Source organism: uncultured Gimesia sp. (assembly GCF_937910335.1).
Lineage (GTDB): Bacteria > Planctomycetota > Planctomycetia > Planctomycetales > Planctomycetaceae > Gimesia.
This window is the reverse complement of sequence record NZ_CALEMX010000146.1, coordinates 1-51,428: the sequence shown is the minus strand read 5'-3', so window position 1 is coordinate 51,428 and position 51,428 is coordinate 1. Positions and strand designations below refer to the sequence as shown.

Here is a 51,428-nt window from a genome sequence, read left to right as displayed (position 1 = left end):
CAAAAACTAATTGATCGGTTCGAACAGCTGGGAATTTCGCCACAGGAAATCCTGCACGTCGGCACTCGGATTCACGATGATCTGGCAATCGCCAAAAATCTGGGGATGAAAACGGCATTATTTGCGGGTGACAGCCTCAGTATGCAGGCCAGTAAAGAAGAAGTCCGAAATCCTGACACAAAACCTGATAGATTGATCACCAATTTAAGCCAATTAACGCAAATCCTCGATTAACAAATAATACCAAGTTTGCTAAGATCGCGAGTTTTACCGGCGATCTGTGTAGTCTGTATTAGATTGTGAATCGTTGGTAGAAACTACTTTTGCCTTATCTAAGCCATTTCAATTGCGTAATGGTCACGATCAATAAATCAGTGCTGTATCGTTGGATACCCCATACGGAGAAAAGAGACCATGCCTCCCAAGTTGCTATATGATGGAATCGACTTTGATTTTGAGAACCCTGTATTCGGCATCGAAGAAATCAGGGAAATCAACCCTCAGCGATTTGAGATGGAACAACTGACGGGGATTGTCCATATCGATAACGAAAAGCATGGGATCGTCGGCTTTAAAGATATTACCGAAAATGAATTCTGGTGCCGTGGCCATATGCCCGATTTTCCTTTGATGCCCGGAGTGGTGCTTTGTGAATGTTCGGCTCAGCTAGCTGGATTTTATGCCCGCAAGTTCAAATTACTGGGCGGCGACTTCCTGGGCTTTGGTGGCATGAACGATGTTCGTTTTCGTCGTCCCGTCTATCCTAACCAGCGTCTGGTCATCATGGCGCAGCTACACCGCATTCGCGCCGGCAAGCGAGCCGAGTTCAATTTCCAGGGTCTCGTCGAGGGAAAGACCGTCTTCAGCGGACAGATGATCGGTGTTCCGATTGATAAAAATCAGAAAGCACCCGGAACTGAATGAGGAGCGCGAATCATTCAGCGATTCAAAACTTCCTGCATGTTCATTTTATAGGCTTCGACACCGGGCTGACCGTACGGATTGATCTTGATCAAACGTCCTTCCAGAACCGTTGCCAGCATCAGTAATTGCAAAGTCTGACCTAGCGTATATTCATCGAGGACAGGCAAAATGAAATCAGCAGTGGGTCGATCGGCATCTGCATAGGCCCGATTCGTGCCCTCGATTGCAGCAGAAAGAATATCGGGAATGGTTTTCCCATCCAGCTTATTGAGTTCGTCCTGATTTTGATTTTCCGGAACAACGGGAACGGGAACGGAATCAGAGTTGGATTTTTCGACGATCAAATTGGTAATCAGTTTATCCAGCGCCCCTTCCTGATGTTGCTGGCCTCGACTGTGCAGGTCTCTGGTATTCACGACCGTCAAAGGGGTTGCCCCTTTTTCTTCTTTCCCTAGACTTTCCGCCAGTAATTGATCATACCAGAGTCCCAACGCTTCGAGGCGTTTTCCCCAGGTGGAAAGAATCCGAATCGAAACATTTTTCTCTTTTTCAAACAGATGGCAGGTCGCGGTATAATCCAGGACCGGATTATCGCCCATCGGCTGACTGACAAATCTCTGTGTCATATCGGCGGCACCTTGCAGGAGCTGCTTAATATCCAGCCCCATGACGGCCGCGGGAAACAGCCCCACCGCGGTGAACACAGAAAAACGCCCTCCGACAATGTCGGGAATTGGAAAAACGCTGGAATAACCTTTCTGGTTGGAAAAGTTTCGCAACTTGCCTTCCAGTCCGGTCACGGGAACAACCAGAGAGCGGCTCTCGTCAGAATCGACTCCGTAATAATTTTCCAGTAATTCACGGAATAAGCGGAAGCCTACCGCGGTTTCCAAAGTTCCCCCCGATTTGCTGATGACCGTCAGACTCCAACGTTGCAACACATCATGGGGGTCCTGACATCCACTTTGTAATAAGTCACGCAAAGCGGATACAGAATCGTTGTCGACATTATTACCTTCAAAATATAGACGGGGTACACCCTGTCTTTGCGCGCGAGTCAATTCGTTATGCCAGGGATTGCAGACCGCTTCGAACAGAGCCCGCATCCCCATATAGGAGCCACCAATCCCCAATACCACAAAACGGTCGGACTGCTCGCGCAGTTCCCGGGCTTTGGATTCAATTTTTCCCAGCAGACTTTTGCCCTGCTCTGAATCATATTCATCCAATAGTTGCTGAGGCAGGTTTTGAAAACCGGCATCTAACGGCTGCTTGTGGGCAGGAATCTGATCGGTTCCCAACAGCGCGATATCGGCCAGCATTTCATCGCGGGCTGCGATGAGATCAGGCTGAAGTGTTTCGTATAATTGATTATCAATCAAACGTCGGGCCGCGGAATCATCATAACGCAGAATATTTGTCATCCGAAATATCTTTCATCAAAGCTCTGTAGACTTACAACGATCAAGCATCTTCCGCGGGTGGTTCAATTCCAAAGTCTTCGATCGTCAGCAGTGCTTCGAAGGGAATATTCCGTTTTTCGAAGTTCGCGGCGCCACCTTGTAAACGGTCGACGACTCCTAATGCCCGCACTACTTTGCAGCCAAATTCTTCTGCACGATCAACGGAGAGTAAAGCGCTACCGGCGGTTGTAATGACATCATCAACAATGACCACTTTATCGCCAGGCTGGACGGGGCCTTCGACATATTTATTAGTGCCGTGCCCTTTAGGTTCTTTGCGAACCATAAAGCCGTTTAAGGATTTTCCCTGTTCAGCAGCGATTGCCAGTACACCGGCGACGATCGGATCTGCACCAATGGACATGCCGCCGATGGCATCAAATTCGACATCGGCCAGCATTTCCAGTAACCCCTCACTCACCAGGCGGAGCCCATGCGAATGCAGCACGACCTGTTTTCCATCAAGGTAGTAACTGCTTTTCTTTCCCGAAACCAGCGTGAAATCACCAAATTTTAAAGCGCGTTCTCGAAACAACTCGATCAGCTTTTCCCGATCAAACATGAATGTTCTCTTCTCTAACCTGAATGTGTGTCATTAATGATGTAGAACCTGTGAAAAAGTACGTTTATCGCAAACGTACCGCATCAGGCTCAGCCTCACCCATTCTACAGGCTGGAATTCAACATTCAAACAGACCGCGGTGAAAGAATCGCGCGAATTCGCGTTTCATGGGCATGTTCTAATCGTATTCGCGTCAAAAGCAGAAATCAGGGCCGAATGACCACTTCTGAGTCCAGACCCAGCAGGTCGTAGACTTCGGCAACATCTTCATTGTGCATTCGCACACACCCTTTTGATTCTGCTTTACCGATCGAAGCCGGATCGATCGTGCCGTGAATGCCATAGCTGTCGCCGATATCAATCCAGCGTTCTCCCAATGGATTTTCCGGATCATCGTTGGCAATCACACCATCCTGACCGTAATAAATCGGATCAACGAGTTTATCTTTGACTTGAAATTTCCCGGTTGGCGTGGAGTGATCTTTACCAATTCCGATCGCGTAGCGTTTGACGAAATATCCGTGCGAATGGATAGTCAGCGTGAATTCGCTCAAATCCACAAAGGCAAAAAATGGTCCCTTAATGACTTTCAATTTCTGGCCGGGCCGAATTTTTTTAGGGTCAATCTGATTGAGTTTCGCCAGATACTCCCAGGTAATTTTATAATGTGTCGCTACTTTTCTCAGTTGATCGCCGGGCTCGATTTCATGTGGCGTCATAAAATGTGGTTGCGGGGTAAAATAAATGATGCGTGCTGTCTCTTCGATGCGCGATTTAATGACCGGATATAATTGAGGCTGTTTCCAATAAATTTTTGAAAGCTGCTTGTGAGCATCCAGAATTTTCCCCTGTTGAATTAACTGGTCGATGGCGATTAAATCAGGAGTGTTATTCTTCGCCTGCGTTCCAGCCACTTCCTCTTTAAAACTGGCATTCTCGGCAGACTTGATGACGCGCGGGCTCGCACGTTTTATTCCTTCTGGTGGGATCAAATTCCTCGGAACATTTTTTGCCGCGACCTGTTGAGAACCGAGTGATTTGTCTTCTTTACGCAAAGGCTCGGCAGATCCATTGAATCGTTTTGGTTCGAGGGCTTCGTTTACAGGAGAGTCGACTTTGGTAGGAGCCTCTACGACTTCCCCGGTCAATGTCCGCTTGTAAATTCGAGGTACTTCGATATCTCTGCTCTGATAGGCGCGTTGATTATCATTGCCTTCCAGTAATTCTTCAGCCGGTGGTTCCGACTGTGCGATGATTGTCTCCTCGGACAAAACGGGTTCCACATATCCAGAAGCAGACTGACCTTTGCCGGACAGAGAAGCATCATCGGATGAGGCCTCTTCCAAAGAGCCGGTGGGTGCACTGCCCATGTGAAATGGGAGCATATCAAATTTCCATGCAGCAGTCCCTATAATTCCCAGTCCCACGATCATTACGAAACGAAAGGGAGTCATTAATCGGCGCTGGTAACGACTTCGCATCTTGCTATCATCCTTGATTCACAATTCCTACACACATTGGTTAAAATCAGAGAGGCGGAACTATAGCAAATTGACGTAAATCAGCCTACTGCGATCCAGAGAGAGCCGGGTTGGACTTTCTTAGTCGTAAGTCACCTATCGATAATTATTTAAGACTTGCCGGCAAGTCTCCCTGATCGGGAATAATTGCAAAGATTTGTCAAAACACCCCTAGGCAACCACCTGCTTACTGCATTACATTTGCAATAACAATTGCCGAGGTCTGTTCTCAGAAATTTGGTTCCTTTCCTCAGATTCCCTGAACGAGGTCAGTATGTCCCTGCTGCTGGAAAACGTTAAAAAGAGTTACCGTGAGCCGAATGGCTCCGTTCTGCCCATCCTGGATATCGCGCGGTTTGAATTGAAAGAGAACGAACAGGTTGCTTTGATCGGCGAGAGCGGTTCGGGAAAATCGACTCTGCTGAATGTCATCTCTGGCATCACCGCCGCCGATAGTGGAAAGGTGACAATCGCGGGGACCGAAATTGCTTCGATGGCAGAGGTAGTCCGTGACCGGTTTCGTGCCGAGCGAATTGGCTTCGTCTTTCAAACATTCAACTTGTTACCTGCTTTTTCGGCGTTGGAAAACGTATTGCTGGGAATGAGTTTTTCTCGCAAAAAGCCGAACCGTGACCGCGCGAAAGAACTTCTGGCGCTGGTGGGTCTGGAACGCCGGTTGCATCACCATCCCAAACAGATGTCCGTTGGTGAGCAACAGCGCGTGGCGGTTGCCCGGGCTCTAGCGAATCAACCTAAATTATTACTGGCGGATGAACCGACGGCGAATGTCGATCTTGCGAATCAGGATACGATCCTGAAGCTGTTGCGCGAAGCCTGTGCCCAGAATCAAATTGCGATGCTGCTGGTGACGCACTCTCAGGAAGTGGCCAACCAGTTTGACCGTGTGGAAACTCTGACGGAATTCAACAAAGTTCACGCTCCAGTATAGTTCTCATGATTATTGATTGATGTCCTCATCTTTTTATTCAGCGAACAAAAGTAACAGCCCATTATGAATACTCTGACTATCGCCTGGAAAAGTATCCGACAACGTCGTGTCGCCTCTCTGTTGACGGCATTGAGTGTTGCCCTGGGTGTCACTCTGATGATCTCAGTGCTTGTGATCAATGGCGTAATTGACCGCATGTTTAATCAGACGGCCAGCGGTTATGACTTGATTGTTGGTCCGAAAGGCAGTCCCCTACAACTGGTATTGAATACGGTTTTTCGTGTCGGAGCGCCGATTGAAAACCTGCCTTATCGTTACTACACCGAATTGAAGAATGACCCCCGTATTGAAGAAGCGATTCCCTTTGCCATAGGTGATGTCACTCAAAAAGGAGGCTTTCCGATTGTCGGTACCATTCCACGCTATTTTGCGCTGGAATACATTCCCGGTCGCCATTTTCGGATCAACAGCGAGGGTAAATTTTTGCCATCTACCTGGGATTCGGTGATTGGCTCTGCGGTCGCAAAACAGAACAACTGGAAGATGGGTGATGAATTCCAACTGATTCATGGATCTGCAGAAAGCGGGCACGTGCATGATGAAAAATTTAAAATCGTGGGGATCTTGGCGCCCACGGGAACTCCCAATGATCGAACGGTATTCGTCAATCTGCGTGGGTTTTACCAGGTTTCCGGCCATGAAAAACCACTGGAAGAAGCAATCCGCCGGGAAGCGGCATTCTTTGGTGAGAAAGTGGATGAGGAAAAGCTGAAAGCGCTCCTGAAAGAAAACGCGAGCCACGATCATCATGATCACAGCGGCCACGGTCATGCTCATGCAGTACCAGATGCTCAGAAAGAAGTCACCGCGATTCTGGTTCAGATGAAAGGTGATCGCTTACGAGGCTTTGCCACGATCAAGTTCCAATCGCAATTGAAAGAGGGCAATCAGGCTCAAGCCGTCAATCCCATTCAACAGATCACCTGGCTGATGACAAACATTGTGGGTAATGTGCGCACGATGCTGATTGTGTTGACGTCTCTGATTATTATTGTTTCCGGCGTGAGTATTTTTGTCAGCATTTATAATTCGATGTCCGACCGCAAAAAAGAAATCGCCATCATGCGCGCTCTGGGAGCTGGCCGCACTGCAGTCTTCACCATTATTCTCTCCGAATCGGTACTGCTCTGTCTGGGTGGTGGTTTACTGGGAATTGTTCTGGGGCATGGTCTGGTCTTTGTTGCTTCCCCCATTATTGAGGCCCGCAGCGGACTGTTGATTAACCCCTTTGCGTTCAGTTCCGTCGAACTGGTTCTGCTGCCGGTTCTGGTTGTGCTGGCTTCGCTGGTCGGATTCATCCCGGCCATGACCGCCTACCGCACCGATGTCGCCAGCACATTGAGTGATTGATTATTCATCAAACGCACGATCAGACGTCTTTCGCCAGACGTCGTTGGCATATTCGAATCAGTAACAAGGCTTTAGTGAACTATTTAACAGAACTCACGATTTTTGTTTGATAGACTTGCAAACAACCTATAAGTGCTTAGTTATTCACATCTTATCTATCGACGTTGTATCGAATATGTTTTATTGAAGCTGACATTCGTATGAAACGGGCAATGCCTATTTTTAAGTTTCATAATAATTCAACGAAAAACGACGCTGCAGCGTATATATTGTATTGCCTGGGGTATGTAAGTCGTTTCCTGTAAAGGAGCATTGGTTGACTTTTCGGGATAGGTCGGTAAACCCTGATTTCTGCCCGGTCTTAGATGATTTCTCCGGTTTTCTGTGCAAATTCAGGGGTGCTTCGAGCCCTTGGGCATGTTATGATACCAGTATTCAAAGTGGTTCACTGCGAAGGTCGGGGAATGTACCTCGTAAGTGTGCGACGATCATTTATAGTATTTCTCTTTATTCCTGATTCTTGCTGAATAATTGAAAGGCCTTGCAACATGTCGCAAGTTCTTGATGGATCCAATCAATCGTATCAAAACGCCGTCGATCTCCAGGACGAGTTTTCTTACAAACCCGTGCCCCCTACCGCCGTCGTTGGTCTGGCTCTGGGGTTGCTTTCGTTTATTGCGTTATTCGGAATTATCGGGTTGGGAATTGCCGTTTTCGGTATCATTGTCTCGCTCTTCAGTATCTTCAGCATCAAACGATCTGCTGGAGAACTGGGAGGAAAAACAGTGGCGCTCGCGGCGATCGTACTTTCTACGTTTTTCCTGATCACCGGTATTTCCTATCAGTCTTTTGTCTATGCACATGAAGTTCCCGAAGGTTACCATCGGCTCAACTTTAGCAGTGATATTTCGGCCAAGGATTTTGTCGAAAAAGATGGTGTCAGCAGAGTGAATCCTGACGTGATGAGTTGGGATAAGCAAAACATTTTCATCAAAGGTTACATGTATCCCACCCGACAAACAAAAAATTTGAAAAGTTTTATTCTGGTCAAAGACAATGGCCAATGCTGCTTTGGTGGACAACCTGACGCTAAGGATATGATCCTGGTCGAGATGCAAGGTGATAAGATTGCTAATTTTTACGCAGGCCTGGTATCAGTGTCTGGGGAATTTCAAGCGGAAGCTCCTACCACCGCAGGCGAACTAAAACCCGTTTATCAATTAAAGGGAACAAACTTTGAGCAGGCACGGACCGCCTATTGATTGATGTGCCCATCGACAGAGAGAGCAAGACGATTTAGAAATTTATTTACCGATTGGCTCAGATTGAATGACAGTCTGGGCCATTATCAACTTTGTAAAGAAGTTGGTGCAACCACCCGATCATCAGGAGTTTGATCACGTGCAGGCCCACCTTTATCCCACCCGCCAGACAATTCTTTTTTTGCTGTTGCTGACGTTAGTCAGTCTTCCTGTCTTCGGAGTCGGCTGTTCTTCATCGGAACCGACAGAGTACCGCCAGTTCAGCGAGAAGATCGATAAAAACGACCAGAACGATCCGAAAACGGTTGCAGTATCTGTTGACACTGATTCGAAATCATCTGTTGCGAAACAAGATCAGCAACCGGAAAAAACAAAAGCAGTAGCGAAAACGCTGACAGATTCAACACTCCGGCCTGACACAGAGAAATTACCTTTAACGGCAACAGACTTGACTCCAGCCAAAACAATATCCGCATCAAAGACACAGCAACCTGAAAAAGAGTCCGGCGATGTTGTCGTGGCTCTGGTCGCGCGCAAACCCGATCCTAAGCTACGCGCGTTGACTGCAGAGGAAGAAAAAGAACTGAAGAACAGCAAACCGCGCGAAGTCAAAATACTCATCAAGGATCACGCCTTCAGCAAAACGTCTCCGGGAAATGTGCTCCGGGTTTCCTACGATGATATTGACTTGCTGAAAGTCATGAATATGGAACCGGTCACACCCAATGCACCGGAATTAATGCCCCAATGGCTCAAAGATCTGGATGGTAAGCGGATTCGGATCAGAGGATTCATGTATCCCCCTTTTCAGCAGACGGGAATTGAAGCTTTTTATCTGGCCCGAGATAATCAGATCTGCTGCTTTGGGAAAAACCCGAAAATTTATGACCTGTTTCCCGTTGTCATGCGGGATGGAGTTACGTCAGACTATATTCTCAATCGTCCCTTTGATGTGGTCGGCGTCTTTCACATCAAAGTCGAAACGATCGGAGACGAATTAGAATCCATTTACATCATCGAAGACGCCATCGTGATCGACAAATAATGCCATAAGGTTTTAAACTGATAATTACCTATTTCGTATTTTCAAAACAGATATGAATCGCCATGAGGTTCGACAAATGAACGGTCTAAAAAGATACATTAACAATCGCCTTTTTCTGGGACTGATCTGCGGTCTGCTTGTGATGGCGCAACTGCCTTTTGTCACAGCTTGTCCATTCTGTTCTGCCCCTTCGTTGACCTTAACCGAACAGCTCTCGCAGTCTGATGTTGCTGTACTTGTGCAATGGTCGGAAGCTGAAAAGGGGACGCTCGAAAAAGCGGGGAAGACGGTCTTTGAAGTCAAAGAGATTGTCCGCCAATCAGACAAAGACAAATTGAAAGTCGGCGATCAGATTACCATCAACCGCCATCGTCCCGGGAAAAAGGGAAATCTGTTTTTGCTGCTCGGCACCAAAGGGACCAGCATCGACTGGGGAGATCCCATTGAAGTTACCGAAACGAGCTTCCATTACATTTCTCAGGCGCCCGCTCCGGAAGAGAAAACAACAAAACGCTTGCGTTACTTTTTGAAGTTCCTGGAGTACCCGGACCAGATGGTCTCGAACGATGCCTATGCCGAATTCGCAAATGCTCCCTATGAAGACATTACTCCCTTAGCCAAGGATCTGCCGCGCGAAAAACTTCGAAAATGGATTGTCGACCCAGACACGCCGGTGACTCGCCTGGGTTTATATGGTCTTTTGCTGGGCCTGTGTGGTCAGGAATCTGATGTCGCGTTTATGGAAAAAAAGATCAATGAACCGACAAAAGAGTTCCGACTGGGCATTGATGGCGTGATCTCAGGATACCTGTTACTGACCGGCGCAGAAGGGTTGGATAAAATTGACAAGACAAAATTCATTCCAAAAAATGTCGCCTTCAGCGAAACGTATGCTGCCATGCAAGCGTTGCGTTTCATGTGGACTTATGGCGATGAGCGCATCAGCAAAGAACGTTTGAGAAAATCGATGCAGTTATTACTGGACCGCCCCGAACTGACCGACCTGGTTGTGGCTGACCTCGCCCGCTGGAATGACTGGAGTGTTCAGGATCGTCTGATGAAAATGTATGGCACGGGAGATTACGACATCCCGTCTATCAAACGGGCCATTGTCCGTTATCTGCTGGTCGCTTCCAAAGGCAAGAACAAAAAAGGAATCGGCCCCGATGCAGCCACGACTGAAAAAGCAAAAGCATTACTCGATAAGTTGCGCAAAGAAGATCCGAAAACCGTCAAAAGTGCAGAACGTTTCTTTTTCTTTAAATAATGAGCCGACAATTACCCCATCGGATGGGAACGAAGTACAGAATTTATTTTCATAAATCCACACTCAATTGACCGAAGGATCGGCAATGATTGTTCGAAACACGCTTGTTGCAAACCGTTATCTCACAGGACTGATTTGCGGTCTGTTGTTCATCGCACAAATCTCTGAGGCAGAAGCGTGCCCTTTCTGCCCGGGTCCTTCGACGCCTTTGACTGAAAAGCTTTCACAGGCCGAAGTCGCTGTGCTGGCGACATGGGTTTCCGCGGAAGAAGGTACCTTCAAAAAGTCGGGCAAAACGATCTTTGAAGTCAAAGAGATTGTCCATCAAACAGACAAAAGCAAATTGAAAGTCGGCGATTCCGTTTTCTTCAATCGACATCGCGTTGGGAAAAAAGGAGCCCTGTTTCTGTTACTGGGCACCAGAGAGACCAGCATGATCTGGGACCCACCGATTGAAATCAGCGAAACGTGCTTCCACTACATGACACACGCGCCTGCACTTGAGGAAAAAACGACTGACCGTTTACGCTATTTCCTGAAGTTTCTGGAACACCCGGACCAGAAGATAGCCACGGATGCCTTTGCTGAATTCGCGAATGCTCCTTTCGACGAGATCGCGTTGCTTGCCGATGAGCTGCCTCGGGAAAAATTTCGAAAATGGCTCATCAGTTCAAAGACACCCGTGCCTCGACTGGGACTGTACGGTTTGCTATTGGGTCTTTGTGGTCAGGAATCTGACATTGCGTTTATGGAAAAGAAGATCAAGGAGCCTGGGAAACAAATCAGGATGGGCATTGGTGGTTTGATTTCGGGATACCTGATGCTGACGGGAGCCGCTGGACTGGATCAAATTGATCAGAGCAAATTCGTCTCCAAAGATGTTGAGTTTAGTGAAACGTATGCCGCCATGGAGGCACTGAGTTTCATCTGGACTTATAAAGAGAGCCAGATCAGCAAAGAACGAATGCGTCAATCGATGCGACTTTTATTAAATCGCCCGGTATTGGCCGACAGAGTGATCACGAACCTCGCGCGCTGGGAAGACTGGAGTGTGGTGGACCGCCTGATGAATCTTTACGGCGAAGAGGCTTACGACAACCGAGCTACCAAGCGGGCCATCGTGCGTTATCTGATGGTCGCTTCCAAAGGCAAGAACAAAAAAGGAATTGGCTCTGATGCGGTTACTGCAGAAAAGGCAAAACGCCATCTTTCCCAATTGCGTAAAGCAGACCCAAAAACGGTTGAAAGTGCACAACGGTTCTTTTTCTTAAGATAAGGATTCGCTGGCATTTCGTTTTTTCGCCTTGGGAACGTTGTCAGTCGCTACAACGTTTCGCTAGAGTAGCAGTACGGTTTTTCTCTTATTTAAGTACTGCCTATATAGAAGAATTCTTATCATGCCTCGTGCGTTTTGTACTGCTAAAATGTGTGACTTTGGTCCCCATTTCGAAATTCTGCAAGCCGGCGGATTTGAAGTAGCCACTGTTCCTGCCGACGTTGACTTACGTAAAGAACCACACCGCGTCGTAGAACAGGTCCAAGGTTATGAAGCAGTGATTGCTGGTGCCGAGCCCTTTACCAGAGAAGTTCTCGAACAGCTTCCGGACTTAAAAGTGATTTCGCGCTATGGTGTCGGCTATGATGCCGTCGATTTGGAAGCCTGCGATGATTTGGGAAAAGTGGTGACGATTACGCCGGGAGTGAATCATCACTCTGTGGCAGAACAGGCTTTTACATTGATCATGGGCATCGCTCGGCTGTCGCGTTCACAGGACCAGGCAGTCCGTGCTGGTCAATGGGAGTGGCATTTAACACCGCGCGTCTGGGGCAGCACCATCGGAATTATGGGTCTCGGACGGATTGGCCAGGCAATGGCTACACGCGCCATCGGAATGGGCATGACGGTTCTGGCTTACGACCCTTTTCCCAATCAGGCATTTGCCGATGAACATCAAATCAAACTCGTTGATCTGAATGAACTGTTAGAGCAATCGGATTATGTCACGTTACATCTGCCCGTCACCCCTGAGACGCGGGACATTATTAACAGAGACACGCTGGCAAAAATGAAATCAAGCTCTGTTTTGATTAATACTGCACGTGGGGGGCTCGTTGACGAAGAGGCGTTGATTGAAGCCCTGGAATCAGGGCATTTACGGGCCGCGGGCCTGGATGTTTATAAAAAAGAGCCATTACCTGTTGATAGTCCTTTGATCAAACTCGAAAATGTATTATTGAGTTGTCATACGGGCGGCCTGGATCGGGAATCGCACCGTGATGCTTATGCGATGGCGGCTCAAAATATCGTAAGATTATATCAGGGAGACTGGCCTGAAGAGTGTGTGGTGAATTTAAAAAACACAACAGACTGGAAATGGTCAAAGTAGCTCTCTTGACAAACTGGTTCTGTTGACATTTCTGGCAGTTGGAAACTGGATTCATTATGACAGCCTCTCATTCCAGTTTTTTGAAAATCAGTCCTCGGATTTCCGTGTTGCCTTTGATTCACGGAAGCGGCGATTTCGCGATCGAAGTACGTCGCGTGATGCTGACAAATCAGTTTGATTGCCTGGCTGTTCCCCTGCCTCAATCGTTTCAGGAAGACGTTGAACGGGCCATAACTTTTCTTCCCAGTATCATGACGGTGCTGCAGGAAGAGCCCCCGATCACAGGCGGTGCACCCTGGGAAGAAGCGGAAGATGACGAAGAAAGCCAGCGCGTTTTCAGCTATGTTCCCATTGATCCCTGTCAGGGTGTGATAGCGGCTCTGAGAATTGCGATGATGGAACGCATGGATCGGCATTTCATTGATCTGGAAACACAACGCTTTGAAAGCATTTCTGCTTCATTACCAGATCCGTATGCCTTGAAGAAAGTCCCTCTGGAAACGTTTTCCGCCGCTGTATTGCCATCACTGAAAAAAGTGCCGGAAGGACAACCTCTGGACCGCTGCACGATGATGGCGCACCGTTTGCGCGAACTGGAAACAAAGTATCAGTCGATCTTGCTGGTTTGCTCGCTCTCAGACTGGCCCTGGATTCATGACGCCTATATCGATCAGATACCGCTGAAAGTTGAAGATGAAGAAGTGAACGACACCAAAGTATATGCTGCTGCTCCTGAAACGCTGCTATTCATGCTGGGCGAACTTCCTTACATTACCGGCTTGTACGAGGCCGCCCGTTCCGAACTGGGTGATGATGAAAATTTATCAGTCGATGGGATCAAGGAGATGGCGTTGACGGCCCGCGATCGCTATCGACTGGAATTGAAATCACGAGGCCGAAAAATTACGCCGAAAATTCTTTCGGTCTATTTTCGTTATGTACGCAACCTGTCGCTCATCGAGCGCCGCATGACCCCGGATCTCTATACTCTGGTCAAAGCGGCCCAACAGGTTGCCGGTGATCAGTTTGCCATTCAAGTTGCCGAGACAGCGCGAGAATACCCGTATGTGCATTTACTGCCTTTCGAGTCGCTCAGATTCGGAATTGAACAGGCAGAGCTTCCCGACGGCAGCATGGTCGAATTAAGCAATCGCTTACCCGGTAATCCCATCTCCTGGAGAAGTTGTGAATTGATTCCCAAACCTCCCCAGCCGAAACAGGATGAATGGGATATGAACTGGGATCCCTACAAACAATGTAGCTGGCCTCCCGAAGATGTTGCCATCGAAAAATTTCGTACGAGTGTGAAAGACCATGCCCTGTCTCTGTTGGGTGTTGATCTGGCGCGCACCGAAAAATTTACGACGAGTTTGAAGGACGGACTTGATCTGCGCGAAACATTACGGAACTGGCATACGGGCGAACTTCACGTTAAAGTGCTCCCCCCCAGTCGAGGCAAGCTGGATTGTGTGATTATGCTGTTTGATAGTCCTGCAGACCCCCGGGATTATCCCTATCGGCTGACCTGGCACGCCGAACATCAGGACGAATCGACGCTGGCATTTTTTGCCACTGATCACCGAAAAGAAATGGTGGGGCCTGGCATCGGTCTGGCAAGTTATGGAGGCGCGTTGTTCCTGTTTCCGCCCCGTCCGATTTATGATATCTGGAACGACGTCCAATTTGATTTTGTTGATACACTTGAGGAACGCCTGCTGGTAGCCGCCTGCCATTACAGTGAAGAGAAGCACATCGCATTGCTTAGTAATGCCCCCCCCGGTGCGGGCTGGCGGCGTCTGGCGAAACGGTATCAGAAGAAATTGATACACGTTCCCATCGGCCGCTTCAGTCAAGAAACTCTGCAACAACTGCGGATGTTCCATGTCCTCAACGGTCAGGAAATTCGCAGCTTTGCCGCTCATTATATTCGTAAAGCATAGCGACTTACGTCGATAGCTCGCGATTTTGATTTGATCCCGGTATATAATTAGTTATTTTAAGAAATTGAATTCGTGTTTGTTTTTACCGTGTTCATTGCTTTATGAACTGATTAGAATATGGGTTGTTAAAAATTCACCCCGCCTTGCCCTAACTCCTCTACCAATGGAGAACCAGTCATGTCCGATTCTGTCAATCGTCGCACTTTTCTCGGTCAAACCGCGGCTGCGACCGCCGCCGGTATCGCTGCCCCCGCGATCCTTTCCGCCGCCAACAAAGCTCCCAGTAAAAAAGTCACCATCGGAATTATGGGGATGCAACGTGGTCTTTTTTTGGCGAAAACGTTTGGTGCATTGGATGGCGTAGAAATCAAATATGTTTGCGATACTGATGCTGACCGCATGGCGAACGCCGTCAAAACAGTCGAAAAGGCTACCAAGAAGGCCCCTCAACCCATTGGTGATTTTCGAAAAATTCTGGACGACAAAGAAGTCGATGCGTTGATTGCCGCCCCGCCGAACCATTGGCATTCACCGGCTACGATCCTGGGTTGCTCTGCAGGGAAACATGTTTACGTGGAAAAACCTTGTAGCCACAATCCCAAAGAGGGTGAAATGATGGTGGCAGCGGCTCGCAAAAACAAACGAGCCGTCCAGATGGGAAGCCAACGACGTAGTAGTGAATCAATCATTGAAGGGATTCAAAAAGTTAAAGAAGGGGTGATTGGCGATGTCTACCTGGCGCGGGCTTTTTATCAAAGTGCCCGCGGTTCGATCGGCACCGGCAAACCCGCGCCTGTTCCCGGCAATCTGAACTATGATCTCTGGCAGGGACCCGCTCCCCGTGAGAAATATGTGGATAACAGAATCCCTTATAATTGGCACTGGTTCTGGCAGTATGGGAATGGTGAACTCGGAAACAACGGCGTACATTCACTGGATATCTGCCGTTGGGGTCTGGGTGTCGAGTACCCAACTCGTGTTGTTTCCAGTGGCGGCCGTTATGCTTACGAAGACGATCAGCAAACACCTGATACTCACGTTGTTGCTTACGAATTTGACGGAGGCAAACAGATTACGTGGCAGGGAACCAGTTGTAACCGTCACAAGAATGAGTTTGTCACGTTCTTTGGCAGCAAAGGGACCATGATATTCGGTACCTCTGGTGGATACCGAATATTGGACGCCAAAGACAAAGAAATTGAAAAAGTGGGTGGTGGCCAGGGAATGAGCGAACACGCTCAAAACTTCATTGATGCGATTCGCAATGATGAGCCACTGAGTTTGAATGCCGAAATTGAAATTGGGCACAAAAGTACGCTCTTGTGTCATATCGGTAATATCGCGCATCGCACCGGTCGCACGATGACCTGTGACCCTGCCAATGGTCACATTCTAAATGACAAAGCAGCCATGGCACTATGGACGCGAGATTACGAACCAGGCTGGGAACCCAAAGTCTGAGACTTTCAGATCTTTGTGCATTAAAGCATTAAAACAAGGGAGCCGGCAATTGTGCTGGCCCCCTTTTTTTATTGTCTGATTCAATGCCATAGCTCAATAAAAAACGCCTTCGATAAATGAATCTCAAAGGCGTTGAGTCTAATCGTGTAACACAGTCACACATTAAATTTAGTATGCTCAGAGCTGATCGGCGATTTTTTTGGCAGCTGCCTTAATTTGTTTTGCGCTTTTCATAGACTCCAGTTTTTTCGCTTCCGCAGCCAGTTCAGTTTTACCAGCCTGCTCCAGACTTTCCGGAATTCCAAAGAAACTACTGTCAATCACTCCTGATTCAGCGATTGTATTTAAAGATGCTTTGACGGTTGATAAATCCTGCGTAGCAGGTGTTTCCTGATTGGCAGGTGCCACTTCACCTGCCCCCCCCCCTCCACAGCCTGCCAACATTAAGCTCATTGACAGACAGAATAAAGCCAATTTATTCATCGTTAGCCCTTTCTCTTGTTAGTTACTATTAATGACTTTTTCAGATTCTCATTATATAAAAGAAAATCAGCTCGGTAACGATGATTGCCGAGCTGATTAATTAAAACCGTTGAGCAATGGATGAATTAATCGCTGATGCTGACAGGCTCACCATCGGCAATCGCTCCCAGTCGATGCCAATTCAGTAAATCGATGTTTTCTGAAACGAAGTGCACAGATCCATCGGCCATCAATACATGAGCACCACCGGTATGACGGCTACGCGCTGCCTGGGCTGAAGACGCATCGCCCCCTGCATGACCACCATTTCCGGTACTGCAGTCATCATTGGGTGAGTTTGGAGTATTCCAGGTATTAAACCAGGTCTCGTCACCTCGCATCCAACGTGATCCACGGTGGTTGTAGAAAGCACCTGCGGCTGCACAAGCGGTAGCATGCGTATCTAGATCTGACTTTGTTGGAAAGATCGTGTTATTACCAGGACCAAATGCCACTGCCCGTCGTACGTCACCTTTCCGATCGAAGACAGTGCCATTGGCAGACCCCACAATTCGTTCGCCCATGGCAATGACATTCGATGTTCCATCGAGAACATCAGACACTCGGGTAATCTGCTGGTATCGAAAAAGCCCAACTTGCGATGTGCGGGTCACGCCAAATCCCAAACAAGGACCAACAGACACATAGTAGTTCAAAGATCCTTCCGAATAAACCGGATAGCGCAGGTCAGTAGGACATTTAAAGACACCAATGGCAGCAGCCCGAATTCCTACATCGGTGTTAGGAGATTCTTCACAGTTCAAATTAAAATCCATACGATTATAAATGTTGGCCTGATCCATAAATGGCAGCAACATCGTCTGTGGGCTAAATCCCACCCATGGTGTAATCGCTCCAGTTCGACTACCAGAGAGTAGCATCTGGCCAAAGCAACGATGTGTTTCATGATAGTTATGTAATGCCAACCCGAACTGTTTCAGGTTATTTTTACATGTCGAGCGGCGGGCCGCTTCTCTGGCCTGTTGGACAGCCGGCAATAAGAGGGCAATTAAAATCGCAATAATGGCGATGACAACGAGCAATTCAATCAGCGTGAATGCTCGTCTCCTTCGTAAGACGCTCATAGACACTCTCCTAAAAAAGAAAAAGAAAAATTACGCACCCAGCCTGCTAGACAGATTTGCTATGTATCACAAATATATAACACAGAGACTTTCGAGCGACAAAATGGATGTTTTCTGTAGAAAGATAGAAAACGGAGACCATCTAGAATTCTATTTTTTTTGGGGAAAGAGACAAGTTCTTATCATACAAAAACAGCAAGAAAACCCAACTTCTTAACGTGATTTTGTTTACTTAAGTTATTTAATAACAAAGCGTTACAAACTAATCCAATGCCATCACACACATTGAAGCATGCACAAATCGTACAATTTAATTTCTTTGGTAATATTAGAAAGTAACCGATTTCTCAAATTAGGATTCTGGATTTGTGTTAGGTTCCAGTATCAGATTTGACGTATTCGGTTGAAGGGTCTTCACTTCCTGCTGAACACCGCTTGGCCAGTAAATACTAATGCCCCTTATGATTACATCAGCGCGAATTCCCCAATGAACACGTATGTCACTTGAAGAGAGATAACTGCCTCCCCCTTTGATCTGCCGGACCTGGTCACCGGCTGAAGTATGTAGAATCAGTCGCGCGCCAATTGCATCCCGATTACTGCGCGTTCCGATTAACCGCACGGAGATCCACTTCCCTTTTGTGTCAGATGTATTTTTGAGAATTCCTGGTGGATCGCTAAAATTTGAGATGGCGATATCGAGATTTCCATCTTCATTGAAATCAGCCAGCGCTAAACCGCGGCCTGTATGACTCTGTCCGAAGTAAGACGAATCGGAATACTCAAGCTGAGCAAAGCGTCCTTTCCGATTCTCGAGATAAAGTGGTTCTTGTCTGAACGGAGAATTCGTAGAGAAATAAGCGACGTGTCCATTTGCCACAACGATGTCTTCATCTCCATCCCAGTCAAAATCGGCACACGCTGTTCCAAATCCGACAAACAACGCTCCAATGGAAGTCACTCCGGTATCATTACTGACATACAAAAACTGGGCATCTCCATCATTGCGATATAAAGCGAAGGCTTCTTTTTCATAGTTGGCAACCCATAAGTCTGGCAAGCCATCATGATTATAATCCATAATATCTACGCCCATGCTTCCGTTGGGCGTTGCCCGATCATCGACGGCCGCACCATTGATCAAACCAACTTCCTCGAATTTGCCCTTTCCATCATTCAGGTATAAAAAGTTTTCGACGGTATCGTTGCAGACATATGCATCCAGGTCCGTATCATTATCGAGATCAGCGAGAATCACGCCGAGCCCTTTCCCTTCCGGAACCAGGCCCGCTGTTTTCGTCGCGTCATAAAACGTACCATCACCCCGGTTGAAAAACAGAAGGTCTCCTACGCCTTTAAAAGAATGCGGCGAACAGACATCGGGACGACCCGGTGTTAATTGACATTCAGGATGATTCTGAAAAGACCAGTCTGTATATTGAGTCAAATAAAGATCCAGTAAACCATCCCCATTAATATCCCCCCAGGCAGCACTGGAACCCCAATAACAATCTCGCAAGCCGGCGGCGATGGACGTTTCTTCAAATGTGCCATCCCCTAGATTCTTCCACAGTATGGAACCTCCGTAACCGGTTACAATCAAATCCTGAAAGCCATCGTTGTCATAATCTCCCACCGAACATCCATTACTATAAAAGTCGGCCAGATCCATATTTGCTGCACTCGTTTTGTCAAGAAAATGGAAGTCTCCTGTGTGGCGTAACAAAATGGAGGGAGCGCCTTTGGTCGTTTTATTTTCAAAGCTACCACCGCCGGTATAAAAGAGATCGAGAAGTCCATCTCGATCGTAGTCTAAAACCGCAGTACCACCGCCCAGCGTTTCGAGAATCGCTAATTCACCCGCGTCCTGACCATTGTGGTAAGTAAAATTTAAATTTTGTTCAGGCCAGACATCGACAAATTCGGGGCGCAGGCTCGTTTCGGAATGTTCCTGAATCAACTTTTCATTCGATTCTGTTGTTAGTCTGTCCAGCTCATCGGCTTTGTCCGAAGTACATCCAACAACAAGGAAACACAGGCCCAAAGCAAATATCAGCGGGGCCTGGGAATTCCAATGCGATATCCATTTGTTGAAGTCTGTCATACCGTTGCTTAATTTTATCATGTCCGTTTCCGGTGGGGATTCTATTTCTGATCTGATTTTACAGGTGAATTCTCAGTTTTTTTTGTTAATGCATTTGCTTTTTCGCGATGGATTTTTGCCAGTCGTTCAAAACTCTCCCCGCGGGCTCGATTCTGTTCGTAATATCGAGCCAATTCTATATGTGTACCCCTATGGTGGGGCAGAGATCGCAAGACACTATTCAGCCAGACAATTCCCTGTTCTTCTGAAATATACTTCAAGTAAGCTTTACCTATCTGAAATCGCAACTCTGGATTGGGTGGTTCTTTCCGCATTTGGTCTAACAAGTCCTGGATCTCCGCCAAAGCATTATTGGTTTCTTTAATCGTCTGACTGAGTTCTTTCGCCTCCTGCTTTCTCCCTAGACGGCTATAAACAATGGCCAGCGCATTTTTAATTCCCAGATCTCTGGGGTTGGCTTTGGCAGCCGGTTCCAGCCATTTCAAAGCGGCCTCATAATTTTTTGCAGTGAGTTCCAGAGTTCCCATTTCCAGATGAGCGGCGGAATTTGCTAAAAACTTCGGCTCCCCCATAACCTGATATTCTTTTTGTAATTCTTTGACGTCTTTTTCCAGAACCTCTAATAGAAGTTGTTTTGCCTTCTGATTTTGGTTTAACAGTCTGTAACAACGCGCCAACCCTACTTTGGCGGGTGATTTAAATTTTGTATTCGCCAGCGTCGTTTGATAATATTTCATTGCGGCTTCTGTTTTTTTGAGCGTTAACTGAATGCGTGCGAGACTATACGCGGCGGGGGCATATGTGCGGTCTTTATCCAGGGTTTTCTGAAACTCTTTGATTGCATCTTGCAACGCCCTTTCATGCTCATAAATTTTCCCTCGCATAAAATTGGGAAGTGGATCTTCCGGAAAATCGGCTTCCCAGAGCTCCAGAATTTTGAGTGCGTCGTTAAACTGATAATTCAAGATACAACTGTTAACATAAGTCTCACAAATATCCTGCATATCTGCCTGATCTTTGATGAGCAATTCACTCAAGTGTTTTTGCAAATCGGCATTGTCGCCGATTTGTGCTTTTAACAGCCATTGTTCTTGTAGATATTCTTCTGTAGAACCGGCCAATTCATAATATTTCATTAACACGCTATAAGCCTGTTCGACATCACGCGATTTTCTATACGCACGCGCAAACAGGATCTTCGTTGTTGGATTCTGATCATCCAGAGCCTGCGCATACGCGAGCCATTCCAAGGCATTTTCAGGATTGCGTTCCAGTAAATTCTGTACAGCGCGATCCTGAAAGAGGCTGATCCACAATCCTCGCCCCCAGACAGGAGAACTCAATATCGCCACCAGCAAGATAACAAGAGAGAGGATGAGCTTTTTTCGTGCTCTAAACGCCACTTTTTTTTCTCTCGAATCGTTTACAGAAATTGTCAATCGAACACCCGAAATTCCAAAAAAAAACGGATTTCAAATCTACATCGGACCGCGTGTCATATTATCTTAGAAGCCCTATCTGCACTTTTCCTGCCCTAAAGAAAAAATCACCCACAAAATAGCTGAATTATTACAACTTCGTTATGATTATCCATTAATACGAATACAACTTGAATGATGTTGGTCAAAACATTCAAGCTGTCCCGAATATTTTAATAAGATTAAGACAAAAGCTGAGACAGATGTTGTCATTGAAAATTCCGTATCATCAAAGTCTGTTTTTCAAAAGAAACAACTGCCATACATACTCAATGCCGTCTTCCAAGAATCGGGAGAACATCGGGATCACTATTCCCAAATTAATTACACGAGAAATACTTCATGAAATATCTGATTCTGTTTAGCTGTCTTTACTTATTCCCTCAAATAGTATCGGCAGAAGAAATTCAGCAGATCTGGCTGACGCACAAATCCCATGAACCAGATCAAATTGTTGTGAACTGGTTGAGTAAAGAGCCGGGCGATTCCGTAGTGCGATTTGGTCTCTCTCGGGAGAACATGAAAACGATTCAAATTAAAGAAGAGACGACTCTACATCATGTTGAAATTCCCATAGCTCATCGAGACACAATCTATTTCTACTCGGTAAAAACGGGAAACCAGAAGTCGGCGGTGGCTACTTTTAAAGCATATCCCACCGATGAACTGCGCGTGGCGATTGTTGCGGACTGGCAGTCTCAACCCGACTTGTCGCATCTGATGAAAGAAGACGTGCACCTGCTGTTGACGGCGGGAGACAATATTAACAATCTCTGGCAGAAATGCGGACCGGGAGAGCGCGACTGCATCACTCCTTATGTCAATTTAATCAGTGCTTACCCGAAGTTATTTCGATCGACGCCCTTCATGCCTGTCCTGGGAAATCATGACCGCCAAATCCATCCGCGTGGAAAAAAGCCACCCGCGCATGCCGTGTATGATATTGAAGCGATTGCATTTCGTCGCTTTTTTGAACTTCCCGATGAGGAATGGAAATGGCATTTTGAGATCCCCGAATTTGATGTGCGATTCATTGGTCTCGACTTTAACCACATCTCAGACTTCGGCAATAGCTGGCAGACCTGTCATGCCTTCGACCAGAATTCTGCACAATATCGCTGGTACGATTCCGTTACAAAAAATGTCCCCGGCCATCTTGTCACACTTTACAACGAGCGTAATGCTAGTATACGCAGTCAACTTCAGGGAGGCTGGCATCGGTTGTTTCTTAGAGGAACGATGTGTGTGACCGGCTTTGGATATTATGCTGAACGGGCAGAGCTGGATGGATTGACCTATTACAACACATCACTCGGTGGAAAGGGTGCACAATATGCGGACCCCCATTCGAAGTTTTTGGCCGGCAAAGATGGCTATCTGATGCTGACCTGCGAACGGTCTTCAGGGAAGCTGACGGTTGAGATGAAGAGTTTACAGGGCGAAATCCTTGACCGTCAGATTTTTTCCAAACCAGCACGTGGAAAAATCAAACCGTAAGCGTACGGACTGCCCGACGTTGCTGTTTCAATGCCACTGGTGTGGTCAGAATCAGTCGACGTTCTGTGAACTTTTTTTCTGTTCCAGTTCCGGAATGTAATCAGGCACGGAAAAATAGGTATCCTCACGCGGAGCCGGGCCGCGGTTTAACTTCGACCATTGGTTGGGTTGTAGTGCGTGTGGCAACATTTCACAGCCGGATGCAAAAAATGAAATGCTGGGAATGATCAATACGAGGAGTGCTTTTGAGAGAATTTTCATCGAGAAAACTTTCATTGAGAGAATCCCGTTCAGATAAAGTATTCCGTTTGCAAATGCGCATACAAAAAGAGCGCATGAACTGCTGGTCTTTTTTGACAGTCGATATGAAATGGATTTTTTTGATTTGAGAAGTGAGAGATGAGGGACGGATTCTAGCCAGACGGTGTTTGTCTGCCAAGCCCATTTTGACCTGCCAAATCTGCCGATCCCGGTATTAAATGAGGGATTTTTTCTGTCGAAATTCCAGTAATTGCTGTTTCAACTGCAAAATCAGCTCGTTGGTCTCTGCAGATTCCGGCATGAAGCGGCTACAGGCGTAGTTTTGATACCATTGTGCAATAGCCTGGCTCTGGATGCGTCTGGAAAACTGCATCAACGTTTCGCCGGGCTTGCGCACGATTTTATGTTTCCCCAGCAGTCGATCCATTTGTGCCAGCAGTTGATGCAGTTCCTGAACATGTTCCGGATTTTGTAGAAAGAGAGCCCGCTCTTGCAGTCGTTTTTGACAGATTTGAATAATCCGCCTGAACCCAAACCAGAGCGCTACCCCGCAGATGAGCAGTGCCAAAGGAAGCTGTGCCTCAGAGAGCGCCAGGACCCACTCTCCGCGTTGCAAAGCTGTTTTCAATCGGGAATACTGGCCTATTAACGATTCCCAGTACTGCCTGACCCCGGCGGGTGTATTTTGATCGGGCCGACCGGCTGCCGGCGTGGATTCGACAGTGACCCAGCCTCGTTGTTCATCCCAGGCTTCGACCCAGGCATGCGCGTGCCTGCTACGTGCAACCCAGAACTGGTCGTAGACATTTCTTTCGCGCACGATATAACCTGTGATGTAACGGCAGGGGACTCCAGCCATTCTTAATAAGATTGCGGTTCCCGATGCAAAATATTCACAATGAGCGTTCGGCTTTTCCAGTAGAAAATATGTAAGGGGATCATTGCCTTGAGGGATCTTGATTCCGATTTCATATTCATATTGATTTTGGAAATAGTTTTGAACGCGGTTAATTTTCTCTGCAGAAGTTTGGCAGTCGGCAAAAATCTGGTTTGCCAGCTGTTGCACGCGGGGCGAAAAGCCAAACGGAAGTTGCAGCAACCTCCTTAAAGAGACTACCGATTCAGGAGCCGGTGGAAGCTGTTTGCGTGGCAGAAAGAGAGCATAGGGATATCCATATTCCATTGTACGTGAAGTCAGAATATTCTGACTATCAATTTGAATATTCTCAGCGACCGCATGAACCAATGGTGTATTCAAAGGTGCATAAATATGCTCGGGGCTCGTCGACCAGACTTCATATTCAATCCAATCAGAAGAGTTTGCCTGTCCGATTTGAAACCAGTTACCTTCCGGTATGATCTCCGTTTTAACACCCGCGGGTGGCAAGCCTATGCTGGCGACATTTTGATTGCCAATCTCAGAATGCCATTCCGAATTAAAAAACTGCACGAAAGCCCGACCACGCATGTAGCCTGGTTCATCGGAAGATTTGATACGTAATTTGACTTGCTGGGCATCGGAGTCAAATTGTTTGGTCAGGCTGCCGAGCTTTGAAATCGTCGAGAATCCAGCACGAGAAGCCATTCCTGAAGTGCGCGGCTCAATCAGTCGATAATAGAGTTGATCCAATTCTCGCTCGTAACGATGTAATCCGGTGGCAGTCAACCAGCCAACTAACCAGATGACAATAAAAAAGTTTACGCGAATGAGATAAACAACCCACTTCTTTTTGACTTTGCTCTTCTGTGAACGCACTACATGCCCAAATTGATAAAACACACCTGTCATCAGCACATAGCTGAAAACAAAAATCTGATAATAGACGTTTATGGATCCATGGACTTGAATATCGCCAATGAGAATAAACACCAGGATACCGAGTAAAGGAAAAGAGTTCGGCAGGAAAGGAATAAAATGCTTATCAAATAGCTGACGTAGCTGCAGGGCTATTATAAATTGTGCAGCTGCATAGGCCAGCGGAGTTCTGATCATTTCCGTTCGATCCTGGCCGAACTCGTGCGGAGAGAGCATATACTTTACCATAAACAAGATGGCTAGAATGCTGGTGGTCCAGAACACCTGACGACGGGAAAATGAATAATGTAAAATCGGGAGATACGATAAGGCAGCCAGCAAAACAATACTGGCAGAGAAAAAAAGCGTCTGCGATAGAATGCCGAGGGTGGCGCACTCCAGACTGATCAAAATGAAGGCAACCGTACGCTGCGAGCTCATAGCGATTCCACCTTCCCTGTTGCAATCTGTTCGGGTGTGAAATGAGCGGCATGACCGAATTCCGCGGAATTGTAAGGCAATGTCGTTTCACCATCATGAATGATGATCGTTTTTAAACTGGAACCTGAATCGAGAACAGCCCTCGCCATTTTTTCCCGTTGTTCATCCCAATCCAGAAAAATACAAACGGCGGTCGAGATATTGGAGAGTTCTTCAAAGACGGCTGGTCCAATGGTTTCGAATGGATCATCGGGACAACGATCTACACAAGACAAAATTTCCAGAACATTATCAAAGTGCGCGGTATGGCGCCCTGCCCGAAATACATACAGCTCCGGACCTGCAGCAAACAGGTCGATCAGATATTCTCCGCGCGACAATGCATCTGCAATTGATGCCGTCAAACTAATTCCCGCTTCGAGTACATTGACAGGTTGCTTGACATCCGCTTTGGAATACCAGCGCTGATTCAGCGATTTCAGCTTGCGCTTCAGCCAGGTTTCAGGTGGCATATAGGTATCGAGAATCAAGGCAATACGGCAGTAGTATTCTTCCTGGTACTCTCGAACCACGGGCTTACCAAGCCGGGCGAAGGATCGAAAATCGAGTCTGCGGGCAGGTTCTCCCGGAACATATTCCCGATTCCCTATGTACTCGGGCGATTCTCCCACATTGGAAGTCAGGGCGATGCCGCCTGGCTGAAATTTGCTGCCGACTGGTAAATCGACCGTTGAGATTTGATGAAAGCTGGGCAGCACCAATAGAGATTTCCCGGGTAGGGCTGCACTGCCTGAGCGGTTGAGATGAAAAGGAAACAAGGTATGCACGCCCAGTTTGGGAAGTGCGTAGAAGCCTCTTTGTGGTGCATCGATGGTCACGGTGATCTCGGCAGATTCTCCGCGCGACAGGCATTTCAATGTATCATCACGATCGGTTTGTGAGAGCGGTTTTTCCAACCAGCGAAAGGCGACTGCCATATCGTAAATGGGCAACCAACCCTTGTTGGTCACGGTAAAATGACCCACTGCAGGTTGACCGGCGGTGGTTTGCGCGGGGAAATCTCCTTTGAGATCACAACGGGGCCGGAAGATCCAGGATGCCATTCCGTCGATCAGAATCAGCGCCATCAGTACGCTGAAGAGATTATAAATGGGTACAGTGACGGAAATCGTACCGATGCCGGACAAAAAGAATCCAAACAACAATATTTTTCCGGGAGACGTGACGCGGTAGTACCAGTAATGCTTGTGCATTCGCACCAAGAGCAGACGATTGGTAAACGAATCTTTTTTTCTGATCGTGGGTGAATAGGGATCGTATTCCGAGACATGCATTACGGTTTCAATACTTCTTATTGAATGAGTCGAGAAGTTGATTCCACTCAGATCCCTTTTGCAAAATGCTAATTGGGAACTTTTACTTTTTGAACAATATCCGATACCACATCCATTTTAGTGATGCTGCTGTATTTTGCTTTTGATGTTAATATCAGTCGGTGTGCTAAAACATATTCTGCCATATGCTGGACATCATCGGGCAGTACATAACTTCTGCCTTTGAGGAACGCGATCGCCTGTGAAGCACGAAACATCATGAGTGTACCGCGAGGACTGACCCCTAGCTTCAACCGGGGATCTGTGCGTGTGGCCTGCACGAGATCAATCATATAACGAGCGACGCTCTGCTCGACATGCACTAATTTTACCTGATTCTGCATCTGCAATACTTCTTCATGGCTGAGAACGCGTTTCAGATGATCAATGGGATGTTCGGTTGATTGCGCGAACAGAATTTCCATTTCATTCTCTGCATCCGGATAGCCGAGCTGCAAGTGAATTAAAAACCGATCCAGTTGTGCTTCCGGTAAGGGATAGGTCCCGTGAAAGTCTACCGGATTCTGTGTTGCCAACACAAAAAAGGGAGCCGGCAGGATATAGCGTACGCCTTCAATGGTGGCCTGCGATTCACTCATGGCTTCCAGTAGCGCTGACTGTGTGCGGGGAGAAGCACGATTGATTTCGTCGGCCAGTAAAATATTACAAAAGATCGGTCCTTCCCGAAAATGAAATGTGCCATCGACGGGATTATAGATTGATGATCCTAAAATGTCTGTCGGCAGCAGATCGGGAGTAAACTGCACACGATTGAAGGGCACATCCAGAGAGCGTGCCAGTGCTTTGGCAAGCGTCGTTTTTCCGGTTCCCGGCACATCTTCCATCAGCACCGACCCGCTGGAAAGCAGCGCGACCATCATCATGTCGATGCTTTCTGACTTTCCCCGAATCACACTGCTCAAATTTTTCCGCAACAGGCTGAGCATGTCGGAATATTTTTCATCCTGTTCCGGCAACGTGGATTGCGCCATTCGACTTCTCAATTATCTATAGACGTTGATTGGAGAGATGCAGATTCCAAGTGATTTTTGAAAATGAAATTTCATCACAAACCCATGGGACATCTTGAATTATAGCAGATCACAGAAAAATGAAAGGATTGACATGAAAATAATTCGAAGTGACCAAAAACCATTTTTTTGTGAAGCAGTGCCTTTGGAGAAATTGGCACACGCTTTGTGTCTTGCTGTCCTTTTCCTCTTAAATTCGCCCTTTCATTTCTCTGGTTGCCAGGGCTCCGGTCCATTGGGCTTCGCGCGTAAAAATTTTGCATCGGTTTCCTGATACCATCGGTGTAGTTTCTGACGCATTGATGCGACACGCTCGGGATGCTTTTCTGTCAGGTCCGTCTTCTCTCCCAGGTCTTCTTTCAAATTGTAAAGTCGCGTACTTCCGTCCTCGAAACGCTCAATCAGTTTCCAGTTGCCCATACGAATCGCGCCGCCCGGGATGCCTCCCTGATTGGAGTAATGCGGATAATGCCAATACAGGGCATCTCGGTTCAGGTGTGCTTCCCCTTTCAGCAAAGGCTTCAGACTGACGCCATCGCTATGCTGTGATGGTCTGGCAGGCAAGCCGGCCAGATCGAGAATCGTCGGATAGAAATCGGTGCTGATAACCGGTTCATCGCTGGTGCTGCCCGGTTTAGTGCCTCCCGGCCAGCGAATGAGAAAGACTTCGCGAATGCCCCCTTCATACAACCAGCCCTTCCCGCCTCTGAGCGGGAGATTCGAAGTGGGTGAACCTTCGGACGTACTCAAGCCGCCATTGTCAGCGTTTAACATGACCACTGTATTCTCAGCCAAGCCTGAATCCTCCAATTGTTTCAAGACTTTGCCTACCGCGCGGTCCATCGATTCCACCATCGACGCATAGACGGCATGCTTTTGCAGAATTCTGACTTTCCGCTTTTGCTTGACGTCGAAAACCTGCTCTTCATCGGCGAACTCTTCCTGATCGGTCAAGCCTAAGCGTTTTGCCTTCGCCTGGTATTTGGCCACTAATGCCTTGGGTCCCATCAAGGGTGTATGCACGGAATAAAAAGAGAGATAGGCCAGGAAGGGTTGTTCTCGATGTTCGTCGATGAACTTTGCTGTTTCACTTGCCAGTCGATCGGGCAGATGCTCGCCGTCCGGTCCATCGGTTAAGCGGGGGTTACCATAAGGCGAGAAATATCTTTTGCCACCGTAAGGACCGCCGCGTAACCAGCCACCACGATTCACATCGAAGCCCTGTTTTTCCGGCCAGAACTCTTCAGTTGGTCCCAGATGCCACTTGCCGGCGAAAAAGGTGGCGTAACCATGTTCTTTCAAAGCTTCCGCGATGGTTACTTCATTTAAAGGCATCCGGTCGTTCAGTGGAGCCGGGAGAAACTTGCCCGCACGTTTGCCGGAAAAGAAGTTGGTGGCATCGACGCGCGTGGGATATTTCCCGGTCATGATACTGTAACGCGTGGGGCTGCACACAGGATTGGCAGCGTAGCCGTTGGTAAAACGCATCCCTGATTTTGCGAGTTGATCAATGTGTGGTGTCTCATAGAATGTCTGTGGATTATTGCAGCCGACATCCATATAGCCGAGATCATCCACGAGTATGAACACAAAGTTCAAGGGTTTTTGTCTGGCTTTCTCAACACCAAAAACAAAGTTGCTTTCCAGAGCCAGTAAAGTGAATAATGCCGCTAAGCAGCGCGCCCCAGGTCTCATGTTGAATGACTCCCGTTGAAAGTTCTTCAGCTATTTTCAATCTCGTATTGTTTTAGTTTCTTACTCAAAGTGGTTCGATGCAACCCCAGACAGCGTGCTGCCGGCGCACATTGTCCATGAAATTTTTCCAACGCGACTTCCATTACCGGAGGTTCGATCAGCGAAAGTAATTTTTTATAAATATTAGCGGCCTGATCAGGATCAGTCAGTTGCTGTTCGGCCCATTGCTTGAGAAGTTCGAGAATTTGTGCATCCGAGCCTGTTTGGGAATCATCCATTCCCAGAAATGATCTGGATACAGAAGCCGGCAAGTCCTCCGGGAGGATGGTTCCCCCGCGTGCGCGTAAAGCCGCATGTTCAATCGAATTTCTCAATTCGCGTACATTACCATACCAGGGACGTCTTTCGAGTTCTGCAACGGTTTCCTGCGTCAATCGATGTTGCATGCCAGTCTGACGATCCACAAACCGCTCCAGAAAAAAATCGGCGAGCACGGAAATATCCCCTACACGCTTTCTCAAAGAAGGGATGTCAATCTGAAATGTACACAATCGAAAATAGAGATCGTGGCGAAATTTTCGCTGTCTGATCAACGATTCCAAATTACGATGTGTGGCGGCTATCACACGAAAATTCGTTTTGACCTTTTTATTCGACCCAACAGGCAAGACCTCTCCTTCTTCAAGAGCCCTTAAAAGTTTAATCTGAATCGACAGTGGGATGTCGGCAACTTCATCCAGAAACAGCGTCCCCTGATCGGCCTGCTCCAGAAAACCCATCCGCGCCGTTTCTGCACCAGTGAAGGATCCTTGCGCATGGCCGAACAGTTCACTCTCTGCCAGATTTTCGCTCAGAGACGCAATATTCACAGCCACGAAAGGACCTGTGGATCTTTCACTAAAGCGATGAATAGCCTGCGCCGCCAGTTCCTTGCCCGTTCCACTCTCGCCGGAAAGCAGAACACTCGCCTCCGAACCTGCAACCAACGCGATCGACTTGAATACCTTTTGCATTTCGAGCGTGGAACCAACCAGACCTTCCAGCTGACGATTTTCGTCTACTAATGGTTCTTTTCGCTCTGATTCGTTGATGGCTTTCTCTAATACCTGTTCCATCTGATTCAAATCGAATGGCTTTACAATATAATCAAAGGCACCATTGCGGACCGCTTCGACAGCGGTTTCTAAATCACCGTAAGCGGTAATCACGATCACAGGCACTGGGCCGATCCGTTCATAGAGACCCTGCATGGCAGTCAGCCCGTCCATGCCGGGCAAGCGAACATCCATCACAACCACATCCGGCCGCTCAGCTTCTGCCAGACTTAACGCCTGCTCAGCCGTCGATGCTATCATAACCTGATGCCCTTGACTCTCACCTAACTGGCTTAAGCCCCAACAGATGGATTCTTCATCATCAACGATTAATAATCTCGACACGCTCATTCTCCGCGTTCACCAAAGGCAATTCGACGATAAAACAGGTCTTCTGATCTCGCCGCTCCCAGCGAATCTGTCCGGAATGATTCTTCACAATTTCACTTGCTACAAACAAACCCAAACCAGTTCCATCCTTCTTGCCTGTCACCAGTGGCTCAAACATTTTATTGACAATCGTCGGCTCCGGCCCTGCTCCTGTATCCAGTACTTCCAAAGTAACAGACTCTAGACTACTTTGAAATAGCCTGATGCTGACCTGACCGACATCCTCACTCTTTGAGTTCTGGTCTGCATCAACGGGAACCGCAGCTTCAATCGCATTCAATAGCAAATTATTAATCAATTGCTCCAGAGATTCAGCATCTCCCAGAATACTAATTGCGTTCGCAACAGCTGCGGTTTCTAATTCAATTCTAAAGTGTTTCGCGGTCGGCGTGACCAGACTGATCATCCTGGAAACAATTTCACTCAGACAGACAGGCTCAAAACTGGAAAAATGGCCACCCTTATCTTCCAGAAAACTTTGTAAATATTGTTCGATCATGCACAATTGACGATTGGCAACCTGTAATGTTTCATCTTGACTCTCTGGACATTTACGGAAATGCAGATCCAAAGCGATGTGACAACCGGTGACAGCATTTCGTAACTGATGCGCGATCGCACCGCGCAGTTGACCCAATGTTTTCAACCGCTCACTGCGTTTGATTTCGTCTTCATAATCACCTAACAGTCCTGCCATCTGATTGATGGAAATACTCAAATCACGAATTTCATCATCGCGAGTCGGCTGAACCATAGGCTGGAAGTTTCCATGTGCAATCTGTGCCACTTTTTTGTCCAACCGCTGCAAAGGGCGCGTGACGCGCGCGGCAATGACTGTTGCCAAAAATGCGACTATTGCAATCGCGATACTGCCTGCCAACAAAGAGGGATAGATGGCATTCGAGAGTGCCTCTCGATATTCTTTCACCGGGTAATAAATATGCAGATACTCTAAACCCTGTGTTCTGGGGCGTTGTTGAATTTTTACAACTGTATGAAAAAATAAGACATCGTCAGTCTGATTTACATCAGAAATCTGTAACTGACTCCATGCAGGTGGTTCGTGTGAAACGGTCTGTGGTACAAACCCGGGGCGCGTTGTAGATACGACCTCACCTTTCTGCCCCACGAGTACAAAATCGGCCCCCGAAAGCCCTTTCGTCTGATTTAAAACCGCTACGGTTAAAGGAAAAGTGGCATCGTTCAACGTATGCGCAATTTGACGAAACTGATCACGAATCTGTAATTTAATTTGATTGGTCGAAAGGTAGGCGTGGCATAAAGTCACGCTCACAATCGCACAAATCATGATCCCGACCATGGGAATAAGAATCTGATACCTTAACGGCCAGCGCATCGGAAGGGCTGCTTTCTCTTACTGAAAAAATTGGCTAATCAATGGATTTCAAAAGATTCCATTTTATGACATGCGGGGACGATAAAAAATGATTAATCTGATAGATCATCCAGAAATATCGCCCGGCTTTCCTTATCGATTTCCCGTCACGGAAGAATCCGAGCAAACAAGATGTCGTACATTTCAGCGCCTCTGTCTATTTAAAGAACACTTCCCAGGTTTGTTTGCAGGTTGTACATATCTCAATTCGCTATAAACCGCACATGAGACTCTAGAAATCATGGAAGTCCCTGTAAAACAGCCGCTTTGGTACACATTTTGCTTACTTTTTGTATAGAATTGACAATAGAAACGATGATGTCAGCGATAAGGAAATACTTTGATGCGCAGCAGACGTGGATTTACATTAATCGAATTACTGGTAGTAATTGCCATCATCGCGATTTTAATCGCGTTGCTGCTGCCGGCGATTCAGCAGGCGCGAGAAGCTGCCCGACGCACCCAGTGTAAAAATCACTTGAAACAGTTAGGTCTGGCAGTCCATAACTATGCCAGCAGCTATCGCTATCTGCCCCCCGGAGCGAGCATCGATCTTTCAGTTTCTACGACGGGCAATAATGGTTCGTGGGGCGTGCATGGTCGGATTTTACCATTGCTGGAACAGGGAAACCTTTATAACAATGTGGATCTCTCGATCGCCTGGGATTTTCAGACAGCCATTGATGGTTTGAAAATACCCGTTTATGCCTGCCCCAGCGATCCTCAAAGTGATCAGGTGCGCGACCCCGGTGGTGGAAAAGTAAAACTGTATCCGACCAATTATGGTTTCAACTATGGAACCTGGTTTGTGTTTGATCCTGCAAATGGGAGCGGTGGTAACGGCGCGTTTTACCCCAATGCCAGTTTAACGATGTCGGCGTTTACCGATGGAACCAGTAACACGCTGCTGGCCTCGGAAGTAAAAAGCTGGCAGCCTTATACTCGCAATGGCGGCCCCTCAACCACGACCATTCCCAATACTGCGTCCGAAGCTGCCATCATCACGGCAACGGGATCCAGTTTTAAAACCAATACAGGACACACCGAATGGCCCGATGGCCGCGTGCATCACACCGGTTTTACCGTTACGATGAATCCCAATACGTATGTGCCTTATACCAATGCGGGTACAGAGTACAACGCTGATTACAATTCGTGGCAGGAAGGCAAAAATGGAGGTGCCGGCGCACCCACTTATGCCATCATCACTTCGCGAAGTCATCATATTGGAGTCGTCAACGCCGTACTTGTGGACGGTTCAGTGCGCACAATCAGCGAAAATATCTCTCTGGATATCTGGCGTGCTTTGGGCACGCGTCAAAACGGGGAAGTCCTCGGCGAATTCTAAATTAAACTTGAGTGACAGTGGAAACACAGGGAGTTCATCTGGTTGCAGGTTGACTCCTTTTTTATTGTGCTGGTTTGCCACTCAATCACAATTTCCCTTTTCTGACTATTGATTCCAGGCTGCCCCCCTATAATAGAATCACTCAGAAATAGAATCACTGAGATGGACCCCGGTTGCATCTACTTCATCCAATGTAGAAAGAAAAGAACACGATGAGCTACCAACCTCGCATATTGGCTTTCGCAGGCAGTACACGCAAAGATTCGTTTAATAAAAAATTAGTAGCTCTGGCCGCAACGGGAGCGAGAGAGGCAGGAGCCGTGGTTACGCTGATCAATCTACACGATTACCCTATGCCTCTTTTTGATGAAGACCTGGAAGCCAGTGAGGGTAAAAATGAGCACGCTCTCAAATTCAAACAACTGCTGATGGAAAGCGATGGGATTCTGATTTCCTCTCCCGAATATAACGGCTCTATTTCCGCCGTTCTTAAAAATGCAATCGACTGGGCTACTCGCGCCGATGAAGGAGAAGCGCCAGGCTCTCTGCCTGCGTTTCGTGGCAAAGTCGTCTCCCTGATGAGTGCTTCTCCCGGCGGACTGGGAGGCTTGAGAGGGCTGGTTCACGTGCGGGCCATTCTGGGAGGCCTGGGTTGTCTTATGCTGCCCGCTCAAACGGCTGTCTCCAGTGCGCATGATGCATTTGACGAGCTCGGTAATTTGAAAGATGAAAAACGGCAGCAGCAAGTTCTGTATCAGGGACAAGAACTGACAAACTTCGTCACGCGACTGAATCAGCAGGATTCCTGATCGATTTGACTTGAAAAAACTTTGGATTCGAGCCCGGTCGTCAACTTTCTTTTTCATGAACTCTACTGTTAAGATAAATTGAGTTCTAATTTGTATCTCTTCTTTTGAGTTGACGACAGGAAATCGCATGACATTTCAACCTCGCCCGTTTGTACTGTTCTTCACAGCTCTGCTTTCGATTGTTGCTTTACAGAATACTCTGAATGCAGACGAAGCGCCGGTTTCTGATTTCACTGTCGATAAGAAAAGCAAAACACATTGGTTCGATATCAAGAACCTGGGTATGGAAGGTAAAGGCTGGACGGAAACAGAATCGTTTTATGACCGTCTCCCCAAAAAGGCGAAAGGCGTTGTGCGCCCCCCTGTCTGGTCGCTCAGCAAACATTCCGCGGGTATGGCAGTCCGCTTTGTGACTAACGCCACCGCGATCAAAGCAAAATGGGAACTGACCTCTCCCAGCATTGCCATGAATCATATGGCGGCAACCGGCGTGAGTGGTCTGGATCTTTACGTGAAAACGAAATCGGGAAAATGGCGCTGGCTGGCAGTTGGCAAACCCAGCCAACAGAAAAACAGTGTTTCACTCACCTCAGGTATATCTCCCGGGAAACGAGAATATATTCTTTATCTGCCCCTGTATAACGGCGTCAAATCGGTTGAGATTGGAATTCCCGAAAGCAGTAAGCTCTGGAAAGCGCCCGCACGCGAGGCAGGCAAAGATAAACCACTCATTTTCTGGGGTACATCGATCACACAAGGAGGCTGTGCCTCTCGTACCGGCATGGTGCATACGGCGATTCTCGGACGCAGACTCGATCGCCCGGTGATCAATCTCGGTTTTTCGGGCAATGGTCGGATGGAACCAGAAGTTGCGAAACTGATTGCCGAGCTGGATGCGAGCGTGTTTATTATAGACTGCCTGCCGAATGTGACTGCGAATGTGGTGAAAAAAGAAACCGAGCCGCTCGTCAAAACGTTAAGGGCCGCCCATCCCGAGACACCCATTCTGCTGGTAGAAGACCGCACGTATTCGAATGCGTTTCTCAAACCGAGCAGTCAGGACCGCCATCGTACGAGCCGCCTGGAACTCCGCAATGCTTATGAACGATTGAAAAAAGAGGGCGTGAAAAACTTGTATTATCTGGAAGGCAACACACTTCTGGGTGATGACAGTGAAGACACCGTGGATGGATCACACCCGACCGATCTCGGTTTTTTCCGGCAGGCCGACGCCTTTGAAAAAGTGTTGAAGCCCATTCTTGAGCAACACTCAAAGTGATGCGGTTCCGCCTCTGTTTCTTTCTGTTTCTCGCGTGTTTACAATCGTGCGGGAAACAGAAACCGCCGACACAACCAGAGGTTGCACTGCCTGCGGACGCACGTTTTCAGGAATTCCATGCTGAGATTCAAACGTTCTGCGGGAGCTGTCATCTCTGCCCCGACCCGGGTATTTTGACCAAAGAATTCTGGCGGATGCAGATTCCCCGCGAGTATGCGCACTATGAACGTTCGCAAAAAAAACAACAACGCGTGCCTCCGGAGCCGGAAGTCATCAAGTATTTCGTCTCGCAGGCACCAGAGAAACATCAACTGCCAACACAAGTTGTCAAAGTCCCAACGGGTCCCCTGACCTTTCGGAAGCAGGAATTCCCGCGACTGGTGGCCGATCAAATTCCCGGTGTTTCGGATTTGAACTGGATCGCTGGCGGTAATTTACCGCACGAATTATTGGTCACCGATCTGGGTACGGGGGAAATCGGTCGCGTTCTGTTTTCCGCAGGCAAACCCGCTTTCCAGTCTCTGGCAAAACGGAATCACCCGGCTCACATTGAACGCGTGGATTTAAATCAGGATCAACACGACGATTATCTCATCGCCGACCTGGGAAGTTTCGGGCCGGAAGATCACGACCGGGGAAAAGTCACGCTATTGATGTTCGATGAGAAAACGCAACGTTATCAGCCTCATGATCTACAGACAGGATTGGGGCGTGTGGCTGATGTCAAAGCGGCTGACTTCGATGGTGATCAGGACCTGGACCTGATCGTGGCAGAATTCGGCTGGCGAGACACCGGACGATTGCTGTATCTGAAAAATGTCTCTCCCTCAAAGACAGATTTGAAATTTGAACTTCAGGTTCTCGACGAGCGGCATGGCGCCAGTCATGTGCTGGTCACCGATTTGAATCAAGATGGCCGGCTCGATTTTGTGGCGATGTTCTCGCAGGAGCATGAAATCATCGTCGCATTTTTGAATCAGGGAGAAGGCCGCTTCAAAAAAGAAACGATATATCAGGCCCCCGATCCCGCCTATGGTAGTTCCAGCATTTCGCTGGTGGATCTCGACCAAGATCAGGACCTCGATCTGCTTTACACGAACGGCGATACGATGGACAGCTTTGAGTTACGGCCCAGCCATTCAGTCCAATGGCTGGAAAACAAAGGCACGTTTCCCTTTCAACATCATCCGATTGCAGAATTGACGGGCGCCTATGGTGCCACACACGGCGACTTTGACGGCGATGGGGATATCGACGTTGCTGCCTGCACGATGACTTGGGATTATGAGGCGCCTCGCAACACGGTGGTCTGGTACGAACAGAAAACGCCGGGACATTTTGTCGCGCATCCACTCGATTATTCGAAAGGTCAACATGCGGTGATCGAAGCGGGCGATTTTGACGCCGACGGCGATCTGGATCTGGCAGTCGGAAATTTTGAAGCCCGCGAGGCGAACCCGGACGCTCCTTCCAAATGGTTTTCCATCTGGTGGAATGAAGGGCTGGGGAAATCGAAATAACCCGGTAGGTTTAATAGCGACGGGTAATGCAAACTCCAAACGGTTAACGCGCCTGCGCGAGTTCTAGATGACTTTTTTCTAACCACGAAAGACACGAAAAATTTCAGGTTGCGAAATGCTGTTTCTGGTGCCGTCCCCGTTTCAGATATTCCAGGGCTCGCGATAGGGGCGTTGCAGCATCTGGTTGGCTTCGTCATCACCGATGAACTGTTCTTTCTTTGGATTCCACTTTAGTTTTCGTTTCAGCCGCATGGCGATGTTGCCGAGATGGCAAATGCTGGCTGTGGAATGTCCGGCTTCTACGGGTTCAATGGGATCTTTCCGCGATTTGACACTGTCAATGAAGTTCTGGTAATGATTGTTGCTGACGGGTAGATGAATTTCCTCGGCTGTGATGACCGAATTCTTGATGGCATCGGAGGATGCTTCCACCTCTCTCATATTATTGACACTGAACTGCACCCAGCCTTCGGTTCCCTCGATGCGGGCTCCGAAGCCGGGATCCTGCGTGCGACAGATAAACTCGATCCCGTTGGCGTAGCGTGCGCGGAAGTCGGTTTTCATGGCCGTGGTGTAAAGATGCCCTTTTGGCGGCCAGACGACCCCTGGTTGATGCTCGAATTCCACCGGACCAGTACCATCCATGCCGAGCGCCCATTGAATGATATCGGTTGAATGGGCGCCCGTATTTGTCACCTGCCCCCCGGAATAATCGAGATGAAAACGGAAACGGTACAGGCAGCGGTCGATGTGATAGGGGGCCAGGGGTGCAGGGCCGAGCCACATGTCATAATCAAAGCCAGCGGGTACGGGCATTTCCTTCCAGCCCGGTTCTGGTCCGGCACCGCTGCCGTTGATAATAGAAACGACTCGTTTCACCTTACCGATTCGTCCATTGCGTACCAATTCACACATACGACGTACGACTTTATTCGAACGATACTGAGAGCCGGTCTGCAAGATCCGATTGTGCTTGCGAACCGCTTTGATCATCTGCTGACCATCGTGGACTGTGAGTGACATGGGCTTTTGGCAATAAACGTCTTTCCCGGCTTCGCAGGCCTTCTTGGTTGCTAATGCGTGCCAATGATCGGGCAGCGTAACCATGACGGCGTCGACATCATCGCGTGCCAGGACATCGCGAAAGTCACTGTAAGCATCGCATCCCTGATATTTTCCCGAACGCGTTTTTTTGGCATAGTACTCATTCACCTTTTTCTGAGCGGGTTCGCGTCCCAGAAAATGTTCTTTTCGTGCATAGCCACCACTGGCTTTGTTGACATCGCAGACGGCGACCACCTGGGCATCAGCGAGCCGCAACATGCCTGGTAAATCGGCACGACTTTGATTTCCACAACCAATCTGGGCCACGTTGATACGGTTACTGGGAGCATTCGCACCAAACACAGAACTGGGAACGATGATCGGCGCCACAAAGGCGGTACTGGCGGCTGCACCGGCGGCTGCGATGAAGTCACGCCGCGTCAGCTTGTTGCTCTTGTTTTGAGGGGTGGAACGGGAATCGTTGTTTTGCATATCGTTATACTCTCTTAGAGGTTGAGTCTAGAGGCGGTCAAAGTTTGGATCCTGGCCCGAATCAACGGGCACTTTCATAATACCACTTCCTGCATCGTATATGATATCAAAAATCAGTCATCCCTAACAGTTTTTAGGGATAATGAGTTAGTTTTTTCTCTGTATCGATTAAGTATTTTAGTAACCACGAAAGACACGAAATTCACGAAAAAAAAATGTTGCCTAGAAACTGAGTAAGATAATATGAGCTGTGTTGAATTCGAATGGGGATGACCTTTTTATAGTAAGTGAACTATATTTTTAAAAATGTGTCACCAGCGTCATGTTGTAGTATTGTATCTAAATCAACTTCTCTTAAGTTGCGCAAAGGGAGACTTTTTTACATGGCCATTCCTAAGAAGGGTAGCCGCACCCTGACAGTTGACGGAGTCCAATATCGCTGGGTGGTTTCGATTCACGACAATTCCGTCAACCTCGTGGTGGAACTTATGAAGGAACCCGGACAACGGCTACTTGCGTATTTCGAATGTCGTGATCTCTATATACGGGGTGACGATGATCAATGGCGATTTCATTCTCAAAAACAATGCATACGCCCAGCCCACGTTGTACGCATTATTAACCACGCTCTACGTGAAGGATGGGAACCGTCCGTCAAACCTGGGAAACAATTTGTCGTAAGAGATGCGGCTAAAGTGGCATTGACGATCGACGCGGAACTAATCAATTCTCAGTCGGTTGACCATGATTCTAAAGCTGCACACATCAAAGAGATCGCACAGGATTTCCTGGAATCTTATATGGGTCTTTCTTTGTGTATGGATTACGCAATGCATGATCAAATTATGGATTCCGAACCGAAAGTGCAAATTCCAATTGAGGACCATAACATGCAGCGGCTGGGCCTGACATTTTCCGTTTTCAAGGACTCATTATCGCCCGACGGAAGATTAGTAATCACGCTACAATGCAACGAATTTCCTGACATCTCCGATAATTTCTGGTGGATGATGTAACAAAGACGCATCAAATGTATGCTCACCTGGTTTTCAATGCACACGCACCACATCTCATAACTCAATCAGCCAAGGCGCCTTCCTTTAAAAAGTTGCCACTCTTGGCAAAAGTGAAGCCTCGGCGTAAGATCAGACTATACTGAGCCTTGAAGCTTCTCCGACAAAAATACCCTTAACCTGCGAAACCGAAGGTAAGACCAGATGTCTGATTCCAGCAAACGCCAATCCTCTTATCATGCGCAGAATTTGAAGAAAGAATACCTGGCTTTTATCAGTTACCGTCACTTGGATAATCAGCAATATGGACGACAGTGGGCGACCTGGCTACATCAATCCATCGAGAGCTATGAGGTACCAGAAGACCTTGTTGGCTTTGAAAACGAGCTGGGCTTTCAGATACCCGAAACATTGTATCCCATCTTCCGGGATGAGGATGAATTGCCTGCAGATGCCGATCTGGCTAAGTCGGTCATTTCTGCACTGGAACGATCATCTTATCTGATCGTTATTTGTTCTCCGAGATCGGTAACGAGCGAATATGTCTGTGCAGAGATCGCCTATTTCAAAAAGATAGGCAGGTCTGATCGCATCTTATCGGTGATGATTGAGGGAGAACCCAATGCCAGTTGGGACAGCGGTAAGCACAAGGCAGGGTTCAAACCGGAGCAGGAATGTCTCCCGCTTCCTTTGCGTCACCCCGTTGATGCACGGGGCGAAATCGATCAGTCGAAACATGCCGAGCCGATTGCTGCAGATTTTCGGTTGATGCCCGGCGGTCAACAGGGATGGACAACTCCCGCGGCATATCGCGAAGCACTTCAAAACCTAAACGAACACACGAGCCAGGAGATCACAGAGAAAGTCAATGCGTATCAAAAGGAGTTGGTCCATGGATTATACAAGGTACTGGCGGGAGTAATGGGTGTTCCACTTAGAACTTTGACGCAGCGAGACAAGGCTTATCAACTGAAAAAAGAGCGCCGGAGAGCCAAGGTGTTACGACGATGGCTCACTGCAATTGTAATATTCGCTGTCGTCGCCATCGTTAGTGGAATAGTCGCCTGGGAGCAGCGTGGTATTGCGAAACAGAATGAACTAACTGCACAAAAGAAAACGAAACAAGTCGAACTAGAGAAAGCCAAAGTAGAACGAGAAAAAGCAAAAGTCATCGTTTCCGAGAAGGCCACACAGAAACAATTGGCAATCGCAGAGAGCAACCTTGGCGTGGTCTTTGCCTCAAAAGCCGAGAGGGCTTTGGAACAACAGGAATACAACTCAGCCCATCTGTATGCGTTACAGTCACTGAGAAAGCTTGATCCCGAAACGGAAGAATCTACAAGAGCGAAAATGGTCGGCCTCACAATGAGTCACTCGATTTTTCCAACTATTTTTCAAGCAATCAATGTTATAGATTTTCGCAAGTCGACATACAGTGTTGCGGTTTCTCCTGATGGAAGGTTGATTGCCTGGGGAGCGCCTGACGATACCATTCGTTTATGGAGCGTAATTTATGGAGTACAGATACGGGTCCTGAAAGGACATACCGATGATGTCAGAAGCATTGCCTTTTCCCCCGATGGTTTGACGATTGTTTCGGGAGCCTTAGACCAAACCGTCCGGCTGTGGAACGTGGCGACTGGAAAACAGAAAACCGTATTGAAAGGGCATTCGGGAGGCGTGTTCAGCGTTTCATTCTCGCCCGATGGTAAGACGATTGTTTCGGGAGCTAAGTCAGCTGATTTTGAATTAGAACCAGAGACCATGCGTTTATGGGATGTGGCAAGCGGAAAACAAAAGCAAGTTTTTGCGGGATATGACGGAGATATCTTTGGCGTTGCATTTTCTCCCGATAGTAAGACGATCGTTGTCGGAGCACGTAATGGTACTGTCTGTATATTGGACGTATCGAGTTTCAACAAAAAAATCATATTGAAAGGACACACCGGATCGGTAGGAAGTGTGTCGTTTTCGCCCGATGGACACAAGGTGGTTTCAGGAGCATCCGACAATACGATTCGGCTATGGGATGTAAGTAGCGCAAAGCAGAAAACGGTATTGAAAGGGCACACAGGTCAAGTGGAAAGTGTCGCATTTTCTCCCGATGGAAAGACAATCGTTTCGGGAGCAAGAGACAATACCGTCCGCTTATGGGATGTTGCAAGCGAAACGCAGAAGGCTGTCCTGACAGGCCATTTGAGTCACGTATATGCTGTGTCGTATTCCCTCGATGGGCAGACGATTGTTTCAGGGGCATCTGATGGGACCATCCGGATGTGGGATGTCAGTTTTGAAAAACAGAAATCCACTCTGGAGGGTCATAGCAGCTATGTGAACTGTGTCGCGTTTTCGCTCGATGGCCGATTCGTTGTTTCTGGTTCAATTGATAGTACCGTCCGACTTTGGGATCTAGTCACCGGAAAACAGAAAGCCGTATTGAAAGGACATTCTGGAGGCGTGTTCAGCGTTTCGTTCTCCCCCGATGGCAAAACGATTGTTTCGGGAGCAGGAGATAAGACCGTCCGGCTCTGGGATGTGGCTACTGGAAAAGAGAAAGCCGAATTGAAGGGACACACGGATGTTGTGGAAAGTGTCGCATTTTCTCCAGACAGTACGATAATCGTTTCGGGATCACGAGACAAGACAGTCTGCTTGTGGGATGTTGAAAGTAAAACACAGAAAGCTGTCCTGGCAAAGCATCGGAGTTCGGTAGAAAATGTGGAGTTTTCTTCTGATGGTCGGTCGATTATTTCGAGATCTAAATTTGGGACCGTTCGGTTGTGGGATGTCGGAACTCAGAAGCAAGATATTATTTGGGACAAGTATACTGTCGATAATCTCCTTGCATTTTCACCTGATGGCCAAACGAGTGCTTTAGGCATGATTGACTATACCGTTGTGCTGCGAAATGTAGAAAACGGAAAACAGAAGGCTGTCTTAACAGGACACACACAATTTGTAACTACTGTAGCATTCTCACTCGATGGCAGGACCATTGTTTCTGGGGCGTCCGACGACTCAGTGCGTTTGTGGAATGTGCAGACGGGGAAACAGAAAGCCGTTCTGGAGGGGCATACCGATGGTGTCAACAGCGTAGCGTTCTCTGCCGACGGTAAGACGATTGCATCGGGTTCGGATGACAATTCGATTCGCACTTGGAGATACAACGACTATTTAGACAGATTGCCGACAGAACAAGAAATTGCAGACGCTCAAAACCGCTTGGGGTTGAAGTTAGAAAAGGTTGATATTGTGCCCGCAGATATTCCAACAGCGAAATTACACGGGCGTCCTTTCTCATCGCCGCGGTGGCCAGTCACACATCCGTTTCATTGGATTTTACGCGCCGAAGCGAAGGATGCCAACGCAATGACACAATTGGGACTTTGTTATGATCGCAATAGCGAGAATGATAAGGCACTCAAATGGTGTCAAAAAGCAGCAGACGCCGGGGACGCATACGGCAAGGAGCGGTTGGCTTTTTTGAAGCAATGGTTGAAGGACCAACCTAACCAGAAATAGGGCAAATTGAAGTCTTTGTTGATGAAATCAGGGATGTGCGCTCTAGAAGTCGTTTGGTGAGATTGTTTCTCCGCCGTTGGGGGTGCTGAGGGCTTTTAGAACTTTGGGATCGATATTTTTATTCAGAAGTTTGCCGCTGCCATCTGCGAAGATGACTACAACCCCATTAGCTGATGGGCTGCCAAAACTGTCTGGGCCGCCGTTAAGTCCTTTCGCGGGATCTCGCATGTTAGTAGCTGATCCCCAGGCGGGAAAGTTCGCGTTGATTTCGCCAAGGAGTATTGTGTACGTCATCCCATCTGCTAAAGAAATACCGGAGAGACTGGAATTATTGTTGAGGCCCATTACTCGTGAATTAGCCGTGTAATGAGACAGGGCATAACCTTTCGAATTGAATGTCTGGCCTTGAATACCGGGATTGAGAAAACTGGGAAGACTGGTTTTAAATACGGTTTCGTTTTCAGGATCATTCCACGGTTTTTTATGATTGATCTGTTTTGAGAGTTCGACCTGATTTAGATAAGGAAGAATCGCGGTCACCCAACCGTGCTGTGGATTCCCCTGCTGGTCTGTTGTGCCACCCATTGGCAAATTGGAGAGCGCACCAGAACTGTAATTGATAGTTGCTAAACCTATATTTCTTAAATTATTGAGTGAGTGAATATTTAAATCTTTGCTGGTTGAAAGACTTCTCAGAAAAACAGCAAAAGCCACAAATAATACAATGCTCAACAAAACAGGACTGTTTTCTACAATCCTTGATCGCATTGATGGCTGCCCTTTCGTATCGGTCGTGACAGGGGGTGAGGGCTCGTTCATTTTAGGCTGCTCTTTTATGTTTTTGATTTTCCAATCCCGGTCTGGTTATGATTTTCTAATCCTGGGTATGTATTTGTCAGATCACAGTCAGCAGTTCATTTCTCAAGACGCTTCAATTATACAGCAAAAGTCACTTTGGACAAGAAATTCCTGAAAACATCCCCTGCTCTTTCTACCAGTTCCGGATTTTCATCTGCGGGGTGATTATTGTTATAGGGTAGAATCTTTTCCTGTGTGAATTGTCGCGCCTGTTTTGGATAGTGACTTTTTACTTGTGACGAACGGTGGCCAGGTAGTGTTTATTTAATCGTTTTGAGGATCATTCTCAAGAAAGACACCTTTAATGAGATCGGTATTAACCGCGGCTAATGCCTTGCGGCTGATCTTGTTTTTGATCATTAGCCGAATGGCGTTAGCCACGGTTACTCTCAAGTTGCAAAGAACTATTAGAAATAATAAACACTACCTGGCGCCGATCCGCTCAATTTTAGCTCATTGTCAGTCAGGGAATGTCTGGTATGTGGTATCTGGAATACTTACTGTTGAACTTGTTCTCACGCTACGGGAGCGTGCGTTGTTTGACTGGTTCTGATTTTCGTGATGGTCATGAGTGTGTCAATGTTTTTTTATTGCGCGAAGAGTGTTTGATGGGCGCCGATACGTGGTTGAAACGTGTCGATAGGTGGTTGATAAGCGACCGAACGCGTTCGATAAGTGGTGCTCATCTGGAACGAGTTCAAGAGATGTTGACGTCCACTTTTCTGAAACGAGGGACTTTAATAGTGTCGTTTTTGAATGGCTGGTGTTTTCAGCAGTGGATATTTCTCTCACTCGCGCGCGACGCTTATAACGCATATTCGCGAAGCGCGAGACGCTGTCAAGTTCATTTTATGCAGTGCTCATATCACCGGTCTGTCTGGTGCGGAAGCGTTTCAGGAACGCGATTATTTGGCTGGTTTCAACAGGTCGGTGATTTTTTTCTCGGGATCAATCGAGAAGATGGTTTTGGCATGCGGGTCGGCGACGAGAATGTTTTTTCCCTGCAATGTGATGCCGACCGGATTTTTGAAAGGCTCACCGGAGATCCATTTTTCTGTTTTTCCATCGGGTGTGACTTTCCAGAGTGCTTTCTCATAGCCGTCGGTGACGATCGCGGTTCCGTCTTCGAGGAGGACGACATCGTGAGGAAAATTGAAGGGGCGGCCTTTGACGATCACCGAGATTTTTCCGTCCGGTGTGACTTTCAAAAGCTGATCTGCGGTGCCGGAAACGACCCAGAGGTTCTCAGCCTGATCGAGGGCCAACCCACGGGGCGCGCTGACTTTAGCGAACAATGTTGGTTTGCCTCCGGCTGCTGGCACTTTCCAGATTTGATGCAGTTCGAGATCGGAAACGAACAAGTCGCCGGATTTTGTGACGACGACATCCATGGGAATGCCGATGCCCCCTTTGGTGAGTGGCATAGGTTCCGCGCCTGGTTTTTCGAAACGATAGACTTCGCGCGTCGACGAATCGCCGGCGAGTACGCGACCCTGGGGGTCGACGGTAACACAGCGGACGGCGTTCAGAGGCGTGCGGAAGACTTTCGAGCCGGTGAAGTAGCTGGTGGCTTTACCTTTCTCGATACTCCAGATTCCCGGCAGCTTGCGATCGGCGACATAGACGGGGCCTTTGTCGGCAGACGCTACGGACAGGGGGTATAACATCTCGGCTGCCTGGAGGATATTTGTGGAACAGAGAAACGTGAGTACTAAAATACTCGAACAACTTCGAAAGAAAAATTGCATTGTAAGGAGTACCTGATGATGAAACGGAAATAAAAAGACTAGAAATTAGTTTATCGAAAACCGCGGGCAATTGCACTCAAGAAATGTGGCTTAGGGTTTTTGCAGATGATTCCAGAAGCGGTGACTGTTTTGTCGACGTGTATGATAATGCTGCTGATCCTGCTGCAAAAGCTTTTCGTCAGGATATTCCCGGGTCGGATAGGGATAGCCGGGCATCTCCTGAAATGGGAGTGGTTCGACGGATTGCCCTAGAATCGTATGCAGATTGGCGTCTTTGTCCCAGCCGATGTTGTGGAGAATGAAGTCACGTTTCCAGCCGGGTTTGAGTGGTATTTCTGGGGATGAAAAGCGGAGTTGCATTTCATCTCCTGCTCCAAGAATGACGAGTCGATTGTCGGCTGATTCGACGAGCGGTTTGACATCGCCATAACGGGTAAAGTGCCCCTGCATGGGGGGCCATTGAATGGTGTTTGAGAGGCTATGATAATCGTAACGTTCGGGACCATTTCCGGGATGAATTTGGGGAGTGGAAAATCCGCGATAGTTCAAGGTCGCGGATTCCAGTGGCGATGGTTGCGTGGTCCATTCATCGGCTGTTTCATTCACGGTGAAAAAGACCTGGTCCCAATAGAATTCCATATTGGTTTCGATGCGGACGCGATAATCGTTTGTCAGAAACTGGTCTTTCAAATCCACGACGATCGTTTTCGTTTTGCCGCCGGGAAATCCCATGAAGGGTTGAATGACTTTCCAGTTTCCGTTCTTATCGGGAACAGAAAGTGAAGGAGGTTGCGCAGAAGGCATTGACGGATTTTCCGATAGCGCCAGGTTGATGCCGGTATCAGTGGGATAGAGCCAACCGGTGAGAAACAGTTTGATCCGCGGCGTTGTTTTCGCGGTCTTTACTGCCTGCGTATTCAGGTCCAGTTCCAGAGCATGATTTTCGGTGAGACCCTGTCGATATTTTTCGTCGAATGTCTTTGCATAAATGTCGTCAGCGTCTTTGATCTCTGGCAATACATCCCGCTTCCGATGATTAACTGCAGCGCGGGGCATTAGTGGATGTCGAACTACATGTATATCAAACTCTGCCAGATCGGGGGGACCTACTTTTTCGTTAGTGAAGACATCTACTTCTGCCGGGTGGTCGACGGCGATCAGTTCTACCAGATCGAAGTAGCCGGCTTCCCAAAGTTCTTCGGTGATCCGCAGTTCATAGAAACCATCTTTTGCTTTTAAACGGTCTCCCTCAATTTTGAGAAATTCCCAATCACGACAGGGCGCGACGATGCCTTTTCCAAACTGCAAACCGATGGGAGCCGCCCAGAGGAGATCGGTATGAAAGGCAAATTTTTCGCCGTCCCAGGTATAAAGGTAAGGACAGGAGCCCATGAGCGTTTGCTTTTCATAAATGCGCTGATCAGATTTCGCGTTGATGATATTCATGGGGATGCCATTCGTCCACAAAACGCGAATCGCTTCGGCGACCGTTTGTTTTCCCAAACCGAAATGTGTTGATTGCCCGGCGACGATCTGCGGTTGATAGATCGCACCGCTGCGCAGTTCTAAGAGACTGCCAATGCCGTAATGATTCACGCGTCCGCTGGCTGATTTGACTTCTCCTTTGACTTGCTCTGCGCGGAGTGAGACATCGATCCAGTGATAGTCATTACCCTTGTTTTGCCAATGGATGAGTTCATTATCCGCAAGTGCGATCAGATCGAGACTGCCATCCTGATTCAAATCATGCAGGAGAAATTTTCGAATTGGTTTTGAATAGGCGAGAACCTGATCTTTCCGATAGGCGGTCTGTTCTGCATTTATTTCAGATGTACCCAGACAGAGTTGCAGTCCCTTGGGACTTGAGGCGACGACATCGAGTACGCCGTCATTATTCAAGTCGCCGGTCTGTAAAACAGCCCCTTCAGCGTTGACGGGTTCTGACCCTTTCAGCGGTTGGACAGATTTAATCTGCACGCTGCCCGGCGATGGTCGATTCGTCTCTGCCAGCATTAATGTCGTTTCACTGACTCCTATCAAATCCCAGGAACCATTTCGATCAAAGTCTGTCAGTTGACATTCTTCAAACTGATTGATGGCTGCCTGCGGTTCTTCTGCGTTGAATTGTCTCCAACGAAATCGACCGTGGCGCAGATTTTCCAGATAACCTGACTGCTTCGATTGACGACTGGACAGAATGAGATCGAGATCGACGTCACGATCCCAGTCGACGCGGATGATGGAGGTCACGCCTAGATCAACGGGAGGCAACTGAGAATTGGCACTGATGTTCTGAAAGGAGAAATCGCCTCGATTCGACCAGAGTGAAAGGCCTTTGGATGTGGAAGCTATCAGATCCAGATCGCCATCATGATCCAGATCGGTAAAATTGAGCGCCAGAATATCGTTCAACGATTCCAGCGTATTTTTTTGAGCTTTCACAACCAGCGATCGTTTACCGGTTTTAGAATTCCATTGATTTTCAAATACTTTAAGTCCTGATTTGCCAGCCAATACGAGATCCAAATCGGCATCGCGAGAGGGAGAAATCGGAAAGACCTTTTGTTCTATTTTCTCGGTGGTTGCAGACTGATTGAGTTGTTGAATATCAGCATCGAGATCAACGACAAAAACCTGCGAATAATCACCGACATAGTCTTGCTGTACGAAAAGTTCCCAGGCATTGGCTGCATTTCGACTGAAGACGGAGACCTGCTGACTACTGAGCAGAATCAAATCTGGTTTGCCATCGAGGTTGAAATCGTCGATCTGAAAATCTCTAATTTCAGTTGAGGGTGCTTTGCTGAAGAGTGGCGGCCTGACTTCGTCGAATTCTACCGATAACGGTTGCCCTTGATCGGGCCATTTGACGGCGGCGTAAAACGCAGGTGGGAAATCGTGAATCACAAACTCCAGCGGATTCTGTTCTACTCGCCGACGATCACTCTTCACCAGATCTTCGGCGATCAACACGTTTCTGAGGATGCGTGCGTTTCGGATCACCGTATTCCATTTTTCACCCTTTACTGCAGTCAAAGAGTCATCGATCAATTTGTTCAAATCCAGTCGCGTATGATCTTTAACGCTGACTGCTAACGGGCCTGCTAACTGTTTGACTTTTTCGAATACAGGGGTTGCCTGATTGGTTTTCTGCTGTGTTACGATCTGCAGATAATCGAGCGCCAGAAACAGATTGTCCGGTTGCAGTTCCCAAGCGTTTTTCAATGACACGTTCGCTTCCGTCTGGGCGTCGGGTTTTTGAATCTGTTTTTGTACCTGCGAAATTTCAAACCAGATCACTGCATTTTTCGGATCCAATTCCATCGCTTTTTGCAACGCTGCCAATGCCCGAGGATGATCGCTGAGCGCTGTGTAAATACGTGATGAGAGGATGTAGCTGATTTCGGATTCGGGTGCGATTTGAATTAATTGGTCAACAGTGGCGATTGCCTGTTTCGTTAACTCCTGCCCTGCCTTTTGATCGGAGACCTTTTCGGCCGAGAGCTGCAGCAAGCGACAGACTGTTAAATTACGAAAGCCAATCACTTCATTGGGTAATCCTTCCATTAAACGCTTTAACAGGGGATCGCTGTCTTGATAACGTTCGTTTTCCAGGTAAGCAATGCCTTCATTTTTATAGCGCAGTAATTCGTTGGCTTTTTCGTAGGAGATTGACTGAAACTCAGCCAGCCCGTTTGCAGGAGGTGGTTGTTCCACCGTTGAAAACAGGATCAGCATTCCCAGAAAGAGGACCACAGCCACGATGATGGCGATATGAGATGAGCGGTACGACATGGAACCAACCTTATTTCGAAATCTATAGCAAGAACCCTTCCTTTAAGGATACACTTCCTGCCAGCAGATGTCAGCCAACCTGTGGGCCGTTTGCGAGTAGAAGCCCACTGAATTATTCATTTCAGGAAAATAAAAAAGGATGACTGGAAATCAGCCATCCTTTATTTAGATGAATCGGAAACGATGTGAACTTTTGCTTAACCAAAGAGTTCACGCACGGGTTGTCCCATATCGGTAATTGGTACAGGGCGATCGCCGGAATGCAGTTCTTCGGAAGGATCAATGCCCAGCGCACAATAGATGGTCGCATGCAGATCGGGAACAGAGACCGGACGGGAGACAATCGATTGCCCGAGTTCATCGGTCACGCCAATCGTTTTTCCATTTTGTAAACCGCCACCCGCCAGTACGACGCTGAAGGCTTTGGACTGATGACCGCGGCCGCCGCCTGAATCGAACTTGGCAGGACGCCCAAATTCGGATGCAACGACGATTAATGTTTTGTCTAGCAGCTTATTTTGTTCCAGGTCGAGTACCAGAGCGGACAATGCCGAATCGAGCTCTTTAATCAACAGGTATTGATTGAGTTGTCCGTCATTGTGAGTATCCCAACCGGTGCCGTTCACAAAATTCAGGTTATGCGAGACTTCGATAAACCGCACGCCGGACTGAATCAACCGACGTGACAACAGACAGCGTTGTCCAAATTCGCCGCCGTATCCAGTTCGCAATTCACTCTTTTCGTTATCCAGTTGGAATACTTTCATGAACTCGGGACCGGACAGGCGGAGTGCTTCGGCAACCGATTCGTCATAATCCTGTATCGTTTGCCCACCAAAGCTTTTCTGCCGATATTCTGCTCTCACCTTTGCAAGCAAGCGTTCGCGTCGATCTTGCCGACTCTGACTGACGCGGGAAGATCTCGTGAAACCGCTAGGGCCTGCATGCGTATCTGTCAGATAGACATAGCCGGCTTTACTGCCCAGAAAACCGGGACCGCGGGTGACATTAGGATATCCGATTAAAACATAAGCGGGTGCATGCTCGCTGGCGGCGCCTCTTTGATGGGCGACGACAGAACCAACGGAAGGATAAGTAATCGTTCCCGTAGTAGGTCGGCCGGTATGCATGCGGTTCGTTGCGGCGGCATGTTCGTCGATCACTTCATGATGCACGCTGCGGACAATATTGAATCGATCCAGGATGGGCGCACACTTGGAAAGATGCTGACAAACTTCTGTTCCCTTAATCGCAGTTGGAATGGGATCATAATAGGAACCGGCTTTTTTGGCTTTCGGATCGCCTTTGATTTTGGGGTCCCAGGTATCGATGTGACAGGAGCCGCCTCCCAGCCAGACCATGATACAATGCTCTGCTTTTCCTACGGGCATAGGAAGTTTTTTGGTTCCATGTTTTTTGGCCCCGTGTTTTTCGGCAGCCAGAAGCTGTTGCCAGGGAGTCCCCAAAGCGGATGCTGCCAAACCTGAGACAGAGGCCTGTCGTAAAAAATCGCGGCGTGTGGAATGAAAATCGTGCATGATTTACTCTTATTATTGTGAGTTTAAAATGTAGTAATATTTTTCTTGATTTCTGGTATGTTGATTTTCCGCACTAAGGAACAAACACAAATTCCGGTGAATTCAAGAGT

General features: G+C 47.8%; 37 protein-coding genes. 18 read left to right on the top strand and 19 right to left on the bottom strand.

The window, feature by feature from the left end:
- On the top strand, positions 1-234 hold a 234-nt coding region (locus Q0668_RS05965), incomplete at its 5' end, for an HAD hydrolase-like protein (protein ID WP_298861273.1).
- A 180-nt stretch (positions 235-414) separates the two neighbouring features.
- Positions 415-924, top strand: a complete 510-nt coding sequence (locus Q0668_RS05960; RefSeq protein WP_298861270.1) for a beta-hydroxyacyl-ACP dehydratase — start codon at positions 415-417, stop codon at positions 922-924.
- A 14-nt stretch (positions 925-938) separates the two neighbouring features.
- Here Q0668_RS05960 and Q0668_RS05955 read toward each other — a convergent pair whose 3' ends face one another.
- The 3 genes from Q0668_RS05955 to Q0668_RS05945 form a co-directional block, all read right to left on the bottom strand.
- Entirely contained in the window at positions 939-2,348 is a 1,410-nt protein-coding gene (locus Q0668_RS05955; protein WP_298861267.1) for a glucose-6-phosphate isomerase, read from the bottom strand.
- Positions 2,349-2,388: 40 nt separating this feature from the next.
- The gene (gene pyrE / locus Q0668_RS05950) at positions 2,389-2,949 is read right to left on the bottom strand and encodes an orotate phosphoribosyltransferase (protein ID WP_298861264.1); all 561 of its coding nucleotides are present in this window, start codon (positions 2,947-2,949) and stop codon (positions 2,389-2,391) included.
- Positions 2,950-3,155: 206 nt separating this feature from the next.
- Entirely contained in the window at positions 3,156-4,430 is a 1,275-nt protein-coding gene (locus Q0668_RS05945; RefSeq protein ID WP_298861261.1) for a L,D-transpeptidase family protein, read from the bottom strand.
- 313 nt (positions 4,431-4,743) lie between these two features.
- Here Q0668_RS05945 and Q0668_RS05940 point away from each other — a divergent pair, with 313 nt between their 5' ends.
- The 9 genes from Q0668_RS05940 to Q0668_RS05900 all read left to right on the top strand — a co-directional run bounded on the left by Q0668_RS05940 (position 4,744) and on the right by Q0668_RS05900 (position 16,190).
- Positions 4,744-5,418 carry an ABC transporter ATP-binding protein gene (locus tag Q0668_RS05940; protein WP_298861259.1) on the top strand — a complete coding sequence of 225 codons (675 nt, stop codon included), beginning with the start codon at positions 4,744-4,746 and terminating at the stop codon, positions 5,416-5,418.
- Between the two features lie 63 nt (positions 5,419-5,481).
- Positions 5,482-6,828 (top strand): FtsX-like permease family protein, encoded by a 1,347-nt coding sequence (locus tag Q0668_RS05935; protein ID WP_298861257.1) that lies wholly within the window; start codon positions 5,482-5,484, stop codon positions 6,826-6,828.
- Positions 6,829-7,376: 548 nt separating this feature from the next.
- Complete coding sequence (locus tag Q0668_RS05930; RefSeq protein ID WP_298861255.1) at positions 7,377-8,090, top strand: DUF4190 domain-containing protein; 714 nt, start codon at positions 7,377-7,379, stop codon at positions 8,088-8,090.
- 67 nt (positions 8,091-8,157) lie between these two features.
- Entirely contained in the window at positions 8,158-9,135 is a 978-nt protein-coding gene (locus tag Q0668_RS05925; protein ID WP_298861253.1) for a hypothetical protein, read from the top strand.
- 76 nt (positions 9,136-9,211) lie between these two features.
- Positions 9,212-10,402 (top strand): hypothetical protein, encoded by a 1,191-nt coding sequence (locus Q0668_RS05920; protein ID WP_298861251.1) that lies wholly within the window; start codon positions 9,212-9,214, stop codon positions 10,400-10,402.
- Positions 10,403-10,487: 85 nt separating this feature from the next.
- On the top strand, positions 10,488-11,678 hold the full coding sequence (locus Q0668_RS05915; protein WP_298861248.1) for a hypothetical protein: 1,191 nt from the start codon (positions 10,488-10,490) through the stop codon (positions 11,676-11,678).
- 121 nt (positions 11,679-11,799) lie between these two features.
- Positions 11,800-12,789, top strand: a complete 990-nt coding sequence (locus Q0668_RS05910) for a phosphoglycerate dehydrogenase (RefSeq protein ID WP_298861246.1) — start codon at positions 11,800-11,802, stop codon at positions 12,787-12,789.
- 56 nt (positions 12,790-12,845) lie between these two features.
- Entirely contained in the window at positions 12,846-14,729 is a 1,884-nt protein-coding gene (locus Q0668_RS05905) for a hypothetical protein (protein ID WP_298861243.1), read from the top strand.
- 177 nt (positions 14,730-14,906) lie between these two features.
- Positions 14,907-16,190 carry a Gfo/Idh/MocA family oxidoreductase gene (locus Q0668_RS05900; RefSeq protein ID WP_298861240.1) on the top strand — a complete coding sequence of 428 codons (1,284 nt, stop codon included), beginning with the start codon at positions 14,907-14,909 and terminating at the stop codon, positions 16,188-16,190.
- 177 nt (positions 16,191-16,367) lie between these two features.
- On the opposite strand, the gene Q0668_RS05895 is transcribed toward Q0668_RS05900, so the two are convergent.
- The 4 genes from Q0668_RS05895 to Q0668_RS05880 all read right to left on the bottom strand — a co-directional run bounded on the left by Q0668_RS05895 (position 16,368) and on the right by Q0668_RS05880 (position 21,244).
- A complete protein-coding gene (locus tag Q0668_RS05895; RefSeq protein WP_298861237.1) occupies positions 16,368-16,673 on the bottom strand; it encodes a hypothetical protein in 306 nt (101 codons plus the stop codon).
- A 125-nt stretch (positions 16,674-16,798) separates the two neighbouring features.
- Positions 16,799-17,797: a DUF1559 domain-containing protein gene (locus Q0668_RS05890; RefSeq protein ID WP_298861235.1), complete on the bottom strand. Its 999-nt coding sequence runs from the start codon at positions 17,795-17,797 to the stop codon at positions 16,799-16,801.
- A 352-nt stretch (positions 17,798-18,149) separates the two neighbouring features.
- The gene (locus Q0668_RS05885) at positions 18,150-19,922 is read right to left on the bottom strand and encodes a CRTAC1 family protein (protein ID WP_298861232.1); all 1,773 of its coding nucleotides are present in this window, start codon (positions 19,920-19,922) and stop codon (positions 18,150-18,152) included.
- Between the two features lie 20 nt (positions 19,923-19,942).
- On the bottom strand, positions 19,943-21,244 hold the full coding sequence (locus Q0668_RS05880) for a tetratricopeptide repeat protein (RefSeq protein ID WP_298861230.1): 1,302 nt from the start codon (positions 21,242-21,244) through the stop codon (positions 19,943-19,945).
- A gap of 477 nt (positions 21,245-21,721) precedes the next feature.
- On the opposite strand from Q0668_RS05880, the gene Q0668_RS05875 reads away from it, so the two are divergent.
- A complete protein-coding gene (locus Q0668_RS05875) occupies positions 21,722-22,876 on the top strand; it encodes an FN3 domain-containing metallophosphoesterase family protein (RefSeq protein ID WP_298861228.1) in 1,155 nt (384 codons plus the stop codon).
- A gap of 51 nt (positions 22,877-22,927) precedes the next feature.
- Here Q0668_RS05875 and Q0668_RS05870 read toward each other — a convergent pair whose 3' ends face one another.
- From Q0668_RS05870 to Q0668_RS05840, 7 genes are all read right to left on the bottom strand, one after another.
- On the bottom strand, positions 22,928-23,152 hold the full coding sequence (locus Q0668_RS05870) for a hypothetical protein (RefSeq protein WP_298861226.1): 225 nt from the start codon (positions 23,150-23,152) through the stop codon (positions 22,928-22,930).
- A 199-nt stretch (positions 23,153-23,351) separates the two neighbouring features.
- Complete coding sequence (locus Q0668_RS05865; RefSeq protein ID WP_298861224.1) at positions 23,352-25,373, bottom strand: transglutaminase family protein; 2,022 nt, start codon at positions 25,371-25,373, stop codon at positions 23,352-23,354.
- Positions 25,370-26,707, bottom strand: coding sequence for a DUF58 domain-containing protein (locus Q0668_RS05860; protein WP_298861222.1), 1,338 nt, complete (start codon positions 26,705-26,707; stop codon positions 25,370-25,372). Before Q0668_RS05860 ends, Q0668_RS05865 begins: the two co-directional genes overlap by 4 nt.
- A 68-nt stretch (positions 26,708-26,775) precedes the next feature.
- Complete coding sequence (locus Q0668_RS05855; protein ID WP_298861219.1) at positions 26,776-27,738, bottom strand: MoxR family ATPase; 963 nt, start codon at positions 27,736-27,738, stop codon at positions 26,776-26,778.
- 243 nt (positions 27,739-27,981) lie between these two features.
- Positions 27,982-29,472 (bottom strand): sulfatase, encoded by a 1,491-nt coding sequence (locus tag Q0668_RS05850; protein WP_298861217.1) that lies wholly within the window; start codon positions 29,470-29,472, stop codon positions 27,982-27,984.
- A gap of 26 nt (positions 29,473-29,498) precedes the next feature.
- Positions 29,499-30,917 (bottom strand): sigma-54 dependent transcriptional regulator, encoded by a 1,419-nt coding sequence (locus Q0668_RS05845; protein WP_298861215.1) that lies wholly within the window; start codon positions 30,915-30,917, stop codon positions 29,499-29,501.
- Entirely contained in the window at positions 30,889-32,313 is a 1,425-nt protein-coding gene (locus Q0668_RS05840) for a HAMP domain-containing sensor histidine kinase (protein WP_298861212.1), read from the bottom strand. Before Q0668_RS05840 ends, Q0668_RS05845 begins: the two co-directional genes overlap by 29 nt.
- A gap of 382 nt (positions 32,314-32,695) precedes the next feature.
- On the opposite strand from Q0668_RS05840, the gene Q0668_RS05835 reads away from it, so the two are divergent.
- From Q0668_RS05835 to Q0668_RS05820, 4 genes are all read left to right on the top strand, one after another.
- Positions 32,696-33,700, top strand: a complete 1,005-nt coding sequence (locus tag Q0668_RS05835; RefSeq protein ID WP_298861211.1) for a DUF1559 domain-containing protein — start codon at positions 32,696-32,698, stop codon at positions 33,698-33,700.
- Between the two features lie 212 nt (positions 33,701-33,912).
- Positions 33,913-34,509, top strand: coding sequence for an NAD(P)H-dependent oxidoreductase (locus Q0668_RS05830; RefSeq protein ID WP_298861208.1), 597 nt, complete (start codon positions 33,913-33,915; stop codon positions 34,507-34,509).
- Between the two features lie 127 nt (positions 34,510-34,636).
- Entirely contained in the window at positions 34,637-35,788 is a 1,152-nt protein-coding gene (locus Q0668_RS05825) for an SGNH/GDSL hydrolase family protein (RefSeq protein WP_298861205.1), read from the top strand.
- Positions 35,788-37,308: a VCBS repeat-containing protein gene (locus tag Q0668_RS05820; protein WP_298861276.1), complete on the top strand. Its 1,521-nt coding sequence runs from the start codon at positions 35,788-35,790 to the stop codon at positions 37,306-37,308. Before Q0668_RS05825 ends, Q0668_RS05820 begins: the two co-directional genes overlap by 1 nt.
- Before the next feature lie 141 nt (positions 37,309-37,449).
- Here the strand turns inward: Q0668_RS05820 and Q0668_RS05815 are convergent, their stop codons facing one another.
- Entirely contained in the window at positions 37,450-38,844 is a 1,395-nt protein-coding gene (locus Q0668_RS05815; RefSeq protein ID WP_298861202.1) for a Gfo/Idh/MocA family oxidoreductase, read from the bottom strand.
- Between the two features lie 383 nt (positions 38,845-39,227).
- Here Q0668_RS05815 and Q0668_RS05810 point away from each other — a divergent pair, with 383 nt between their 5' ends.
- On the top strand, positions 39,228-39,860 hold the full coding sequence (locus tag Q0668_RS05810; protein ID WP_298861200.1) for a hypothetical protein: 633 nt from the start codon (positions 39,228-39,230) through the stop codon (positions 39,858-39,860).
- A 201-nt stretch (positions 39,861-40,061) separates the two neighbouring features.
- Positions 40,062-43,379, top strand: a complete 3,318-nt coding sequence (locus Q0668_RS05805) for a TIR domain-containing protein (protein ID WP_298861195.1) — start codon at positions 40,062-40,064, stop codon at positions 43,377-43,379.
- Between the two features lie 42 nt (positions 43,380-43,421).
- On the opposite strand, the gene Q0668_RS05800 is transcribed toward Q0668_RS05805, so the two are convergent.
- From Q0668_RS05800 to Q0668_RS05785, 4 genes are all read right to left on the bottom strand, one after another.
- Positions 43,422-44,198, bottom strand: a complete 777-nt coding sequence (locus tag Q0668_RS05800) for a DUF1559 domain-containing protein (RefSeq protein ID WP_298861192.1) — start codon at positions 44,196-44,198, stop codon at positions 43,422-43,424.
- A 944-nt stretch (positions 44,199-45,142) separates the two neighbouring features.
- On the bottom strand, positions 45,143-45,904 hold the full coding sequence (locus tag Q0668_RS05795) for a hypothetical protein (RefSeq protein ID WP_298861189.1): 762 nt from the start codon (positions 45,902-45,904) through the stop codon (positions 45,143-45,145).
- A 171-nt stretch (positions 45,905-46,075) separates the two neighbouring features.
- Positions 46,076-49,780 carry an FG-GAP-like repeat-containing protein gene (locus Q0668_RS05790; RefSeq protein WP_298861186.1) on the bottom strand — a complete coding sequence of 1,235 codons (3,705 nt, stop codon included), beginning with the start codon at positions 49,778-49,780 and terminating at the stop codon, positions 46,076-46,078.
- A gap of 197 nt (positions 49,781-49,977) precedes the next feature.
- A complete protein-coding gene (locus tag Q0668_RS05785) occupies positions 49,978-51,318 on the bottom strand; it encodes a DUF1501 domain-containing protein (RefSeq protein WP_298861184.1) in 1,341 nt (446 codons plus the stop codon).
- Positions 51,319-51,428: the final 110 nt, after the last annotated feature.

Coding starts and splice junctions, on each gene's coding strand:
- Q0668_RS05870 (WP_298861226.1), bottom strand. CDS start 23,152: ATGAAAGTTTTCTCGATGAAAATTCTCTCAAAAGCACTCCTCGTATTG.
- Q0668_RS05930 (WP_298861255.1), top strand. CDS start 7,377: ATGTCGCAAGTTCTTGATGGATCCAATCAATCGTATCAAAACGCCGTC.
- Q0668_RS05920 (WP_298861251.1), top strand. CDS start 9,212: ATGAACGGTCTAAAAAGATACATTAACAATCGCCTTTTTCTGGGACTG.
- Q0668_RS05945 (WP_298861261.1), bottom strand. CDS start 4,430: ATGCGAAGTCGTTACCAGCGCCGATTAATGACTCCCTTTCGTTTCGTA.
- Q0668_RS05895 (WP_298861237.1), bottom strand. CDS start 16,673: ATGAATAAATTGGCTTTATTCTGTCTGTCAATGAGCTTAATGTTGGCA.
- Q0668_RS05825 (WP_298861205.1), top strand. CDS start 34,637: ATGACATTTCAACCTCGCCCGTTTGTACTGTTCTTCACAGCTCTGCTT.
- Q0668_RS05910 (WP_298861246.1), top strand. CDS start 11,800: ATGCCTCGTGCGTTTTGTACTGCTAAAATGTGTGACTTTGGTCCCCAT.
- Q0668_RS05805 (WP_298861195.1), top strand. CDS start 40,062: ATGTCTGATTCCAGCAAACGCCAATCCTCTTATCATGCGCAGAATTTG.
- Q0668_RS05815 (WP_298861202.1), bottom strand. CDS start 38,844: ATGCAAAACAACGATTCCCGTTCCACCCCTCAAAACAAGAGCAACAAG.
- Q0668_RS05855 (WP_298861219.1), bottom strand. CDS start 27,738: ATGGCGCAATCCACGTTGCCGGAACAGGATGAAAAATATTCCGACATG.
- Q0668_RS05795 (WP_298861189.1), bottom strand. CDS start 45,904: ATGTTATACCCCCTGTCCGTAGCGTCTGCCGACAAAGGCCCCGTCTAT.
- Q0668_RS05875 (WP_298861228.1), top strand. CDS start 21,722: ATGAAATATCTGATTCTGTTTAGCTGTCTTTACTTATTCCCTCAAATA.
- Q0668_RS05820 (WP_298861276.1), top strand. CDS start 35,788: ATGCGGTTCCGCCTCTGTTTCTTTCTGTTTCTCGCGTGTTTACAATCG.
- Q0668_RS05905 (WP_298861243.1), top strand. CDS start 12,846: ATGACAGCCTCTCATTCCAGTTTTTTGAAAATCAGTCCTCGGATTTCC.
- Q0668_RS05940 (WP_298861259.1), top strand. CDS start 4,744: ATGTCCCTGCTGCTGGAAAACGTTAAAAAGAGTTACCGTGAGCCGAAT.
- Q0668_RS05900 (WP_298861240.1), top strand. CDS start 14,907: ATGTCCGATTCTGTCAATCGTCGCACTTTTCTCGGTCAAACCGCGGCT.
- Q0668_RS05865 (WP_298861224.1), bottom strand. CDS start 25,373: ATGAGCTCGCAGCGTACGGTTGCCTTCATTTTGATCAGTCTGGAGTGC.
- Q0668_RS05935 (WP_298861257.1), top strand. CDS start 5,482: ATGAATACTCTGACTATCGCCTGGAAAAGTATCCGACAACGTCGTGTC.
- Q0668_RS05860 (WP_298861222.1), bottom strand. CDS start 26,707: ATGCATGTCTCGGAATACGATCCCTATTCACCCACGATCAGAAAAAAA.
- Q0668_RS05840 (WP_298861212.1), bottom strand. CDS start 32,313: ATGCGCTGGCCGTTAAGGTATCAGATTCTTATTCCCATGGTCGGGATC.
- Q0668_RS05850 (WP_298861217.1), bottom strand. CDS start 29,472: ATGAGACCTGGGGCGCGCTGCTTAGCGGCATTATTCACTTTACTGGCT.
- Q0668_RS05835 (WP_298861211.1), top strand. CDS start 32,696: ATGCGCAGCAGACGTGGATTTACATTAATCGAATTACTGGTAGTAATT.
- Q0668_RS05915 (WP_298861248.1), top strand. CDS start 10,488: ATGATTGTTCGAAACACGCTTGTTGCAAACCGTTATCTCACAGGACTG.
- Q0668_RS05845 (WP_298861215.1), bottom strand. CDS start 30,917: ATGAGCGTGTCGAGATTATTAATCGTTGATGATGAAGAATCCATCTGT.
- Q0668_RS05830 (WP_298861208.1), top strand. CDS start 33,913: ATGAGCTACCAACCTCGCATATTGGCTTTCGCAGGCAGTACACGCAAA.
- Q0668_RS05890 (WP_298861235.1), bottom strand. CDS start 17,797: ATGAGCGTCTTACGAAGGAGACGAGCATTCACGCTGATTGAATTGCTC.
- Q0668_RS05800 (WP_298861192.1), bottom strand. CDS start 44,198: ATGAACGAGCCCTCACCCCCTGTCACGACCGATACGAAAGGGCAGCCA.
- Q0668_RS05785 (WP_298861184.1), bottom strand. CDS start 51,318: ATGCACGATTTTCATTCCACACGCCGCGATTTTTTACGACAGGCCTCT.
- Q0668_RS05885 (WP_298861232.1), bottom strand. CDS start 19,922: ATGATAAAATTAAGCAACGGTATGACAGACTTCAACAAATGGATATCG.
- Q0668_RS05790 (WP_298861186.1), bottom strand. CDS start 49,780: ATGTCGTACCGCTCATCTCATATCGCCATCATCGTGGCTGTGGTCCTC.
- Q0668_RS05955 (WP_298861267.1), bottom strand. CDS start 2,348: ATGACAAATATTCTGCGTTATGATGATTCCGCGGCCCGACGTTTGATT.
- Q0668_RS05960 (WP_298861270.1), top strand. CDS start 415: ATGCCTCCCAAGTTGCTATATGATGGAATCGACTTTGATTTTGAGAAC.
- pyrE (WP_298861264.1), bottom strand. CDS start 2,949: ATGTTTGATCGGGAAAAGCTGATCGAGTTGTTTCGAGAACGCGCTTTA.
- Q0668_RS05810 (WP_298861200.1), top strand. CDS start 39,228: ATGGCCATTCCTAAGAAGGGTAGCCGCACCCTGACAGTTGACGGAGTC.
- Q0668_RS05925 (WP_298861253.1), top strand. CDS start 8,158: ATGACAGTCTGGGCCATTATCAACTTTGTAAAGAAGTTGGTGCAACCA.